The 54,685-nt window shown below is 68.0% G+C and carries 64 protein-coding genes (1 of these 64 cut by a window edge); 53 read left to right on the top strand and 11 right to left on the bottom strand.

Annotated elements, in window-relative coordinates:
- The 3 genes from rpoB to ACH34W_RS18970 all read left to right on the top strand — a co-directional run.
- Window positions 1–2,720, top strand: a 2,720-nt coding sequence (gene rpoB, locus ACH34W_RS18960; RefSeq protein WP_395962242.1) for a DNA-directed RNA polymerase subunit beta, incomplete at its 5' end; no start/stop codon positions are given.
- A 20-nt stretch (window positions 2,721–2,740) separates the two neighbouring features.
- On the top strand, window positions 2,741–6,613 hold the full coding sequence (locus ACH34W_RS18965) for a DNA-directed RNA polymerase subunit beta' (protein WP_395962243.1): 3,873 nt from the start codon (window positions 2,741–2,743) through the stop codon (window positions 6,611–6,613).
- Between the two features lie 210 nt (window positions 6,614–6,823).
- Window positions 6,824–7,054 (top strand): hypothetical protein, encoded by a 231-nt coding sequence (locus ACH34W_RS18970; protein ID WP_395962244.1) that lies wholly within the window; start codon window positions 6,824–6,826, stop codon window positions 7,052–7,054.
- Window positions 7,055–7,193: 139 nt separating this feature from the next.
- Here ACH34W_RS18970 and ACH34W_RS18975 read toward each other — a convergent pair whose 3' ends face one another.
- The gene (locus ACH34W_RS18975; protein ID WP_395962245.1) at window positions 7,194–7,673 is read right to left on the bottom strand and encodes an Lrp/AsnC family transcriptional regulator; all 480 of its coding nucleotides are present in this window, start codon (window positions 7,671–7,673) and stop codon (window positions 7,194–7,196) included.
- Window positions 7,674–7,707: 34 nt separating this feature from the next.
- On the opposite strand from ACH34W_RS18975, the gene ACH34W_RS18980 reads away from it, so the two are divergent.
- The 28 genes from ACH34W_RS18980 to rplO all read left to right on the top strand — a co-directional run bounded on the left by ACH34W_RS18980 (window position 7,708) and on the right by rplO (window position 26,302).
- Window positions 7,708–8,541, top strand: coding sequence for an EamA family transporter (locus ACH34W_RS18980; protein WP_395962246.1), 834 nt, complete (start codon window positions 7,708–7,710; stop codon window positions 8,539–8,541).
- Window positions 8,508–9,488, top strand: a complete 981-nt coding sequence (locus ACH34W_RS18985; RefSeq protein ID WP_395962247.1) for an aldo/keto reductase — start codon at window positions 8,508–8,510, stop codon at window positions 9,486–9,488. Before ACH34W_RS18980 ends, ACH34W_RS18985 begins: the two co-directional genes overlap by 34 nt.
- Before the next feature lie 272 nt (window positions 9,489–9,760).
- Window positions 9,761–11,734 (top strand): hypothetical protein, encoded by a 1,974-nt coding sequence (locus ACH34W_RS18990; protein ID WP_395962248.1) that lies wholly within the window; start codon window positions 9,761–9,763, stop codon window positions 11,732–11,734.
- Window positions 11,735–12,294: 560 nt separating this feature from the next.
- Entirely contained in the window at window positions 12,295–12,669 is a 375-nt protein-coding gene (gene rpsL / locus ACH34W_RS18995; protein WP_019632621.1) for a 30S ribosomal protein S12, read from the top strand.
- Window positions 12,669–13,139: a 30S ribosomal protein S7 gene (rpsG, locus tag ACH34W_RS19000; RefSeq protein WP_151558974.1), complete on the top strand. Its 471-nt coding sequence runs from the start codon at window positions 12,669–12,671 to the stop codon at window positions 13,137–13,139. Before rpsL ends, rpsG begins: the two co-directional genes overlap by 1 nt.
- Before the next feature lie 43 nt (window positions 13,140–13,182).
- On the top strand, window positions 13,183–15,294 hold the full coding sequence (gene fusA, locus ACH34W_RS19005) for an elongation factor G (protein WP_395962249.1): 2,112 nt from the start codon (window positions 13,183–13,185) through the stop codon (window positions 15,292–15,294).
- Between the two features lie 91 nt (window positions 15,295–15,385).
- On the top strand, window positions 15,386–16,579 hold the full coding sequence (tuf, locus tag ACH34W_RS19010) for an elongation factor Tu (RefSeq protein WP_395962250.1): 1,194 nt from the start codon (window positions 15,386–15,388) through the stop codon (window positions 16,577–16,579).
- A 109-nt stretch (window positions 16,580–16,688) separates the two neighbouring features.
- Window positions 16,689–16,997 (top strand): 30S ribosomal protein S10, encoded by a 309-nt coding sequence (gene rpsJ / locus ACH34W_RS19015; protein ID WP_018657599.1) that lies wholly within the window; start codon window positions 16,689–16,691, stop codon window positions 16,995–16,997.
- 14 nt (window positions 16,998–17,011) lie between these two features.
- Entirely contained in the window at window positions 17,012–17,662 is a 651-nt protein-coding gene (rplC, locus tag ACH34W_RS19020; RefSeq protein ID WP_395962251.1) for a 50S ribosomal protein L3, read from the top strand.
- Complete coding sequence (gene rplD, locus ACH34W_RS19025) at window positions 17,659–18,261, top strand: 50S ribosomal protein L4 (protein WP_395962252.1); 603 nt, start codon at window positions 17,659–17,661, stop codon at window positions 18,259–18,261. The genes rplC and rplD overlap by 4 nt, the downstream gene beginning before the upstream one ends.
- 12 nt (window positions 18,262–18,273) lie before the next feature.
- On the top strand, window positions 18,274–18,573 hold the full coding sequence (gene rplW, locus ACH34W_RS19030; protein WP_395962253.1) for a 50S ribosomal protein L23: 300 nt from the start codon (window positions 18,274–18,276) through the stop codon (window positions 18,571–18,573).
- 43 nt (window positions 18,574–18,616) lie between these two features.
- Entirely contained in the window at window positions 18,617–19,450 is an 834-nt protein-coding gene (gene rplB / locus ACH34W_RS19035) for a 50S ribosomal protein L2 (protein ID WP_358411999.1), read from the top strand.
- A gap of 12 nt (window positions 19,451–19,462) precedes the next feature.
- Window positions 19,463–19,744 (top strand): 30S ribosomal protein S19, encoded by a 282-nt coding sequence (gene rpsS, locus ACH34W_RS19040; RefSeq protein WP_395962254.1) that lies wholly within the window; start codon window positions 19,463–19,465, stop codon window positions 19,742–19,744.
- Between the two features lie 28 nt (window positions 19,745–19,772).
- Entirely contained in the window at window positions 19,773–20,153 is a 381-nt protein-coding gene (gene rplV / locus ACH34W_RS19045) for a 50S ribosomal protein L22 (protein ID WP_395962255.1), read from the top strand.
- The gene (gene rpsC / locus ACH34W_RS19050; RefSeq protein WP_395962256.1) at window positions 20,153–21,007 is read left to right on the top strand and encodes a 30S ribosomal protein S3; all 855 of its coding nucleotides are present in this window, start codon (window positions 20,153–20,155) and stop codon (window positions 21,005–21,007) included. Before rplV ends, rpsC begins: the two co-directional genes overlap by 1 nt.
- Before the next feature lie 7 nt (window positions 21,008–21,014).
- Entirely contained in the window at window positions 21,015–21,434 is a 420-nt protein-coding gene (gene rplP, locus ACH34W_RS19055; protein WP_395962257.1) for a 50S ribosomal protein L16, read from the top strand.
- Window positions 21,434–21,694, top strand: coding sequence for a 50S ribosomal protein L29 (gene rpmC, locus ACH34W_RS19060; protein WP_395962258.1), 261 nt, complete (start codon window positions 21,434–21,436; stop codon window positions 21,692–21,694). Before rplP ends, rpmC begins: the two co-directional genes overlap by 1 nt.
- Window positions 21,687–21,959, top strand: coding sequence for a 30S ribosomal protein S17 (gene rpsQ, locus ACH34W_RS19065; RefSeq protein ID WP_344548232.1), 273 nt, complete (start codon window positions 21,687–21,689; stop codon window positions 21,957–21,959). The genes rpmC and rpsQ overlap by 8 nt, the downstream gene beginning before the upstream one ends.
- 61 nt (window positions 21,960–22,020) lie before the next feature.
- A complete protein-coding gene (rplN, locus tag ACH34W_RS19070) occupies window positions 22,021–22,389 on the top strand; it encodes a 50S ribosomal protein L14 (protein ID WP_026414311.1) in 369 nt (122 codons plus the stop codon).
- Window positions 22,389–22,697, top strand: coding sequence for a 50S ribosomal protein L24 (rplX, locus tag ACH34W_RS19075; RefSeq protein ID WP_395962259.1), 309 nt, complete (start codon window positions 22,389–22,391; stop codon window positions 22,695–22,697). Before rplN ends, rplX begins: the two co-directional genes overlap by 1 nt.
- Window positions 22,698–22,699: 2 nt before the next feature.
- On the top strand, window positions 22,700–23,284 hold the full coding sequence (rplE, locus tag ACH34W_RS19080) for a 50S ribosomal protein L5 (protein ID WP_395962260.1): 585 nt from the start codon (window positions 22,700–22,702) through the stop codon (window positions 23,282–23,284).
- 2 nt (window positions 23,285–23,286) lie between these two features.
- The gene (locus ACH34W_RS19085; RefSeq protein WP_067454638.1) at window positions 23,287–23,472 is read left to right on the top strand and encodes a type Z 30S ribosomal protein S14; all 186 of its coding nucleotides are present in this window, start codon (window positions 23,287–23,289) and stop codon (window positions 23,470–23,472) included.
- A gap of 156 nt (window positions 23,473–23,628) precedes the next feature.
- Window positions 23,629–24,027 (top strand): 30S ribosomal protein S8, encoded by a 399-nt coding sequence (rpsH, locus tag ACH34W_RS19090; protein ID WP_395962261.1) that lies wholly within the window; start codon window positions 23,629–23,631, stop codon window positions 24,025–24,027.
- A gap of 16 nt (window positions 24,028–24,043) precedes the next feature.
- The gene (rplF, locus tag ACH34W_RS19095) at window positions 24,044–24,580 is read left to right on the top strand and encodes a 50S ribosomal protein L6 (RefSeq protein WP_395962262.1); all 537 of its coding nucleotides are present in this window, start codon (window positions 24,044–24,046) and stop codon (window positions 24,578–24,580) included.
- A 2-nt stretch (window positions 24,581–24,582) separates the two neighbouring features.
- Window positions 24,583–24,969, top strand: a complete 387-nt coding sequence (gene rplR / locus ACH34W_RS19100; RefSeq protein ID WP_151558940.1) for a 50S ribosomal protein L18 — start codon at window positions 24,583–24,585, stop codon at window positions 24,967–24,969.
- A 34-nt stretch (window positions 24,970–25,003) separates the two neighbouring features.
- Entirely contained in the window at window positions 25,004–25,630 is a 627-nt protein-coding gene (gene rpsE / locus ACH34W_RS19105) for a 30S ribosomal protein S5 (RefSeq protein WP_395962707.1), read from the top strand.
- Window positions 25,627–25,809: a 50S ribosomal protein L30 gene (gene rpmD, locus ACH34W_RS19110; RefSeq protein ID WP_153537466.1), complete on the top strand. Its 183-nt coding sequence runs from the start codon at window positions 25,627–25,629 to the stop codon at window positions 25,807–25,809. The genes rpsE and rpmD overlap by 4 nt, the downstream gene beginning before the upstream one ends.
- Window positions 25,810–25,861: 52 nt before the next feature.
- Window positions 25,862–26,302, top strand: coding sequence for a 50S ribosomal protein L15 (gene rplO / locus ACH34W_RS19115; RefSeq protein ID WP_395962708.1), 441 nt, complete (start codon window positions 25,862–25,864; stop codon window positions 26,300–26,302).
- Window positions 26,303–26,461: 159 nt separating this feature from the next.
- On the opposite strand, the gene ACH34W_RS19120 is transcribed toward rplO, so the two are convergent.
- Window positions 26,462–26,992, bottom strand: a complete 531-nt coding sequence (locus ACH34W_RS19120; protein WP_395962263.1) for a hypothetical protein — start codon at window positions 26,990–26,992, stop codon at window positions 26,462–26,464.
- A gap of 447 nt (window positions 26,993–27,439) precedes the next feature.
- On the opposite strand from ACH34W_RS19120, the gene secY reads away from it, so the two are divergent.
- The 4 genes from secY to ACH34W_RS19140 are packed head-to-tail and all read left to right on the top strand — an operon-like array spanning window position 27,440 to window position 30,621.
- The gene (gene secY / locus ACH34W_RS19125) at window positions 27,440–28,660 is read left to right on the top strand and encodes a preprotein translocase subunit SecY (protein WP_395962709.1); all 1,221 of its coding nucleotides are present in this window, start codon (window positions 27,440–27,442) and stop codon (window positions 28,658–28,660) included.
- Window positions 28,660–29,313, top strand: a complete 654-nt coding sequence (locus ACH34W_RS19130) for an adenylate kinase (protein ID WP_395962264.1) — start codon at window positions 28,660–28,662, stop codon at window positions 29,311–29,313. Before secY ends, ACH34W_RS19130 begins: the two co-directional genes overlap by 1 nt.
- Window positions 29,314–29,342: 29 nt before the next feature.
- A complete protein-coding gene (map, locus tag ACH34W_RS19135; RefSeq protein ID WP_395962710.1) occupies window positions 29,343–30,152 on the top strand; it encodes a type I methionyl aminopeptidase in 810 nt (269 codons plus the stop codon).
- Between the two features lie 28 nt (window positions 30,153–30,180).
- Window positions 30,181–30,621: a DUF1707 domain-containing protein gene (locus ACH34W_RS19140; RefSeq protein ID WP_395962265.1), complete on the top strand. Its 441-nt coding sequence runs from the start codon at window positions 30,181–30,183 to the stop codon at window positions 30,619–30,621.
- 18 nt (window positions 30,622–30,639) lie between these two features.
- Here ACH34W_RS19140 and ACH34W_RS19145 read toward each other — a convergent pair whose 3' ends face one another.
- Window positions 30,640–31,449, bottom strand: coding sequence for a phosphodiesterase (locus ACH34W_RS19145; protein ID WP_395962266.1), 810 nt, complete (start codon window positions 31,447–31,449; stop codon window positions 30,640–30,642).
- 358 nt (window positions 31,450–31,807) lie between these two features.
- Here ACH34W_RS19145 and ACH34W_RS19150 point away from each other — a divergent pair, with 358 nt between their 5' ends.
- A complete protein-coding gene (locus ACH34W_RS19150) occupies window positions 31,808–32,125 on the top strand; it encodes a hypothetical protein (protein ID WP_395962267.1) in 318 nt (105 codons plus the stop codon).
- Window positions 32,118–32,786, top strand: coding sequence for a sortase domain-bontaining protein (locus tag ACH34W_RS19155; protein WP_395962268.1), 669 nt, complete (start codon window positions 32,118–32,120; stop codon window positions 32,784–32,786). The genes ACH34W_RS19150 and ACH34W_RS19155 overlap by 8 nt, the downstream gene beginning before the upstream one ends.
- A gap of 3 nt (window positions 32,787–32,789) precedes the next feature.
- Here the strand turns inward: ACH34W_RS19155 and ACH34W_RS19160 are convergent, their stop codons facing one another.
- Window positions 32,790–33,338: a hypothetical protein gene (locus ACH34W_RS19160; RefSeq protein ID WP_395962269.1), complete on the bottom strand. Its 549-nt coding sequence runs from the start codon at window positions 33,336–33,338 to the stop codon at window positions 32,790–32,792.
- A gap of 274 nt (window positions 33,339–33,612) precedes the next feature.
- Between ACH34W_RS19160 and infA the strand changes: the two genes are divergently transcribed.
- The 8 genes from infA to truA all read left to right on the top strand — a co-directional run bounded on the left by infA (window position 33,613) and on the right by truA (window position 38,706).
- The gene (gene infA, locus ACH34W_RS19165; RefSeq protein ID WP_208260144.1) at window positions 33,613–33,834 is read left to right on the top strand and encodes a translation initiation factor IF-1; all 222 of its coding nucleotides are present in this window, start codon (window positions 33,613–33,615) and stop codon (window positions 33,832–33,834) included.
- A 65-nt stretch (window positions 33,835–33,899) separates the two neighbouring features.
- Window positions 33,900–34,013, top strand: coding sequence for a 50S ribosomal protein L36 (gene rpmJ / locus ACH34W_RS19170; RefSeq protein WP_018657566.1), 114 nt, complete (start codon window positions 33,900–33,902; stop codon window positions 34,011–34,013).
- A gap of 280 nt (window positions 34,014–34,293) precedes the next feature.
- Entirely contained in the window at window positions 34,294–34,674 is a 381-nt protein-coding gene (gene rpsM / locus ACH34W_RS19175; protein WP_395962270.1) for a 30S ribosomal protein S13, read from the top strand.
- A gap of 54 nt (window positions 34,675–34,728) precedes the next feature.
- The gene (rpsK, locus tag ACH34W_RS19180; protein WP_285942685.1) at window positions 34,729–35,130 is read left to right on the top strand and encodes a 30S ribosomal protein S11; all 402 of its coding nucleotides are present in this window, start codon (window positions 34,729–34,731) and stop codon (window positions 35,128–35,130) included.
- A 20-nt stretch (window positions 35,131–35,150) separates the two neighbouring features.
- Window positions 35,151–35,780, top strand: coding sequence for a 30S ribosomal protein S4 (rpsD, locus tag ACH34W_RS19185; protein ID WP_395962271.1), 630 nt, complete (start codon window positions 35,151–35,153; stop codon window positions 35,778–35,780).
- 110 nt (window positions 35,781–35,890) lie between these two features.
- Window positions 35,891–36,904, top strand: a complete 1,014-nt coding sequence (locus ACH34W_RS19190) for a DNA-directed RNA polymerase subunit alpha (RefSeq protein WP_131741171.1) — start codon at window positions 35,891–35,893, stop codon at window positions 36,902–36,904.
- Window positions 36,905–37,142: 238 nt separating this feature from the next.
- A complete protein-coding gene (rplQ, locus tag ACH34W_RS19195) occupies window positions 37,143–37,625 on the top strand; it encodes a 50S ribosomal protein L17 (RefSeq protein WP_395962272.1) in 483 nt (160 codons plus the stop codon).
- A 229-nt stretch (window positions 37,626–37,854) separates the two neighbouring features.
- Window positions 37,855–38,706, top strand: a complete 852-nt coding sequence (gene truA / locus ACH34W_RS19200) for a tRNA pseudouridine(38-40) synthase TruA (protein WP_395962273.1) — start codon at window positions 37,855–37,857, stop codon at window positions 38,704–38,706.
- Here truA and ACH34W_RS19205 read toward each other — a convergent pair whose 3' ends face one another.
- From ACH34W_RS19205 to ACH34W_RS19215, 3 genes are all read right to left on the bottom strand, one after another.
- Window positions 38,707–40,518: a hypothetical protein gene (locus tag ACH34W_RS19205; RefSeq protein ID WP_395962274.1), complete on the bottom strand. Its 1,812-nt coding sequence runs from the start codon at window positions 40,516–40,518 to the stop codon at window positions 38,707–38,709.
- A 24-nt stretch (window positions 40,519–40,542) separates the two neighbouring features.
- Complete coding sequence (locus ACH34W_RS19210; protein WP_395962275.1) at window positions 40,543–41,532, bottom strand: hypothetical protein; 990 nt, start codon at window positions 41,530–41,532, stop codon at window positions 40,543–40,545.
- Window positions 41,533–41,765: 233 nt separating this feature from the next.
- A complete protein-coding gene (locus tag ACH34W_RS19215) occupies window positions 41,766–42,521 on the bottom strand; it encodes a CAP domain-containing protein (RefSeq protein ID WP_395962276.1) in 756 nt (251 codons plus the stop codon).
- 661 nt (window positions 42,522–43,182) lie between these two features.
- Here ACH34W_RS19215 and rplM point away from each other — a divergent pair.
- From rplM to glmM, 3 genes are all read left to right on the top strand, one after another.
- Entirely contained in the window at window positions 43,183–43,626 is a 444-nt protein-coding gene (gene rplM / locus ACH34W_RS19220) for a 50S ribosomal protein L13 (RefSeq protein ID WP_395962277.1), read from the top strand.
- A gap of 127 nt (window positions 43,627–43,753) precedes the next feature.
- On the top strand, window positions 43,754–44,272 hold the full coding sequence (gene rpsI / locus ACH34W_RS19225; protein ID WP_395962278.1) for a 30S ribosomal protein S9: 519 nt from the start codon (window positions 43,754–43,756) through the stop codon (window positions 44,270–44,272).
- Window positions 44,273–44,517: 245 nt separating this feature from the next.
- Complete coding sequence (gene glmM, locus ACH34W_RS19230) at window positions 44,518–45,864, top strand: phosphoglucosamine mutase (protein WP_395962279.1); 1,347 nt, start codon at window positions 44,518–44,520, stop codon at window positions 45,862–45,864.
- Between the two features lie 170 nt (window positions 45,865–46,034).
- Here glmM and ACH34W_RS19235 read toward each other — a convergent pair whose 3' ends face one another.
- Window positions 46,035–46,370: a hypothetical protein gene (locus tag ACH34W_RS19235; protein ID WP_395962280.1), complete on the bottom strand. Its 336-nt coding sequence runs from the start codon at window positions 46,368–46,370 to the stop codon at window positions 46,035–46,037.
- Window positions 46,371–46,382: 12 nt separating this feature from the next.
- The gene (locus ACH34W_RS19240; RefSeq protein ID WP_395962281.1) at window positions 46,383–47,060 is read right to left on the bottom strand and encodes an HNH endonuclease family protein; all 678 of its coding nucleotides are present in this window, start codon (window positions 47,058–47,060) and stop codon (window positions 46,383–46,385) included.
- Between the two features lie 133 nt (window positions 47,061–47,193).
- On the opposite strand from ACH34W_RS19240, the gene ACH34W_RS19245 reads away from it, so the two are divergent.
- From ACH34W_RS19245 to ACH34W_RS19265, 5 genes are read left to right on the top strand one after another with little or no spacing between them, the layout of a single operon-like run.
- Window positions 47,194–48,150: a DUF389 domain-containing protein gene (locus ACH34W_RS19245; RefSeq protein WP_395962282.1), complete on the top strand. Its 957-nt coding sequence runs from the start codon at window positions 47,194–47,196 to the stop codon at window positions 48,148–48,150.
- 41 nt (window positions 48,151–48,191) lie between these two features.
- Complete coding sequence (locus ACH34W_RS19250) at window positions 48,192–49,298, top strand: ABC transporter ATP-binding protein (protein ID WP_395962283.1); 1,107 nt, start codon at window positions 48,192–48,194, stop codon at window positions 49,296–49,298.
- Complete coding sequence (locus tag ACH34W_RS19255; RefSeq protein WP_395962284.1) at window positions 49,295–50,251, top strand: ABC transporter permease; 957 nt, start codon at window positions 49,295–49,297, stop codon at window positions 50,249–50,251. The genes ACH34W_RS19250 and ACH34W_RS19255 overlap by 4 nt, the downstream gene beginning before the upstream one ends.
- Entirely contained in the window at window positions 50,248–51,159 is a 912-nt protein-coding gene (locus tag ACH34W_RS19260) for an ABC transporter ATP-binding protein (protein ID WP_395962285.1), read from the top strand. Before ACH34W_RS19255 ends, ACH34W_RS19260 begins: the two co-directional genes overlap by 4 nt.
- Complete coding sequence (locus tag ACH34W_RS19265; RefSeq protein ID WP_395962286.1) at window positions 51,156–51,872, top strand: ABC transporter permease; 717 nt, start codon at window positions 51,156–51,158, stop codon at window positions 51,870–51,872. Before ACH34W_RS19260 ends, ACH34W_RS19265 begins: the two co-directional genes overlap by 4 nt.
- 59 nt (window positions 51,873–51,931) lie before the next feature.
- On the opposite strand, the gene ACH34W_RS19270 is transcribed toward ACH34W_RS19265, so the two are convergent.
- Window positions 51,932–53,671 (bottom strand): hypothetical protein, encoded by a 1,740-nt coding sequence (locus tag ACH34W_RS19270; RefSeq protein WP_395962287.1) that lies wholly within the window; start codon window positions 53,669–53,671, stop codon window positions 51,932–51,934.
- Window positions 53,672–53,860: 189 nt separating this feature from the next.
- Window positions 53,861–54,685: the 3' portion of a type I pantothenate kinase gene (gene coaA / locus ACH34W_RS19275; protein WP_395962288.1), read on the bottom strand. It continues 114 nt past the right edge of the window; 825 of the gene's 939 nt are visible here — the last part of the coding sequence; its start codon lies beyond the right edge, outside the window; it ends in the stop codon at window positions 53,861–53,863.

The following is a 54,685-nucleotide window of genomic DNA, read 5'->3' on the forward strand; positions in this document are numbered from 1 at the left end:
CCTCCGGTCAGGACGATGCGCTGCTGGACATCTACCGCAAGCTGCGTCCGGGTGAGCCGCCGACCAAGGAGTCGGCGCAGACGCTGCTGGAGAATCTGTATTTCAATCCCAAGCGGTATGACGTGGCCAAGGTCGGCCGCTACAAGATCAACAAGAAGCTCGGGCTTGACCTGGACATGAACCAGGGCACCCTCACCGAAGACGACATCGTCGGGACCATCGAGTACCTCGTCCGGCTGCACGCCGGCGAGGAGGAGGCCACCGTCGGGTCCGCCCCGGTGCCGATCGAGGTCGACGACATCGACCACTTCGGCAACCGGCGCCTGCGCACGGTCGGTGAGCTGATCCAGAACCAGGTCCGTCTGGGCCTGGCCAGGATGGAGCGGGTCGTCCGTGAGCGGATGACCACGCAGGACGTCGAGGCGATCACGCCGCAGACCCTGATCAACATCCGGCCGGTCGTGGCTTCGATCAAGGAGTTCTTCGGCACCTCGCAGCTGTCGCAGTTCATGGACCAGACCAACCCCCTCGCGGGTCTGACGCACAAGCGGCGTCTGTCGGCGTTGGGTCCGGGTGGTCTGTCGCGTGAGCGGGCGGGCATGGAGGTGCGTGACGTTCACCCTTCGCACTACGGCCGGATGTGTCCGATCGAGACGCCTGAGGGTCCCAACATCGGTCTGATCGGGTCGTTGGCGGCGTTCGGGCGGGTCAATCCGTTCGGGTTCGTCGAGACTCCGTACCGCAAGGTCGAGAACGGTGTGGTCAGCGAGCAGATCGACTACCTGACCGCCGATGAGGAAGACCGCTTCGTCGTCGCCCAGGCCAACTCGCTGCTCAACGACGACGGCACGTTCGTCGAGCAGAAGGTCCTGGTCCGCAAGAAGGGCGGCGAGGTCGAGCTGATCCCGCCGGGCGAGGTCCAGTACATGGACGTCTCGGCGCGGCAGATGACCTCGGTCGCGACCGCGATGATTCCGTTCCTGGAGCACGACGACGCCAACCGTGCGTTGATGGGCTCCAACATGCAGCGCCAGTCGGTGCCGCTGCTGCGCAGCGAGGCGCCGCTGGTGGGCACCGGCATGGAATACCGCGCCGCCGTCGACGCCGGTGACGTGATCACCGCCGAGAAGGCCGGCGTGGTGGAGGAGGTCTCCGCCGACTACGTGACCGTCATGAACGACGACGGCACCCGGACCACCTACCGGGTCGCCAAGTTCAAGCGGTCCAACCAGGGCACCTGCTTCAACCAGAAGCCCATCGTCGAAGAGGGCCAGCGGGTCGAGTTCGGGCAGGTCGTCGCCGACGGCCCGTGCACCGACCAGGGCGAGATGGCGCTGGGTAAGAACCTGCTCGTGGCGTTCATGCCGTGGGAGGGTCACAACTACGAAGACGCGATCATCCTCAGCCAGCGTCTGGTGCAGGACGATGTCCTGTCCTCGATTCACATCGAGGAGCACGAGGTCGACGCCCGCGACACCAAGCTGGGCCCCGAGGAGATCACCCGGGACATCCCGAATGTCTCCGAAGAGGTCCTGGCTGACCTGGACGAGCGGGGCATCATCCGCATCGGCGCGGATGTGGTGCCCGGTGACATCCTGGTCGGCAAGGTCACCCCGAAGGGGGAGACCGAGCTGACCCCCGAAGAGCGGCTGCTGCGGGCGATCTTCGGTGAGAAGGCGCGCGAGGTGCGTGACACCTCGCTGAAGGTGCCGCACGGTGAGCAGGGCAAGGTCATCGGCGTGCGGGTGTTCTCCCGCGACGAGGGTGATGAGCTGCCGCCCGGTGTCAACGAGCTGGTCCGCGTGTACGTGGCCCAGAAGCGCAAGATCACCGACGGTGACAAGCTCGCCGGCCGGCACGGCAACAAGGGCGTCATCTCCAAGGTGCTGCCGGTCGAGGACATGCCCTTCCTCGAAGACGGCACCGCGGTCGACATCGTCCTCAACCCGCTCGGCGTGCCCGGCCGTATGAACGTCGGCCAGGTACTCGAGACCCACCTCGGCTGGGTCGCCAGCCGCGGCTGGAAGGTCGAGGGCGACGACGCCGACTGGAAGAAGGCCCTCAAGGCCATCGGCGCCGACGAGGCCGAGCCGTGGACCAACACCGCGACTCCGGTGTTCGACGGTGCCCGCGAGGACGACGTCACCGGCCTGATCGAGAGCACCGTGCCCAACCGCGACGGCGACCGTCTGGTCGGCCCGGGCGGCAAGGCCCGGCTCTTCGACGGCCGTACCGGCGAGCCCTACAAGGACCCGATCTCGGTCGGTTACATCTACATTCTGAAGCTGCTCCACCTGGTCGACGACAAGATCCACGCTCGTTCGACCGGCCCGTACTCCATGATCACCCAGCAGCCGCTCGGCGGTAAGGCCCAGTTCGGCGGCCAGCGCTTCGGTGAGATGGAAGTCTGGGCCCTGGAGGCCTACGGCGCCGCCTACGCGCTGCAGGAGCTGCTGACGATCAAGTCCGACGACGTACTCGGCCGCGTGAAGGTCTACGAGGCCATCGTCAAGGGCGAGAACATCCCCGAGCCCGGCATTCCCGAGTCCTTCAAGGTCCTCATCAAGGAAATGCAGTCGCTCTGCCTCAACGTCGAGGTTCTGTCGAGCGACGGCATGTCCATCGAGATGCGAGACACCGACGAGGACGTCTTCCGCGCTGCGGAGGAGCTCGGCATCGACCTGTCCCGGCGTGAGCCGAGCAGTGTCGAAGAGGTCTGATCAACTCAAGGGGAAACAAGTTGCTTGACGTCAACTTCTTCGACGAGCTTCGCATCGGTCTGGCGACCGCCGACGACATCCGCCAGTGGTCGCACGGCGAGGTGAAGAAGCCGGAGACGATCAACTACCGGACCCTCAAGCCTGAGAAGGACGGGCTCTTCTGCGAGAAGATCTTCGGTCCGACCCGGGACTGGGAGTGCTACTGCGGTAAGTACAAGCGCGTCCGATTCAAGGGCATCATCTGCGAGCGCTGCGGCGTCGAGGTGACCCGAGCCAAGGTGCGCCGTGAGCGGATGGGCCACATCGAGCTGGCCGCGCCCGTCACGCACATCTGGTACTTCAAGGGTGTGCCGAGCCGGCTCGGCTACCTGCTCGACCTGGCCCCGAAGGATCTCGAGAAGATCATCTACTTCGCGGCCTACATGATCACGAGCGTCGACGCCGAGCGTCGCGACCGTGACCTGCCGACCCTCGAGGCGCACATCTCGGTGGAGCGGCAGCAGATCGAGCAGGCCCGCGACGCCCAGGTCGAGGCCCGCCAGCAGAAGCTGGAAGGCGACCTGTCGGAGCTGGAGCAGGCCGGTGCCAAGGCCGACCAGAAGCGCAAGGTCCGTGACGGCGCCGAGCGGGAGATGAAGCAGCTGCGCGACCGTGCGCAGCGCGAGATCGACCGTCTCGACGAGGTCTGGAACCGCTTCAAGAACCTCAAGGTCCAGGACCTCGAGGGCGACGAGATGCTCTACCGCGAGATGCGGGACCGCTTCGGCAAGTACTTCGAGGGGGGCATGGGCGCCGCGGCGATCCAGGCCCGCCTGGAGAACTTCGACCTCGACGCGGAGGCCGAGCGCCTGCGCGACATCATCCGCACCGGCAAGGGCCAGAAGAAGGCCCGCGCCCTCAAGCGGCTGAAGGTCGTCTCGGCGTTCCTCAACACCCGCAACAGCCCGCTGGGCATGGTGCTCGACTGCATCCCGGTGATCCCGCCGGACCTGCGTCCGATGGTGCAGCTGGACGGTGGCCGCTTCGCGACCTCCGACCTCAACGACCTGTACCGCCGCGTGATCAACCGGAACAACCGGCTCAAGCGCCTGCTCGACCTCGGTGCGCCCGAGATCATCGTCAACAACGAGAAGCGCATGCTTCAGGAGGCCGTCGACGCGCTGTTCGACAACGGCCGCCGCGGCCGCCCGGTCACCGGGCCGGGCAACCGCCCCCTGAAGTCGCTCTCCGACATGCTCAAGGGCAAGCAGGGCCGGTTCCGGCAAAACCTGCTCGGCAAGCGCGTCGACTACTCCGGCCGTTCGGTCATCGTCGTCGGCCCGCAGCTGAAGCTGCACCAGTGCGGTCTGCCCAAGCAGATGGCGCTGGAGCTCTTCAAGCCGTTCGTCATGAAGCGGCTGGTCGACCTCAACCACGCGCAGAACATCAAGAGCGCCAAGCGCATGGTCGAGCGGGCCCGCCCGGTCGTGTGGGACGTGCTCGAAGAGGTCATCACCGAGCACCCGGTGCTGCTCAACCGGGCGCCGACCCTGCACCGCCTGGGCATCCAGGCCTTCGAGCCGCAGCTGGTCGAGGGCAAGGCCATCCAGATCCACCCGCTCGTCTGCACCGCGTTCAACGCGGACTTCGACGGTGACCAGATGGCCGTGCACCTGCCGCTGTCAGCCGAGGCCCAGGCCGAGGCACGCATCCTGATGCTCTCGACCAACAACATCCTCAAGCCGTCGGACGGCAAGCCCGTCACCATGCCCACCCAGGACATGGTGATCGGCCTCTACTGGCTGACGACCGAGCGCGACGGCACGAGCGGCGACGGCCGTGCGTTCGGCTCCGTGGCCGAGGCCACCATGGCCTACGACCGCGCCGAGCTGGACCTGCAGGCCAAGATCCAGATCCGGTTCAAGGACGTCCCGCCGCCGCGTGGCTGGCAGGCGCCCGAGGGCTACGAGCCGGGTCAGCCGTACCGCCTGGAGACCACGCTGGGCCGGGCCCTGTTCAACGAGGCCCTGCCCGCCGACTTCCCGTTCGTCAACTACGAGGTCGGCAAGAAGCAGCTCTCCGCGATCGTCAACGAGCTGGCCGAGACCTACCCCAAGGTCGAGGTGGCCAACGCGCTGGACAACCTCAAGTCCACGGGATTCCACTGGGCCACCCGGTCGGGCGTCACCATCTCCATCGAGGACGTGGTGACCCCGCCCAACAAGGCCGAGATCCTGCAGGGCTACGAGGCGCGTGCCGACAAGGTGCAGCGCGAGTTCAACCGCGGTCTGATCACCGATGATGAGCGCAAGCAGGAGCTCATCATGATCTGGAACGAGGCCACCGCCGAGGTCGCCGCGGACATGGAGAAGGCCTTCCCCAAGACCAACCCGGTCTGGATGATGGTCAACTCCGGTGCCCGTGGTAACCCGCTGCAGATCCGGCAGATCTCCGGTATGCGCGGCCTGGTGTCCAACCCCAAGGGTGAGACCATCCCGCGGCCGATCAAGTCGTCCTTCCGTGAGGGCCTCTCGGTCGTCGAGTACTTCATCTCGACGCACGGTGCCCGTAAGGGTCTGGCCGACACCGCGCTGCGCACCGCCGACTCGGGTTACCTGACCCGTCGTCTGGTGGACGTCGCGCAGGACGTCATCGTCCGCGAGGAGGACTGCGGCACCGACCGCACGATCCCGTTCTCGGTGGCCGACAAGCTGGCTGACGGCACGCTGGTCAAGCTGGCCACCACCGAGACCGGCCTGGTCGGGCGGACCATCGCCGAGGACGTCGTCGTCGACGGCACGGTGATCTTCCCGGCCGACACCGACCTGTCGGACACCGTGGTGTCCCGGCTGGTCGAGGTCGGGGTGGAGAGCGTCCGGACCCGTTCGGCCCTCGTCTGCGAGGCCAAGATCGGTGTCTGCGCCGCCTGCTACGGCCGCTCGCTGGCGACCGGCAAGCGCGTGGACGTCGGCGAGGCCGTCGGCATCATCGCCGCGCAGTCCATCGGTGAGCCCGGCACCCAGCTGACCATGCGTACCTTCCACACCGGTGGTGTGGCGGGTGGCGACATCACGCACGGTCTGCCGCGTGTCCAGGAGCTGTTCGAGGCGCGCATCCCCAAGGGTGTCGCCCCGATCAGCGAGGTCGCCGGCCGGGTCAAGATCGACGAGACGGAGAAGACCCGCAAGGTCGTCATCGTCCCGGACGACGGCTCCGACGAGATCCCCTACCAGGTGCCGATGCGTTCGCGTCTCCTGGTCAAGGAGGGCGAGCACGTCGAGGTCGGCCAGCAGCTCATCGCGGGTGCGCAGAACCCGCACGAGGTGCTGCGCATCCTCGGACCGCGCGCCGTGCAGCTCCACCTGGTCCACGAGGTCCAGGAGGTCTACCGGTCGCAGGGTGTGTCGATCCACGACAAGCACATCGAGATCATCGTCCGCCAGATGCTCAAGCGGGTGAACATCCTCGAGTCGGGCGACACCGACCTGCTCCCGGGCGATCTGATCGAGCGTCCGATCTTCGAGCAGCGCAACCGCTCGGTCGTGTCCGAGGGCGGCTCGCCCGCCGCCGGCCGCCCGGTCCTGATGGGCATCACCAAGGCCTCCCTGGCCACCGAGTCCTGGCTCTCCGCCGCCTCCTTCCAGGAGACGACGCGAGTCCTGACCGAGGCCGCGATGCACGCCAAGAGCGACCCGCTGCTGGGCCTCAAGGAGAACGTCATCATCGGTAAGCTCATCCCGGCCGGTACCGGCATGCCGCAGTACCGCAACGTCCGGGTCGAGCCCACCGAAGAGGCCAAGGCGGCGGTCTACTCCGTCGGTTCCTACGACGACGGCGCCGAGTACGCCTTCGGCCAGGGTTCCGGCGAGGCCGTCCCGCTGGAGGAGTACGACTTCGGCCAGTACAACCGCTGAGGCTGAGGTTGCTCTAGGGCACCTCTGATGCCACACGCCGAAGGGCCCCTTCCATTCCGGAAGGGGCCCTTCGCGTTACCTGGACGAGATATCCGGCCGGTCAAGCCGACGATCAGCACAAGGTGTTTTGCCGCGACTTGGGTAGTTCGTCACCAGATGGCGAGGGTGGGGTGGCTACCGTACATAGGGGTCGAACAGGGGGATCTCTTTATGACGAAGATCATCGCGGCGAGCGTGCTGGGCGTGGTCACGGTGTTCGGGGCCGCGGGGGCGGTTCCGGCGCAGGCCACGGCACCGCAGGTCGAGCAGGACTGCCGTACGTACTCCGGGGTCAAGGTGTGCGGTGAGGTCCAGCTGACCGAGAAGCAGAAGCAGTGCGTCCAGCAGGCGGTTCAGAAGGGTATGAGCGAGCGTCGCGCCGAGGTGGAATGCTCGCGCTGACAGGACCTCTAAGAGGCCGCTTCCCATCTGATGGGGAGCGGCCTTCTTTCTGCTTTGGGGGCCGCAGGGATCGGGCTAGAGCGCCGCACGGGCCGGGCTAGGAGCCGCGCGGACCGGGCTAGGAGCCGCACGGACCGGGCTAGAGAGGGAGCGGGCGGCGGGAGACCGGAGAGGACTGCAGGATCGAGGTCGTCGTGCGGCCGTACGGGGTGAAGCGGTCGAGGATGGGTTCGAGGTCGTCGACCGTGCGCAGGTGGGCGACGAAGAAGAAGCAGTCGTCACCGGTCATCCGGTGGCACTCGACGATCTCGGGGATCTCCTCGGCGATCTTGGGGATGCGGCTCAGCTCGCGGAGGGCGGGGCGGACGCGGACCAGGACGCTGATCGGGAAGCCGAGGACCCGGGGGTCCACGGCGGCGTGGTAGCCGGTGATCGCGCCGGAGTCCTCCAGCCGCTGGACCCGTTCGGCGACGGCGGGGGCGGAGAGGGCGACGCGGCGGCCGAGCTCGGCGAGCGTGATCCGGGCGTTCCGCTGGAGCTCGGTGAGGATTCGAAGGTCCGTCGCGTCGAGCGGCTTGGATTCGTAGGCGCGGCCTGGCCTGCCCGATCTGTTCGCCATTCCTCCAACTTACGGAGCGGCCGAAGATACGGCCATGCGTTTCTTCGCCGTGAGCGCCCTCTTCCACTACCTGGGGCCGGCGTTCGCGGTGTTGCTGTTCGCGAGGGTCGAGCCGGTCGGGGTCGCCGCACTGCGGATCTGGAGCGCCGCGCTGGTGTTCGCGCTGTGGCGGCGGTTCAGGTGGGACCGGACGGTCGTGGCCTGGGGCATCGTCTTGGCGGGCATGAACGTGTCGTTCTATATGGCGATAGCGCGGCTGCCCCTGGGGACCGTTGCGGCGATCGAGTTCCTGCCCGTTGTCGCTTTGGCCGCAGTGGGAGCACGAACGCTGCGGAACATGATCGCCCTGGTGGCGGTGGTGGGAGGGGTCTACACCCTCGTGGACGTACGGCTGGAGGGCGAGCCGCTGGGTTTCGTGCTGGCGTTCTTGAACGCGGCGTTGTTCGCGCTCTACATCGTCGTCGCGCATCGTTCAGCCCAGCGGTCCGGTGCCATCGGCGGGCTCGGGGCGGCGATGGCCGTGGCAGCGGTGCTCACGGCGCCTGGCCTGGTCGTGGCCGTACCGGCGCTGACCGATCCGCTGCTGCTCGCGGCGGGGGCCGGGGTGGGAATCTGCTCGTCGGTGATCCCCTACGTGTGCGATCAGCTCGCGATGGCCCGGCTGGCGCGGGAGACGTACGCGCTGATGGTGGCGCTGCTGCCCGCGATGGCGGTGGTGATCGGCGTGATCGTGCTGCGGCAGGTGCCCTCGGCCGTGGAGACGTTGGGGGTGGCTTTGGTGATCTCTGGTGTGGCGTTGCACAGTGAACGGACGGAACCGCTGAAGGAGAAGGCATGGAACAGACACGACTCGGTGGCACGGGGCTGAAGGTCTCACGCATCTGCCTGGGGATGATGAGCTACGGCGACCCCGAGCAGCGCAAGTGGTTCCTGGACGAGGCAGAGGCCGAGCCGATCGTCCGGAAGGCGGTGGAGGAAGGGATCACCTTCTTCGACACCGCGGACATGTACTCGCTGGGCCGGTCGGAGGGGATCACCGGGCGCCTGTTGCCGAAGCTCTTCCAGAGCCGCGACGACTACGTGCTGGCCACCAAGGTCTTTTTCCCGATGGGCGACGGCCCGAACGACCAGGGCCTGTCGCGCAAGCACGTGATGGCCTCGATCGACGCGTCGCTGCGGCGGCTGGGGACCGACCACGTGGACCTCTACCAGATTCACCGGTGGGACTACGACACGCCGATCGAGGAGACCATGGAGGCGCTCCACGACGTGGTGAAGGCGGGCAAGGCCAGGTACATCGGGGCCTCCAGCATGTACGCGTGGCAGTTCGCGAAGGCGCAGCGTGCCGCCGAAGTGGGCGGCTGGACCAAGTTCGTCTCCATGCAGAACCACTACAACCTGGTCTACCGGGAAGAGGAGCGGGAGATGATGCCGCTTTGCGTGGACCAGGGAGTCGGGGTCATCCCGTGGAGCCCGCTGGCCCGCGGGTTGCTGGCGGGCAACCGGGAACGCGGCGGTGAGCGCCGTACCGTGCGTTCCGAGAACGACACGTACGCCGACGACTTGTACGAGGAGGCCGACTTCGACGTGGTCGACGCCGTCAAGGCAGTGGCGGGCGAGCGGGGCGTGCCGCCGGCGCAGGTGGCGCTGGCGTGGCTTCTCCACAAGGAGGGCGTGGCCGCGCCGATCATCGGAGCGACCAAGCTGAGGCACATTGAGGACGCTGCTGCGGCCGCCACGCTGCGGCTGGACGAGAAGGAGCTGGAACGGCTCGAAGCGCCTTATCGGCCGCATCCCATTCTCGGCCACGAGTAACCAGATCCGGTTGAGGCCGCTCCCTGCCGGGGGGCGGCCTCTCCCATGTCAGGGGAACATGGGGCATGGTTTCAGCGTCCAAATGGGGTGGTGATTTGCGATACCACAGGCGGTCGGGGCAGGCTGGGGGCGGAAGACAGCCCTGGGCGGCCACCACGCCGCCCCTGGGACCGAGACCAAGGCTCGGAGGCCGCGTTACGCGCCGCGCGTTTCCGAGTCGCAGGCACGGGCCTGGGGGACCCCCGGGACTACGGCGCTGAAGGAGCCCGACGATGACCGAGAACGACGGCACGCAGGGACCACAGTGGCCGTTGCCTGACGACAAGGAGACGCCGAAGGCGGATCCTGCCGAGGGGCAGCCCGAACAGAGGGACGAACCGCCCGCGCGCCCGATGGGTCAGCCGCCCGCGAGCCCCATGGGTGAGCCGCCCGCGCGGCCGATGGGCGATCGCACGGTGGTCTTTGGTGCTCCCCAACTCGGTGGCACGGCCCAACCGCCGCCTCCGCCCGCGCCTACCGCGCCGCAGGCCCCGCCTGCCGCCGAGCAACCGACGGCCCCTGAGCAGCCGCCTGCCGCCGAACAGCCGACGGCCGCACAGCAGCCCCCCGCCGCGCAGGAGCCCGGGTTCCAGCAGCAGGAGCCTCTGCCGCCTCCGCCGCCGACCATGATCGAGCCGATGCCCATCCCGGGCAGCGAACGGCCGTCCGCGCCGCCGCCCCAGCCGCCGTACGGCCAGGAGCCGCAACCGTACGGCCAGGAGCAGCAGTACGGTCAGGAGCAGCAGTACGGCCAGCCTCCTGCGCAGCACGGTGCACCGCCTGCTGCCAGTGGCTACCCGGCCACCCCCGATCCCCAGCAGCCGTACGGGCAGCCTCCGGTCGCCCCGAGCTTCGAACAGCCCGGCCAGTACGGGCAGGCCCCGTTCGAGCAGCAGCAGAGCGGCTACCCGCAGGAGCCACAGCAGCAGCCATATGGCCAGCAGCAGCCGCCCGCGCCGAGTTATGGGCAGCCGCCCGAGCCTCAGCAGCCGTTCGGACAGCAGACCGAGCCGCAGCAGCAGCCGTACGGTCAGCAGCCCGAAGCCCAGCAGCCGTATGGGCAGGCCCCTTACGGCACGCCGCAGGAGCCGTTCGCCTCACCGGCCGAGCCGTTCCCGCCCACCGGCGAGCCGTTCACGCCGCCAGCCGAGCCTGAGGCGCCGGCCGGCGAGGGCGGGTTGTCCGAGCGCACGATGATCGTTCCAGGGCCTGGTGCCGCGACGCCGGAGCAGGAGCGCCCGGCGGTCGACGACCAGGCGACCACCGCCTGGTCGCCGGGGCCGGACATCCCCGTGGCCTCCGGGCCGGAACGCAGGCCCGCCCAGGAGGCGCCGGCCGAGCCCTGGCAGGCTCCGACGCCGCCTACCACACCCGAACCGTGGACCCCTGAGGCGCAGTCGACGCCGCCCGAGCAACAGCCACCCGCCGTGGACTCCGACCGCACTCTGATGGTCCCGCCGCCAGAGCCCGGCTTCGGCGTGGCCTCGTCGGGCGAGGAGCCCCAGGGTTACGGTGCTCCGGCGACGCCGCCCGGACGCGAGGCAGAGGACGCACAGGCCACGCAGGCGTTCGACCCTTCCGCGGGCCAGTCCTCCGAGCCGCAGCAGCAGGGCGGTGGCCTTCCAGATCAGACGCGCATGGACATGGGCCAATACCAGCAGTGGGGAGCGTCCGCCCAGCCTCCGGCGCCAGGCCAGTCCCCGGCTCCCGGTCAGCCGCAGGCTCCCGGTCAGCAGCCCTACGGCGGCCAGCAGTACGGCCAGGAGCAGCAGCAGTACGGGCAGCAGGGCTACGGGCAGCAGCAGCCCTACGGCCAGCAGGAAGGCCAACAGCGGCAGTACGGCCAGCAAGAGGGCCAGCAGCAGTACGGCCAGCAGGACGCGCAGCAGCCATATGGCCAGCAGCAGTACGGACAACAGCAGCAGTACGGCCAGGCCGCCTACGGTCAGCCTCCCGCACAGCCGAGCCAACCCGGTCAGCAGGGCCAACCCGGTCAGCCCGGTCAGCAGGGCCAGCCAGGTCAGCCCGGCCAGTACGGGCAGCAGCAGTACGGCATGCAGCCCGGCGGCGAAGGCGGCTACGCCGGATACGCGCCCGGCGGCGAGGCTGAGAAGAAGGGCAAGGGCGGCAACAAGAATCTGATGATCATCGGCGGCGCCGTCCTGCTCGTGATCATCATCGTCGTGGTGATCGCCTTCCTCATCTAAAAACTCGGTCAGATCTTCCCCGGGAGCTGGTCTCCCGGGACCGGAGTGCCGATGGGAACTCCCGCCGCCCGGCGGGAACAACCCGTCGGCACTCCGTCGTTATGGTTACGGTTAAACGGCCCAAACGGGCCCTCTTGCGCCATTCGGGGGGCGACCTCCGGTCCCCGAGGGTTGCTTCGGAGGGGCTGGGCGTTGTAATGCACCGTTCGCTTTGCACTTTGGCGGCGGGGTAGGTAATCTCTTCGCTTGTGCCCGCTGTGCGGGCCGCTATGCGTGCGCGCCGACCAGGTCCGCTGAGGCCAGGCCCCGCGCCGCACTACTCCCCGGCTTGATTCGGCCCTTTGAGGGGCCGGGCGGTCTGTGTCGGTCTGTGGAACCTGTTCGTTCAGGGGCTAGGACGACACGCCCGACCGCGGGGGTCGGAGAGGTCGGGAAACCGGCAGGTCACAGCCTCCCGTGAGGTAGTGATGACGGGTCTCGCGTGAGCGGAACTCCCGCGAGAGCGGAACCCAGACAGAACTAAGACTTACCGGCTCGGTACGAGGGAAGACGGAGACGCGGTGCCCACGATCCAGCAGCTGGTCCGCAAGGGCCGCCAGGACAAGGTGACCAAGAACAAGACGCCCGCGCTGAAGGGCAGTCCCCAGCGCCGGGGTGTCTGCACGCGCGTCTACACGACGACGCCCAAGAAGCCGAACTCCGCGCTTCGCAAGGTCGCCCGTGTCCGGCTGACCAGCGGGATTGAGGTCACGGCCTACATCCCCGGCGTCGGACACAACTTGCAGGAGCACTCGATCGTGCTCGTGCGCGGCGGCCGAGTGAAGGACCTCCCGGGCGTTCGGTACAAGATCATCCGCGGTTCGCTCGACACCCAGGGCGTGCGGAACCGCAAGCAGGCGCGCAGCCGCTACGGCGCGAAGAAGGAGAAGAGCTAATGCCGCGCAAGGGCCCGGCTGGCAAGCGCCAGCTCATTGCCGACCCGGTGTACAACTCGCCGCTGGTCACCGCGCTGATCAACAAGATCCTCCTGGACGGCAAGCGCTCCATCGCGCAGAGCATCGTGTACGACGCCCTCGAGGGTGCCCGCGAGAAGACCGGCAACGACCCGGTCGTCACGCTGAAGCGCGCGCTCGACAACGTGAAGCCGACCCTGGAGGTCCGCAGCCGCCGTGTCGGTGGCGCGACCTACCAGGTCCCGGTGGAGGTGCGGCCCGCCCGCTCCACCACCCTGGCGCTCCGCTGGCTGGTCATCTACGCCCGCCAGCGCCGCGAGAAGACCATGACCGAGCGGCTGATGAACGAGCTGCTCGACGCGAGCAACGGCCTCGGCGCGTCTGTCAAGAAGCGCGAGGACACGCACAAGATGGCGGAGTCCAACAAGGCCTTCGCTCACTACCGCTGGTGATCCGGCGGATCACGAGTTACGACGAGACGACGCGAGGACGGCAGTGGCTACCAAAACCGGTGTAGACCTGGCCAAGGTCCGCAACATCGGGATCATGGCCCATATCGACGCGGGCAAGACCACGACGACTGAGCGCATCCTGTACTACACGGGGATGAGCTACAAGATCGGCGAGGTCCACGACGGCGCCGCGACCATGGACTGGATGGAGCAGGAGCAGGAGCGGGGGATCACCATCACCTCCGCCGCCACCACCTGCGAATGGCCAGTCGACGACGTCAAGCACACGATCAACATCATCGACACCCCTGGCCACGTTGACTTCACCGTCGAGGTGGAGCGCAACCTGCGGGTGCTCGACGGTGCGGTCGCGGTGTTCGACGGCGTGGCCGGTGTGGAGCCGCAGTCCGAGACCGTGTGGCGTCAGGCCGACCGCTACGGCGTGCCGCGCATGTGCTTCGTCAACAAGCTCGACCGCGTCGGCGCGGAGTTCCACCGCTGCGTCGACATGATCGAGAGCCGGCTCAACGCGATCCCGCTGGTGCTGCAGCTGCCGATCGGCGCCGAGTCCGACTTCAAGGGCGTCATCGACCTCGTGACGATGAAGGCCCTGCTCTGGAACGAAGAGGCCAAGCTCGGCGAGATGTACGACACCGTCGACATCCCCGACACGCACGCCGAGGCCGCCCGTGAGTGGCACGACAAGCTGGTCGAGACCCTCGCCGAGAACGACGACGAGATCATGGAGCTGTACCTGGAGGGCGACGAGCCCACCATCGAGCAGCTCTACGCCGGCATCCGCCGCGCGACGATCGCCGCCAAGCTCACCCCGGTGACCTGTGGCACCGCGTTCAAGAACAAGGGCGTCCAGCCGCTGCTCGACGCGATCGTGCGTTACCTGCCCAACCCGCTGGACGACGGCGGCGTGGACGGTCACGCGGTCCGCGACGAGGGCAAGGAACTGCACCGCGACGCCAGCGAGGATGAGCCGTTCTCCGCTCTGGCGTTCAAGATCGCGAGCGACCCGCACCTCGGCAAGCTGACGTTCATCCGCGTCTACTCCGGCGTCCTGGAGTCGGGCACCTCGGTGCTCAACTCCAACAAGGAGCGCAAGGAGCGGATCGGCAAGATCTACCGGATGCACGCCAACAAGCGCACCGAGATCGAGCGCGTCGGCGCCGGCGACATCGTCGCGGTGATGGGTCTCAAGCAGACCACCACCGGTGAGACGCTGTGCGACGACAAGAACCCCGTCGTCCTCGAGTCGATGAACTTCCCGGCGCCCGTCATCCACGTGGCGATCGAGCCGAAGACCAAGGCCGACCAGCAGAAGCTGGGCACCGCGATCCAGCGGCTGGCCGAGGAGGACCCGTCCTTCCAGGTCCGCACCGACGAGGAGACCGGCCAGACCGTGATCTCCGGCATGGGCGAGCTCCACCTGGAGATCCTCGTCGACCGGATGAAGCGCGAGTTCAAGGTCGAGGCCAACGTCGGCAAGCCGCAGGTGGCCTACCGCGAGACCATCACCCGCAAGGTCGCGAAGGTCGAGTACACCCACAAGAAGCAGACGGGTGGCTCCGGCCAGTTCGGCCGCGTGATCATCGACCTCGAGCCGCTGGGTGAGGGTAACGACGGTTACGAGTTCGAGAACAAGGTCACCGGTGGCCGCATCCCGCGGGAGTACATCCCGTCGGTGGACGCGGGCTGCCAGGAGGCCGCCGAATTCGGTGTCCTCGCCGGCTACCCGATGGTCGGTGTCAAGGTCACCCTGCAGGACGGCGCCTACCACGAGGTCGACTCCTCGGAAATGGCGTTCAAGGTAGCCGGTTCGATGGCCTTCAAGGAGGCGGCGCGCAAGGCGGGCGCCACCCTGCTGGAGCCGGTGATGGCGGTCGAGGTCACCACGCCCGAGGAGAACATGGGCGATGTGATCGGCGACATCAACAGCCGCCGCGGCCAGGTCCACTCGATGGACGAGCGGTCGGGCATGCGGGTCGTCAAGGCCGTCGTCCCGCTGTCGGAGATGTTCGGCTACGTGGGCGATCTGCGCAGCAAGACCCAGGGCCGGGCTGTTTTCACCATGCAGTTCGACTCCTACGCCGAAGTTCCGGGGAATGTCGCGCAGGAGATCATCGCCAAGGCGCGGGGCGAGTAGCACCGGGCCTGCCTCGGATCACCATCCAAGCCAGATACATGAGGCGGTCGTCTAGGCGGCCGAGGATCGCAAACGTACCAAGGAGCAACCAGTGGCGAAGGCCAAGTTCGAGCGGACGAAGCCGCACGTAAACATCGGCACCATCGGTCACATCGACCACGGTAAGACCACGCTTACCGCGGCGATTACCAAGGTGCTCCACGACAAGTACCCGGACATCAACCCCTTCACGCCGTTCGAGGACATCGACAAGGCACCGGAGGAGCGCGAGCGCGGTATCACCATCTCCATCGCGCACGTCGAGTACCAGACCGAGGCGCGCCACTACGCCCACGTCGACTGCCCGGGTCACGCCGACTACATCAAGAACATGATCACCGGTGCCGCCCAGATGGACGGCGCGATCCTGGTCGTGGCCGCCACCGACGGCCCGATGCCGCAGACCAAGGAGCACGTGCTCCTGGCCCGCCAGGTCGGCGTTCCCTACATCGTCGTCGCGCTCAACAAGTGCGACATGGTGGACGACGAGGAGATCCTGGAGCTCGTCGAGCTCGAGGTCCGTGAGCTCCTGTCCGAGTACGAGTTCCCGGGCGACGACCTCCCGGTCGTGCGCGTCTCGGCGTTCCAGGCCCTGCAGGGCGACGAGAAGTGGGCCGACTCGATCGTCGAGCTGATGACCGCCGTCGACGAGAACGTCCCCGAGCCGGTCCGTGACACCGAGAAGCCCTTCCTGATGCCGATCGAGGACGTCTTCTCGATCACCGGTCGCGGCACGGTCGTCACCGGCCGCATCGAGCGTGGCGTTGTCAACGTCAACGAGGAAGTCGACATCATCGGCATCAAGGAGACGTCGACCAAGTCGACCGTCACCGGTGTCGAGATGTTCCGCAAGCTGCTCGACCAGGGCCAGGCGGGCGACAACGTCGGTCTGCTCCTGCGCGGCATCAAGCGTGAGGACGTCGAGCGCGGCCAGTGTGTCATCAAGCCGGGCACCAACACCCCGCACACCGAGTTCGAGGCTCAGGTCTACATCCTGTCCAAGGACGAGGGCGGCCGCCACACGCCGTTCTTCAACAACTACCGGCCGCAGTTCTACTTCCGTACCACGGACGTGACCGGCGTGGTGAACCTCCCCGAGGGCACCGAGATGGTCATGCCGGGCGACAACACTGAGATGAACGTTCAGCTCATCCAGCCGATCGCCATGGAGGAGGGCCTGAAGTTCGCCATCCGTGAGGGTGGCCGGACGGTCGGCGCCGGTCGGGTCATCAAGATCACCAAGTAACACCCTTCGTGGCTGCGGCGGCCCGGCCGCCCGCACGGCAACCGGGCCGCCGCAGCACGAACCCAGGCAAGTACCAGCGGCACTACCAGTAAAGGACACCGAGGCCACCATGGCGGGACAAAAGATCCGCATCCGGCTCAAGGCCTACGACCACGAGGTCATCGACACCTCCGCGAAGAAGATCGTTGAGACGGTGACGCGGACGGGCGCCAAGGTCGCGGGCCCGGTGCCGCTGCCGACCGAGAAGAACGTGTACTGCGTCATCCGCTCGCCGCACAAGTACAAGGACAGCCGCGAGCACTTCGAGATGCGCACGCACAAGCGGCTGATCGACATCATCGACCCGACGCCCAAGACCGTCGACTCGCTCATGCGGCTCGACCTTCCGGCCGGCGTTGACATCGAGATCAAGCTCTAAGGGACGCACCAGAGATGAGTACGCAGAGGAAGGGCGTCCTGGGCGAGAAGCTCGGCATGACCCAGGTCTTCGACGATGAGGGCCGGATCGTTCCGGTAACCGTCGTCCAGGCCGGGCCGTGTGTCGTCACCCAGCTCCGCTCGCAGGAGAAGGACGGCTATACCGCCGTCCAGATCGGGTACGGGCAGATCGACCCGCGCAAGGTGAACAAGCCGCGCACGGGTCACTTCGAGAAGGCCGGCGTCACGCCGCGCCGCTACCTCGTCGAACTGCGCGCCGACGACACCACCGAGTACGAACTCGGCCAGGAGATCACCGTAGAGGTCTTCGAAGCCGGTCAGAGGATCGACGTGACCGGCACCAGCAAGGGCAAGGGCACCGCCGGTGTCATGAAGCGTCACGGCTTCAAGGGCCTCAGCGCGTCGCACGGCACCCAGCGCAAGCACCGCTCGCCGGGTTCGATCGGCGGCTGCGCGACCCCCGGTCGCGTCTTCAAGGGCCTGCGCATGGCGGGGCGGCACGGCAACGCCCGCACCACCGTGCAGAACCTGACCGTCCACGCCATCGACACCGAGAAGAACCTGCTGCTCATCAAGGGCGCGGTTCCCGGCCCGAACGGCGGCGTGGTGCTGGTCCGCGACGCAGTGAAGGGAACGGGCAAGTGACCTCGAAGGTAGACATCGACCTGCCCGCGGAGATCTTCGACGCCAAGACCAGCGTCCCGTTGATCCACCAGGTCGTGGTGGCCCAGCTGGCCGCCGCGCGCCAGGGCACGCACTCGACCAAGACCCGCGGCGAGGTCCGTGGCGGTGGCAAGAAGCCGTACCGGCAGAAGGGCACCGGCCGCGCCCGTCAGGGTTCGACCCGCGCGCCCCAGTTCGCCGGCGGTGGCATCGTTCACGGCCCGCAGATGCGGGACTACTCGCAGAAGACGCCGAAGAAGATGAAGGCCGCCGCTCTCCGCGGCGCCCTGTCCGACCGTGCCCGCTATGGCCTGGTGCACATCGTGGACACCATCATCGACGGCGACACCCCGAAGACGAAGACCGCCCTCGCCAACCTGCGCGGCATCACCGACGCCAAGCGCGTCCTCCTGGTCCTGGACCGTGAGGACGAGCTGACGTGGAAGAGCCTGCGCAACGAGCCGAGCGTCCATGTCATCGTCTCGGACCAGCTCAACACCTACGACGTGATGGTGAACGACGTCGTCGTCTTTACCCAGGCGGCCTACGACGAGTTCATCTCGCGCGCGACGAAGAAGTAAGGGGGAGACCACGTGAACAAGATCGCTGATCCCCGTGACGTCATCATCGCGCCGGTCGTCTCGGAGAAGAGCTACGGGCTGCTGGACGAGAACAAGTACACGTTCCTCGTCCGCACCGACGCGAACAAGACGCAGATCAAGCAGGCGGTCGAGGAGGTGTTCAACGTCAAGGTGACGAGCGTGAACACCATCAACCGCCAGGGCAAGCGCAAGCGCACCCGGTTCGGCTATGGCAAGCGCAAGGACACCAAGCGCGCCATCGTCAGCCTGGCCGAGGGCGAGCGGATCGACATCTTCGGCGGCCCGGCCTAAAGCCGGGGCGATCGAAGAGTTAGTTAAGGGATGAACGAAAAAGATGGGCATCCGTAAGTACAAGCCGACGACTCCGGGTCGTCGCGGCTCCAGCGTGGCCGACTTCGTCGAGGTCACCCGCCGCGAGCCCGAGAAGTCGCTGCTGCGTCCGCTCCCCAAGAAGGGCGGCCGCAACAACCACGGCCGCATCACCACCCGGCACCAGGGCGGCGGCCACAAGCGCGCGTACCGAGTGATCGACTTCCGTCGGCACGACAAGGACGGGATCCCGGCCAAGGTCGCGCACATCGAGTACGACCCCAACCGCACCGCGCGGATCGCGCTGCTGCACTACGCGGACGGCGAAAAGCGCTACATCCTCGCCCCGCAGGGCCTGAAGCAGGGCGACCGGGTCGAGAACGGGGCGGGCTCGGACATCAAGCCGGGCAACTGCCTGCCGCTGCGCAACATCCCGACGGGTACGGTCATCCACGCCATCGAGCTCAAGCCCGGTGGCGGCGCCAAGATCGCCCGTTCCGCGGGCGCCGGCGTCCAGCTGCTCGCCAAGGAGGGCAAGTACGCCACGCTGCGTATGCCGTCCGGCGAAATGCGCATGGTGGACGTCCGCTGCCGCGCCACGGTCGGCGAGGTCGGCAACGCCGAGCAGTCGAACATCAACTGGGGTAAGGCCGGCCGTATGCGGTGGAAGGGCAAGCGCCCGACCGTCCGCGGTGTGGCCATGAACCCGATCGACCACCCGCACGGTGGTGGTGAGGGCAAGACCTCCGGTGGTCGGCACCCGGTGAACCCGAACGGTAAGAAGGAAGGCCGCACCCGCCAGGCCAACAAGGCCAGCGACCGGCTGATCGTCCGTCGTCGCAGCAAGAAGAAGCGGTAGGAGTCGCTCGTCATGCCACGTAGCCTTAAGAAGGGCCCGTTCGTGGACGACCACCTGATCAAGAAGGTGGAAACCCAGAACGACAAGGGCACCAAGAACGTGATCAAGACGTGGTCGCGGCGCTCCATGATCGTGCCGGACATGATCGGTCACACGATCGCCGTGCACGACGGCCGCAAGCACGTTCCGGTGTTCATCACCGACGCCATGGTGGGACACAAGCTCGGCGAGTTCGCGCCGACGCGCACGTTCCGCAGCCACGTCAAGGAAGACCGCCGCAGCCGTCGCGGCTGAGCGGGCACGTAGGAGAGAGGGATCAGCGATGGAAGCCAGGGCCCAGGCGCGGTTCATCCGCGTCACGCCCATGAAGGCCCGCCGCGTGGTGGACCTCATCCGCGGCCTGCCGGCCGCGGAGGCGCAGGCGGTGCTGCGGTTCGCCCCACAGGCCGCCAGTGAGCCGGTGGGCAAGGTGCTCGCGAGTGCCATCGCCAACGCCGAGCACAACTTCAAGCTCGACACCGACACGCTCGTCGTCAGCGCGGCGTGGGTGGACGAGGGGCCGACGCTCAAGCGTTTCCGTCCCCGCGCCCAGGGTCGGGCTTACCGCATCAACAAGCGCACGAGCCACATCACCGTGGTCGTCGCGCCGCAGGGCGAGGTCGCTGCGGCTGCCGGCGGTAAGAAGACGAGGAGGGCCCGGTAGTGGGTCAGAAGATCAACCCGCACGGGTTCCGGCTCGGCATCACCACCGACCACAAGAGCGTGTGGTTCGCCGACAAGCTCTACAAGGACTACGTCAAGGAAGACGTCCAGATCCGGCGCATGCTGCAAAAGGGCATGGACCGGGCGGGCATCTCCAAGGTGGAGATCGAGCGGACCCGTGACCGTGTAGAGGTCAACATTCACACCGCCCGGCCGGGCATCGTCATCGGCCGTCGCGGTGCCGAGGCCGAGCGGCTCCGGGGCGACCTGGAGAAGCTGACCGGCAAGCAGGTGCGGCTGAACATCCTCGAGGTCAAGAACCCCGAGATCGACGCCCAGCTCGTCGCGCAGGGCGTGGCCGAGCAGCTGTCCAGCCGTGTCGCGTTCCGCCGTGCCATGCGCAAGGCCATCCAGTCCGCGATGAAGTCGGGAGCCAAGGGCATCAAGGTCCAGTGCTCCGGCCGTCTGGGCGGCGCTGAGATGTCCCGGTCCGAGTTCTACCGCGAGGGCCAGGTCCCGCTGCACACGCTGCGCGCCGACATCGACTACGGGTTCTACGAGGCCCGGACGACCTTCGGCCGCATCGGCGTCAAGGTGTGGATCTACAAGGGCGAGGCCGCGGCGACCCGCGCCGAGCGCGAGCAGAAGGCCGCGCAGCAGCGCGCCGCCGGTGGCGGTGGCGGCGGTGGCCGCGAGCGTCGCGGTGGTGACCGCCGTGGCGGTGCCCGCGGTGGCCGTGGTGGCCGTGGCGGCGAGGGCCGTGGCGGCGAGCGCGGCGGTGCGCCGCGCCAGCAGCAGAGTTCCGAGCAGCCGGCGCCGTCCGCTGACGCTGCTCCGACTGGAGAGGGGAGCTGAGTAAGCGATGCTGATCCCTCGTAAGGTCAAGCACCGTAAGCAGCACCACCCGAAGCGCCGGGGAATGGCCAAGGGCGGTACGAAGGTTACTTTCGGTGAGTACGGCATCCAGGCCGTCGAGGGCGCGTACGTGACCAACCGGCAGATCGAGGCCGCACGTATCGCCATGACCCGCCACATCAAGCGTGGTGGCAAGGTCTGGATCAACATCTTCCCGGACCGCCCGCTGACCAAGAAGCCCGCCGAGACCCGCATGGGTTCCGGTAAGGGTTCGGTCGAGTGGTGGGTGTCCAACGTGAAGCCGGGCCGCGTGATGTTCGAGATCTCCTACCCGAACGAGCAGGTCGCTCGGGAGGCCCTCACCCGCGCGATCCACAAACTCCCCATGAAGTGCAAGATCGTTAAGCGAGAGGTGGGTGAGTCCTGATGGCCAAGGGTCTTGCCGCCGACGATCTGCGGACCGAGCCTGAGGACGTCCTGGTCACCAAGCTGAAGGAGGCGAAGGAGGAGCTGTTCAACCTTCGTTTCCAGGCCGCCACCGGCCAGCTGGAGAGCCACGGTCGCCTGCGCACCGTGAAGCGCGAGATCGCACGCATCTACACCGTGATGCGGGAGCGGGAGCTCGGCATCGTCACGGTCGCCGAGGAGACGGACGCGGCGTCCGAGGAGGGCAACAACGATGACTGAGCAGAAGACAGACGAGCGGAGCACCCGCAAGATCCTTGAGGGTCTGGTGGTCAGCGACAAGATGGACAAGACCGTGGTCGTGTCCGTCGAGGACCGCGTGAAGCACGCCAAGTACCACAAGGTGATCCGCCGTACGACCAAGTACAAGGCGCACGACGAGGCCAACGAGTGTGGCGTCGGCGACCGCGTCCGTCTCATGGAGACCCGGCCGCTGTCCGCCACCAAGCGGTGGCGCGTGGTCGAAGTCCTCGAGAAGGCCAAGTAATCACTGGTTCCACCAGGCTGCCCGGGAGCGGGCAGAACCGGTGTGACGAACAGGAGTTGACGTGATCCAGCAGGAGTCGCGACTCAAGGTCGCCGACAACACGGGTGCGAAGGAGATCCTTTGCATCCGTGTGCTCGGCGGCTCGGGTCGGCGCTACGCGGGAGTCGGCGACGTCATCGTTGCGACGGTGAAGGACGCCCTTCCCGGCGCCGGCGTGAAGAAGGGTGACGTCGTCAAGGCAGTTGTCGTGCGTACCCGCAAGGAGCGTCGTCGTCCCGATGGCTCCTACATCCGCTTCGACGAGAACGCGGCCGTCCTGATCAAGGACGGTGGCGACCCCCGCGGCACCCGTATCTTCGGCCCGGTGGGCCGCGAGTTGCGCGAGAAGAAGTTCATGCGAATCATCTCGCTCGCGCCGGAGGTGCTGTGATGAAGATCAAGAAGGGTGACGAGGTCATCGTCATCGCCGGTAAGGACAAGGGCGCCACGGGCAAGGTCCTGCGCGTCGACCCGAACCGGGAGCGTGTTGTCGTCGAGGGCGTCAACATCATCACCAAGAACATCAAGGCCGACGCGCAGCGGGCCGGCAAGGAGAGCGGCCAGGTCAAGGTCGAAGCGCCGCTCCACGTCAGCAACGTGGCTCTCGTCGAGGACGGCAAGCCGGTTCGCGCCGGCTACCGCATCGACGAGGACGGCACGAAGGTCCGGGTCTCGCGCCGTACCGGCAAGGAGATCTGACAATGACCGACACCGTGACCGAGACCACCGAGCGCCCCGTTCCGCAGCCGCGCCTGAAGCTCCGCTACCGCGAGGAGATCGCGAAGGGGCTGCAGGAGCAGTTCGGCTACGCCAACGTGATGCAGATCCCCGGCCTGACCAAGATCGTGGTCAACATGGGTGTGGGTGACGCCGCCAAGGACGCCAAGCTGATCGAGGGTGCCATCAAGGACCTCTCGGCGATCACCGGCCAGAAGCCGGCCGTCAACCGGGCCCGCAAGTCCATCGCGCAGTTCAAGCTGCGCGAGGGCATGCCGATCGGCGCGCACGTCACGCTGCGCGGCGACCGCATGTGGGAGTTCCTGGACCGGCTGCTGTCCACGGCGCTGCCGCGGATCCGTGACTTCCGGGGCTTGTCGCCCCGGCAGTTCGACGGCAACGGCAACTACACCTTCGGGCTGACCGAGCAGGTCATGTTCCACGAGATCGACCCGGACAAGGTCGACCGCTCGCGGGGCATGGACATCACGCTCGTCACCTCAGCCAAGACCGACGACGAGGGCCGGGCGCTGCTCAAGCTCCTGGGCTTCCCCTTCAAGGAGAACTGAGCATGGCGAAGAAGTCGCTGATCGCCAAGGCGGGACGGAAGCCGAAGTTCGGCGTGCGCGCGTACACTCGCTGCTCGCGCTGCGGCCGTCCGCGCTCCGTCTACCGGAAGTTCGGCCTCTGCCGAGTGTGCTTCCGTGAGATGGCGCACCGCGGTGAGCTTCCCGGCATCACCAAGTCGAGCTGGTGAACCTCCGCGGGCCGCGACCGCTGAGGGAACGGCCCGCGCCGGCACCAGCCTGTAATGACCAACCGGGCATCTGATGAAGGTGCCCACGACCGCGCCAAAGGTCCACGGATCCGGTTCCGGAGCCTGGAAACCGTGGCGAGGGAGGGCCAGTAGGCCATGACGATGACCGACCCGATCGCAGACATGTTGACACGTCTGCGGAACGCCAACTCGGCATACCACGACTCGGTGGCCATGCCGTACTCGAAGATCAAGGCGCATATCGCCGAGATCCTCCAGCAGGAGGGTTACATCACCGGCTGGAGCGTCGAGGACGCCGAGGTCGGCAAGAAGCTCAACATCGAGCTCAAGTTCGGTCCGACGCGTGAGCGTTCGATCGCCGGCATCAAGCGCGTCTCGAAGCCGGGTCTGCGCGTGTACGCCAAGAAGGACAACCTGCCGAGGGTGCTCGGGGGCCTGGGGATCGCGATCATCTCGACGTCCTCCGGTCTGATGACCGACCGGCAGGCAGGCAAGCGCGGCGTGGGCGGGGAAGTCCTCGCCTACGTCTGGTGAGGGGAGGGCTCTAACCATGTCTCGTATTGGACGACTTCCCATCACCGTGCCCAGCGGCGTCGACGTGAAGATCGACGGCCAGGAGGTCACCGTCAAGGGGCCCAAGGGCACGCTGTCCCACGTCGTGGCCGAGCCGATCGAGGTTCAGCTCGAGAGCGGCACGCTCACCGTCGGCCGCCCGAACGACGTGAACACCGTGCGCGCGTTGCACGGTCTCACTCGCGCGCTCATCAACAACATGGTCGTCGGTGTCACCGAGGGCTACAGCAAGACCCTCGTGATCCAGGGTGTCGGTTACCGCGCCGTGCCCAAGGGCAAGAACATCGAGTTCTCCCTGGGCTACAGCCACCCGATCCTGGTCGAGGCGCCCGACGGCATCACCTTCACCGTCGAGAAGCCGACCCAGATCAAGGTCGAGGGCATCGACAAGCAGAAGGTCGGCGAGGTGGCCGCCAACATTCGTAAGCTGCGCAAGCCCGACCCGTACAAGGGCAAGGGCGTGCGTTACGAGGGCGAGCACATCCGTCGCAAGGTCGGAAAGGCTGGTAAGTAGTCATGGCAGGCACCAAGACCCTGGCCGGAAAGGCCACGCTGGCGCGGGCCAAGTCCCGCAAGCGCCGGCACCTGCGGGTCCGGAAGAAGGTCGTCGGCACCGCCGCGCGTCCTCGCCTGGTCGTGACCCGCTCCACCAAGCACGTCTTCGTCCAGGTCATCGACGACACCGCGGGCCACACGCTGGCCCACGCGTCGACGATGGAGGCGGAGCTGCGCAGTGACTCCGGCGACAAGACCGCCAAGTCCCGCAAGGTCGGCGAGCTCGTCGCCGCGCGGGCCAAGGAGGCCGGTGTCTCCGCCGTGGTCTTCGACCGTGGCGGCAACAAGTACCACGGGCGTGTCGCCGCTGTCGCGGACGGCGCTCGCGAGGGGGGCCTCCAGCTGTGATGGCCCTTAATTCCCTTAACGAGAAGAGGAACCACTGATGGCAGCGCAGAGGCGTGGTGGCGGTCAGGGTGGCGACCGTCGCGACGGCCGCCGCGACGACCGCCGCGGTGGCGCCGACAAGGGCCAGTCGTACATCGAGAAGGTCGTGGCGATCAACCGTGTCGCCAAGGTCGTGAAGGGTGGTCGTCGCTTCAGCTTCACCGCCCTCGTCATCGTCGGTGACGGCAACGGCACCGTCGGCGTCGGCTACGGCAAGGCCAAGGAAGTCCCCGCGGCCATCGCCAAGGGCGTCGAAGAGGCCAAGAAGCACTTCTTCAAGGTGCCGCGGATCCAGGGCACCATCCCGCACCTGGTGCAGGAGCGGGACGCCGCGGGCGAGGTCCTGCTGCGCCCGGCCAGCCCGGGTACCGGTGTGATCGCCGGTGGTCCGGTGCGCGCCGTGCTGGAGTGCGCCGGCATCCACGACGTGCTGAGCAAGTCGCTGGGCAGTGACAACGCGATCAACATCGTGCACGCCACGATCGCCGGTCTGAAGGCGCTCAAGCGGCCCGAGGAGATCGCGGCCAAGCGCGGCCTGCCGATCGAGGACGTCGCCCCGGCAGCCATGCTGCGTGCACGCGCCGCCGGCAGTGAGCCGAGGGCGGAGGCACCGACCTCATGAGCCAGCTCAAGATCACGCAGATCAAGTCCGTGATTTCGGAGAAGCAGAACCAGCGTGACACGCTGCGCACCCTGGGCCTCAAGAAGATCGGTCAGAGCACCGTTCGCGAGGACACCCCGCAGGTGCTCGGCATGATCCGGACGGTGGCGCACCTGGTCACCGTCGAGGAGGTCGACTGACATGGCTGATCTCAACAAGGAGACCACCGCCACTGAGGGGGCCACTGAGGGCATGCCCCTCAAGGTGCACGACCTGCGTCCGGCCCCCGGCGCCAACAAGGCCAAGGTCCGCAAGGGCCGTGGTGAGGCGTCCAAGGGCAAGACCTCTGGTCGCGGCACCAAGGGCACCAAGGCCCGCAACACGGTTCCGGTCGGGTTCGAGGGCGGCCAGATGCCCCTGATCCGCCGCATCCCGAAGCTCAAGGGCTTCAAGAACCCCAACCGGGTCGAGTTCCAGGTCGTGAACCTGGACAAGCTGTCCGAGCTCTACCCCGAGGGTGGCGAGGTCACGGCGCAGGACCTGGCGGCGAAGGGCGCGGTGCGCCCCAACCGTCCGGTGAAGGTCCTCGGCACCGGCGACATCTCCGTCGCGGTCCAGGTGAAGGTCAACGCCTTCTCCAAGTCCGCCAAGGAGAAGATCGCCGCAGCCGGTGGCACCACCGACGAGCTGTAAGCAAGCACGCGAACAGGGCCCCGGCCCCCCGCAAGGGGACCGGGGCCCTGCCGCATCCCTACGCTCCACCGGGCGTGTGGGGCCGGGAGTGTAGGGCTGTGTGTGCATGCTCCGCTGGCTGTGTGGAGACTGGGGTGCCGCTCTTATGAGCGGACGGCACTAGCAGCGGTGGCGGGTCGTCTTGGTTACGCCGATCCAGAGGGTCTCGGATCCCCTGGGAGTCCTCCGGTACCAGTTGCCGTGGGCCCGCCAGGTGTAGGTGCCGCTGGACTTGCACTTGGCCTTGGGGTTGACGCTGCCCTTGCGGTAGATGGTCTTGCTGGAACGGCCGTCCCAACCCCACCAGCGCTTCTGCTGGAGCGTGACCTTGAAGTAGGTGGCGCCGCAGTTCTTGAGCTTGCCGCCGATGACCGTGTGCCAGCCATTCCTGAACTTCTGCTTGTACGGCCGCCACATGTAGACGCAGTTGGGGGCGGCCTTGAGGACCTCACGGCCGGCGGACGTCAGCTGGCCTTCGAGGTCGGCCAGCCGGACGGCGGAGTAACCGGCGGTGGCGGACGCCGCGGTGGAGGACGCGGCGGCCGGGGCGGCCGGGGCTACCTCCGCGTGGGCGGTGCCCGTGGCGACCATGGGGGAGAGCGTGGCGACGCCGGTCAGCGCGACGGTGCCTAGTTTGACGCTGAGACTCATGACCCTTCTTCCCTCGGATGTTGTTGCTTCCGCCGCAATTGGAAAGTGGACCTGTCTCCGTTGCGTCTCCGTTGTGTCTCTGAAGTATCGCGGGCGAGTCTCCGCACCAGCTCAAACCCTGGTGCGAAAGTGTCGGGCGGGGCGGAAGCCGCATGAAGCGTCGGCATAGGTTTTGCGCTAGTAGCGAGATGATTCGAAGTCGCCTGTGGTAGCCGCTACCCTGGGCGGAGCCGTCACGCTTCGCCGTGGGCGAGTGCGCTCCTGGGGCAAGATAAGGTATGCCCCTGGGCGGGGCGTCGGCGTCGCTCACCCCGGTGATTTGATCCAGATCGACTCTGCCGCATTGGTGCAGGTCATGCAGGAGGAATAGTGCTGACCGCGTTCGCTCGGGCTTTCCGTACGCCTGACCTGCGTAAAAAGATACTCTTCACGCTTTTCATCATCCTCGTGTTCCGGATCGGCTCAGGCCTGCCGACGCCGAACGTGAACGTCGAGGTGTTGAAGGAGACGGCCGACGCAGCCAAGAAGGGGTCGTCGGGTCAGGTCTTCCAGCTCGTCGACCTGTTCAGTGGTGGCGCGCTGTTGAAGCTTTCGGTGTTCGCGCTGGGGATCATGCCCTACATCACGGCGAGCATCATCTTGCAGCTGCTGACGGTGGTGATCCCGCGGCTGGAGGCCCTCAAGAAGGAGGGCCAGGCCGGCACCACGAAGATCACGCAGTACACCCGGTACCTGACGGTCGCGCTGGCGATCCTGCAGGGCACCGGCATCGTGGCGATGGCGAGCTCTGGCCAGTTGTTCGGCAGCGCGTCGCAGGCGGACGTCCTCTACGACAAGGGCGTCTTCCCCATCGTCACCATGGTCGTCTGCATGGTGGCCGGCACCTCGGTGATCATGTGGCTCGGTGAGCTCATCACCGACCGCGGCGTCGGCAACGGCATGTCCATCCTGATCTTCACCCAGGTGGTCGCGGTCTTCCCGGCGCAGTTCTGGGGCATCTACACCAAGAAGTCGCCGTTCGTCTTCGCGCTGGTCATCATCGTCGGGCTGGCGATCATGGCGGGCGTCGTGTTCGTCGAACAGGCGCAGCGCCGCATCCCGGTGCAGTACGCCAAGCGGATGGTCGGCCGCCGGATGTACGGCGGCACCTCGACCTACATCCCGCTCAAGGTCAACCAGGCCGGCATCATCCCGGTCATCTTCGCCTCGTCGCTGCTCTACCTGCCGGTGCTGGGCTCCCAGCTCTGGCCGGAGAACAAGTGGATGATCAAGATCCAGCCCTACCTGCAGCAGGACAACGCTTGGCACATGGCCGTCTTCTTCGGCTTCATCATCTTCTTCACTTACTTCTACGTGGCGATCACGTTCAACCCCACTGAAGTAGCCGACAACATGAAGAAGTATGGTGGATTCATCCCAGGCATCCGTCCGGGCCGGCCGACCGCCGAGTACCTCGACTATGTGCTGACCCGGATCACCACTCCCGGTGCGCTGTACCTGGGGCTTGTCGCACTGATCCCGATGGTGGCGTTCGCACTGCTGAAGGCGACCAACGACTTCCCGTTCGGTGGGACGAGCATTCTCATCGTCGTCGGCGTCGGGCTGGATACCGTGAAGCAGGTCGAATCTCAGTTGCAGCAGCGTAACTACGAGGGCTTCCTCCGATAGTGCGTATCGTGCTGGTGGGCCCCCCGGGAGCGGGCAAGGGGACACAGGCCCAGTTCATCGCATCGCATCTGTCCATCCCGAAGATCTCGACAGGTGACATCTTCCGAGCCAACGTGAGCGGCGGTACCGAGCTCGGCCGCCAGGCCAAGGCCTACATGGACCGCGGCGACCTCGTCCCCGACGAGGTCACCATCGCGATGGTGCGCGACCGGCTTGCCGAGGACGACGCGCGGGACGGCTTCCTGCTGGACGGCTTCCCGCGCAACGTGCCCCAGGCCGAGACGCTGAAGAAAATCCTGTCCTCCGACTTCGACGCCAAGCTCGACATCGTGCTGGAGCTCGTCGTCGACGAGGACGAGGTCGTGCGCCGGCTGTCAGGCCGGCGCACGTGCGAGCGGTGCGGTCGCATCTGGCACGTCGACTTCGACGACAAGAGGGACGACGTCTGCGACGACTGCGGCGGCCACCTCTTCCAGCGTGACGACGACAAGGAAGGCGTCGTCCGCCACCGGCTCGAGGTCTATCAGGAACAAACCTCCCCGCTGGTCCAGTTCTACGCCGATGAAGGCATCCTGAAGGGTATCGACGCGACCGGTCCGGTCGAGGAGGTCACCAAGCGCGCGCTGGACGAGCTGCGCCCTCTGGAGAGATGACCCCCGACGACCGCGATCCAGGGGGAGACATGTTCAAACGGCGCAGGCCTGTGATCCAGATGAAGACCGCCGAGCAGATCGAGCTGATGCGCAAGGCGGGCCTGCTGGTCGGCGAGACCCTGCAGCTGCTGCGCGAGGCGGTCAAGCCGGGCATCACGACGCTCGATCTGGACACGATCGCCGAGGAGAACATCCGCGACCACGGCGGCATCCCCTCGTTCAAGGGTTACCACGGCTTCCCCGGCACGATCTGCGCCTCGGTGAACGAGGAGATCGTGCACGGCATCCCGCGCGACACGAAGGTGCTCCAGGACGGCGACATCATCTCGATCGACTGCGGCGCGATCGTGGAGGGCTGGCACGGCGACTCGGCGATCACCGTTCCGGTGGGGGAGGTCACTCCCAGGCTGACCAAACTGCTGGAGGTCACCGAGGCGTCCCTGTGGCACGGTCTGAGGGCCGGAGTGGACGGGGCCAGGCTCACGGACATGTCGTACGCGATCGAGTCCTACATTCGCTCTCAGGGCCCTTACGGCATCGTTGAGGGCTACGGGGGCCACGGCATCGGGACCGAGATGCACATGGACCCGCTGATCCCCAACCACGGCGCCCCCGGCTACGGGCCCGTGCTGGAGGTCGGGATGTGCTTCGCGGTCGAGCCGATGGTCAATCTCGGCACCAAGGCGACGGTCGAGCTGGAGGACGGCTGGACCGTGATCACCACGGACGGCGAGTTCTCCGCGCACTTCGAGCACACGTTCGCCGTGACGGCGGACGGCCCCCGCGTGCTGACGGCCCTTGACGAGGGCCGGGAGTGGTTCGCCAAGCTTGAGGGGTAGGACCCTCCCGATCCCCGAAGGGGTGGCCATGACGAACCCTGAGATGCGCGCTTCGGACGCCGACCGGGATCGTGTGGCCACGGCCCTGCGCGAGCACTGTGCCGAAGGCCGCATCACGATGGACGAGCTGCACGAGCGGCTGGAGGCCACGTACGCGGCCAAGACCCTCGGGGATCTGCAGGAGGTCACCTCGGATCTCCCCGAGGAAGACCTGTACGCCCTCCCGGTCCCGGCTTCCCACCGTTCGACGACGAACGTCCCCGCCAAGCAGAACTTTGGCGAGCTCTCCCTGACCGGGCCTGCGGCCATGTGGGCGAGCTGGGCCTCGGTGAGCGCGATCTGCTTCAGCGTCTGGCTGATCGTCGCCCTGACCACCGGTGCCGTCTACCCGTGGTTCCTGTGGGTGGCCGGCCCCTGGGGCGTCATCCTGCTCGTGCGCACGATCTTCGGCCCCCGCCGGGACACCTGAGCGCCTACAGGGGCGGGTTTAGTCGACCTCCATGAGGGGGCGGTAGTTGCCCGTCGGCACGAAGTGGGTGGTCGCGTTTTCCGCCGTGACGAGGTGTACGGCGAAACCGGCGGGCTCTCCGGTCACCGCTGCCCTGCCGGGGCGGGTGAGGTCCAGGAAGAGCTGCCGGTAGGTGCTGGGGCAGGTCGTGCAGATCGTCGCCCCGAGGGAGCCCACCGAGCCGCGGTGCACGTGGCCGCTGATCACCCGGGCCACCTGCGGATGGCGGCCGACGACCTCGGCGAAGCCGGTGGTGTCGGCGAAGCGCATGTCGTCGATGAAGCGGATCCCGAGCGGGTACGGCGGGTGATGGGTCGCCACGACCGTCGGGGTCTCCGGCGCGGCGGAGAGGGCGTCGTCCAGCCAGGCCAGGCGTTCCTCGTCCATTTCGCCGTGCGGATTGCCTGGGACGGTGGTGTCGCAGCAGACGAGGCGGACACCGTTCACATCCACCGCGTACTGCACCGGTGAGCCGTCCTGACCCGATCCGGCCACCGCCGGGTGGTCCCTGAACGCATCGCGCATCGCGTCGCGGTCGTCGTGGTTGCCGGGCAGCGGATAGACCGCCATCGGCAGCGGCGACAGCAGCGCGTGCAGCCGGGTGTATTCGGCGGGACGCCCGCCGTCGGCGAGGTCGCCGGTGAGCACGACGGCGTCCGGGCGAGCGGGCAGCGCGAGGAGGCTGGACACGGCCGCGCGCAGGGCTCGTACTGGACCGGAGTCGTCATCGACCTCACCGTTCTTGCCGGCGGCGAGGTGGATGTCGCTGAGCTGCGCAATGATCGCCATTGATCCCTCCCCCTTGGTAAACACATCACGGACCCACGGGCGGCGCACAGGTTGGCCGGGCCGGTCCCGAGCCGGGAACCGGACGGAGTGCTGGAACGATCTTTGCGCCCGATTGACCGCGGTGTCGACTTGGCGCGGGGACAAGAAGATCAACGAGCTCCGTGTGCCAGTGGAGCCGACCCCCGGGGGGAACCGATGATCCGCAGACTACCGACAGCCTGCGCGGCGGCCGCGATCGGTACCGCCTTGGCGGCCGCGCCGCACGTCGACGACGGGGTACGGGGTAAAGGTCAAACCCGTCCGGGCCGGGCCGGGGCAGACGGTCGAGATCTCCGTGCCCGGGACGTGCGTTGAACCCGTGGCGACGTCGAACGCGTTCCCGCGCGGTGTCCGGATGCCGCTGGAGCCGGCGAACGACCGTCCGCTGGGCAAGACCGGGATCGGTGCGTCCACCACACCGAGCCTCTATCCGGTGAAGGTGAGGTGCTCGGGCGGGTCGACGATCACCGGCACCATCGAGGTGGTGTCGCCCGGGCAGGGCGGCTCGGAACCCGCCACGGCGCCCCAGGAGGGTTGGGGCGCCATGATCGCTGCTGGCGGCACGCTGGTGGTCGTCGCGGGCATCGGGGTCGCGGTGTGGCGGGCCCGCCGGCGCCGGACGGAGCCCCATGTCTGATCGCTGCCGCCGTGTCCCTGGAATCGTGGCGGGCCGGTCCCAGGTCGTGATCGGCTGTGCGTTGCGGGGCGATCGTACGGCCCGGCGCAGCACGCAGAGCGCCCTTCCCGCTGCGGCGGCTCCCGCGGCGCCCGCGGTGGCGGGGCCCGGCACCGGACGTCCGGTGCCGCTGCCGGGCACGCTGGGCCGGGTCCAGCCCATCTCCATTGCGATCCCGAAGATCGGGGTGAACGCGCCGCTGGCCGGCGTCGGGACGACCAGGAGCGGCCGGGTCGAGGTGCCGCAGCTCGGTGAGCACAATGTGGCCGGGTGGTACGCACGCGGCGCGAGCCCTGGCGAGCCGGGCGCGGCGCTGATCGTCGGCCGGGTCGAGACCATGACCGGACCGGCGGTCTTCGCCCGGCTCCGCGAGCTGGCGCACGGCGACATCGTCGGGATCGTCCGGGCGGACGAGACCGTGGCGGTGTTCCGGATCACCTCGGCCGAGCAGATCTCCGGGCAGGGCCTTCCGGCAGAGTGCGTCCGCCGTGGAGCCCCCGAACTCCGCTTGATCGCCTGCGCGGGCCTCCACGACGACGCCTGGCGTCCCCACCCGGATCACCTGATCGTCCGCGGCTCGTTCGCTGGCGCCTACCGGCTCTCCGATCTGCTGGAGACGTGAGCCTCAGGCGACGACCGCCGAGAGGGCGTTCGTGATCGCCTCGGGGGCCGGGGCGACGTCGGGGACCACGTCGCGCAGGGCCAGCCAGCCGTTGATCGCACGGGCGGTGGGCCAGGCCTCGCGGAGCTGGGGGTCGTCCAGGTCGTACCAGGCGGCGACCTTGGACCAGCGCCAGAGCCGGTGCCCGGCGCTGGAGAGCTCGGAGGCGGGGAAGCCGCCCGCGCCGCGGGCGCCGGTGATGGCCAGGCGCACCGAGTCGGCCGACCGGCCGACACGCTCGGCGATATCGCGGATGGTCAGGAGCGGGTCGGCCTCGACCCGTTCGACATGGAGCCCGGGGGCGCTGGCCTCCAGGTGCGCGATCACATCCATGATCGCGGTGGCCAGCGTCGGGCCCTGCCAGGTGCACGTGGCGTTGCCCGGACGCTCGGCGTGGTGCGGCTCGCTGATGATCGACACCGTCACGTGGCCGTGGGTGCGGTCGAACAAAGGATCGAGCTCGTCCTCGTAGAGCGGACGGCTGAGGACCAGCGCGAAGTCATAGCTGGGCATGCTGGTCCTCCTCCCTGTTGTTCTCTCCTGGAAAGGTACAACGCGTGAGCGCTGTATGCTTGAGTCGGGAGTAGTCTCCGGGGCCGGATCGTGCGTGAATTTCACATTCGGCGGCCGGTTGACGTAGACTCCTATGTCGGTCCGTTGTCGGCCGCCTGAATCCCAGCCTGAACCTTCTGGTGACGTGGCATGGGTGCGGCCGGATCACCTCTGGGACATCCCTTCGGTGTGCGCGGGCCGAGTCCAATGAGCCGATCAGCGAAGCGCGGAGGACATGGCCAAGAAGGAAGGCGCCATCGAGATCGAGGGCGTCGTCATCGAGTCGCTCCCGAACGCCATGTTCAGGGTGGAGCTCGACAACGGGCACAAGGTGCTCGCCCACATCAGCGGCAAGATGCGGATGCACTACATCCGGATCCTGCCGGACGACCGCGTCGTCGTGGAGCTGAGCCCCTACGACCTCACGCGCGGTCGGATCGTCTACCGCTACAAGTAATCCCACTGGGGTTGCCTTCCCCGTGCGTGGCGGCGCGGGGGTGACCCTGATCCTTAGGAGACCCAGTGAAGGTCAAGCCGAGCGTCAAGAAGATCTGCCAGAAGTGCCGCGTCATTCGCCGGCACGGCCGGGTCATGGTCATCTGCTCCGACCCGCGTCACAAGCAGCGCCAGGGCTGACGACCCCGACGCACAAGTAAATCCAGCGCATCGCAAGCTTCGTACTTCGGTCGCCGTACGCATCTGATTTTTTGGTCGGAAGCGAAAGCTTCCTCCCTCAAGGTGAGTGTTCACCCGGGGGGGCGACCCCCGGAACCCCGGGGGCCGACCGCAAGATCAGGTCGTACGGCACGGTCGTGTGAAGGGAGACCCTCGGACGGAGGCCGAGGCCGCCACCCGGGCAGGGTGTGAGCGGATCGCGATGCGTCAATACCTCCGCCAATGAAGGGAACTGCCCACGATGGCACGCCTCCTCGGCGTCGATCTCCCGCGTGACAAGCGCGTCGAGATCGCTCTCACCTACGTCTTCGGTGTCGGTCGTACCCGCGCCCAGGAGACGCTGAAGAACACCGGCGTCAACCCGGACCTGCGGGTTCATCAGCTCGGTGACGAAGAACTGGTCAGGCTCCGTGACTGGATCGAGTCGAACTACAAGGTCGAGGGTGACCTTCGCCGTGAGATTCAGGCGGACATCCGCCGCAAGATCGAGATCGGTAGCTACCAGGGGATCCGGCACCGCCGCGGTCTCCCCGTGCACGGTCAGCGCACGCAGACCAACGCGCGTACCCGCAAGGGCAAGAAGAAGACCGTGGCCGGCAAGAAGAAGGCCGGCAAGAAGTAGTCCGCCCGGACTTCGGTCCGAGTTGGATCGATGACCTCAGAGTAGAGAGAGCACATGCCTCCTAAGAGCCGTGTCGGCGCCAAAAAGGTGCGTCGCAAGGAAAAGAAGAACGTCGCTCATGGGCACGCCCACATCAAGAGCACGTTCAACAACACGATCGTCTCGATCACCGACCCCAACGGGAACGTGATCGCCTGGGCCTCCTCGGGCCACGTGGGCTTCAAGGGCTCGCGTAAGTCCACCCCGTTCGCCGCTCAGCAGGCCGCCGAGGCCGCCGCCCGCCGCGCCATGGAGCACGGCATGCGGAAGGTCGACGTCTTCGTGAAGGGCCCGGGCTCGGGCCGCGAGACCGCCATCCGGTCGCTGCAGGCGACCGGCCTCGAGGTGGGCTCGATCCAGGACGTCACGCCGGTTCCGCACAACGGCTGCCGCCCGCCGAAGCGTCGCCGGGTCTGAGGCAGGGGAGAACTAGAACAATGGCTCGTTACACGGGTGCCGACTGCAAGCTTTGCCGTCGGGAGAAGATGAAGCTGTTCCTCAAGGGCAGCAAGTGCATGGGCCCCAAGTGCCCGATCGAGATCCGGCCCTACCCGCCGGGTGAGCACGGCCGCGGTCGTCCCAAGGAGACCGAGTACCTGCTCCAGCTGCGCGAGAAGCAGAAGGCCAAGCGCATCTACGGCGTGCTCGAGCGCCAGTTCAGCAACTACTACGTCGAGGCCAACCGCCAGGGCGGCAAGACGGGTGAGAACCTCCTCACCCTGCTCGAGCGCCGTCTCGACAACGTCGTCTACCGCGCCGGCTTCGCCAAGTCCCGCGACGCGGCCCGCCAGCTGATCCGCCACGGCCACTTCCAGGTCAACGGCAAGAAGGTCGACATCCCGTCCTTCCTGGTCGGCGAGGCGGACATCGTCGAGGTCCGGCAGAAGTCGCTCGAGATGACCCCGTTCGTGGTCGCTCGCGCGGAGGCCGGCGAGCAGCAGGTCCCGGCATGGCTCGGGATCGTCACCGAGGGCGCCATGCGCATCCTCGTGCACTCCCTCCCGGTCCGGCAGCAGATCGACGCGCCGGTCCAGGAGCAGCTGATCGTCGAGCTCTACTCCAAGTAAGGGCTCATTCCGTCGCCGTGATCATGCCTCCAGGTGTGATCACGGCGATGGGGCGGAAGGAAAGTACTGCGGTCGTCATATAGCGGGCACCGCGGAAAGAAGGTTCAAAAATGCTCATCGCTCAGCGTCCCACTCTCACCGAAGAGCAGGTCGACGAGTACCGGTCGCGGTTCACCATCGAGCCGCTGGAGCCGGGCTTCGGCTACACGATCGGCAACTCGCTGCGTCGTACCCTGCTCTCCTCGATCCCCGGTGCGGCTGTCACCAGCATCCGGATCGAGGGCGTTCTGCACGAGTTCTCGACCGTTCCCGGGGTCAAGGAGGATGTCACCGACATCATCCTGAACCTCAAGGAGCTGGTCGTCTCCTCCGAGCACGACGAGCCCGTGGTCATGTACCTGCGCAAGCAGGGCCCGGGCGAGGTGACCGCGGCCGACATCGCGCCGCCGGCGGGCGTCGAGGTCCACAACCCGGACCTCCACATCGCCACGCTGAACAACAAGGCCAAGCTGGAGATGGAGCTGACGGTCGAGCGCGGCCGCGGCTACGTCTCCGCCGCCCAGAACAAGCAGCCGGGCCAGGAGATCGGCCGGATTCCGATCGACTCCATCTACTCGCCCGTGCTCAAGGTCACCTACAAGGTCGAGGCGACCCGTGTCGAGCAGCGCACCGACTTCGACCGTCTGATCCTGGACGTCGAGACCAAGCAGGCGATGCTCCCGCGCGACGCGGTGGCCTCCGCCGGCAAGACCCTGGTCGAGCTGTTCGGCCTGGCCCGGGAGCTCAACGTCGAGGCCGAGGGCATCGACATGGGCCCGTCCCCGACGGACGCCGCGCTCGCCGCGGACCTGGCCCTGCCGATCGAGGAGCTCAACCTCACGGTGCGGTCGTACAACTGCCTCAAGCGCGAGGGCATCCACTCTGTGGGCGAGCTGGTCGCCCGCAGCGAGCAGGACCTCTTGGATATAAGGAATTTCGGCGCCAAGTCGATCGAAGAGGTCAAGCAGAAGCTCAACGACATGGGGCTGTCGCTCAAGGACTCCCCGCCCGGGTTCGACCCGAGCGCGGCGGCGGACAACTACGGCGACGACGACCAGAGCTACGCCGAGACCGAGCAATACTGATCGGCAACCGCAGCGAAGCGAGGATTGCCGGTCAGTACATTTCGGGGGTCTGGGGGTCGTCCCCCAGATCAACACTGATCGAGTAGGACCTGTAGGTCCTGTAAGACACGTCAAGGCCCGTCGCGGCCGGGGTTCTACTCCGGCCGTGGCGGGCTAGGCCGCCGCCGGTACCTCGTACGGCCGGCGCGGAATGAGCTGCCACCGGTACCTGATACGGCCGGTGCAGGAAGGAAACGACATGCCTCAGCCCACCAAGGGTGCCCGCCTCGGCGGCAGCGCCGCGCACCAGCGGCTCATGCTGGCCAACCTGGCCACGGCGCTGTTCGAGCACGGTCGCATCACCACCACCGAGGCCAAGGCCCGGCGGGTCCGCCCCCTGGCGGAGAAGCTGATCACCAAGGCCAAGAAGGGCGACCTGCACAACCGTCGCCTGGTGGCCAGGACGATCCGCGACAAGAACGTTCTGCACGAGCTCTTCACCGAGATCGCGCCGAAGTTCGAGAACCGTCCCGGTGGCTACACCCGCATCACCAAGCTCGGACCGCGTAAGGGCGACAACGCCCCCATGGCCGTCATCGAGCTGGTGCAGGAGCAGCTGACCGCCTCCACCGCCACCGCCACGGCTGCGCCTAAGGCCGCGGAGGAGCCGGAGGAGAAGGTCGACACCACCAAGGCCGAGGCCGCCGACGAGGCGACCGACGACGAGGCCAAGGCCGAATAGTCCGAGCGTCCTGCGTCTTGGCGCGACATGAACAGGCCCGCCGTCCGGTACGAGACGGCGGGCCTGATCTTTGCCAGACTGATCCCATGGTCAGGCCCTGCGGGCGACGATTCGCAGGGGAGCATGTCCCGGGTGCTCGGCTGTGCACTCCGCAGGCAGCGGGCATTCCGCGAGCACGGCATCGTGCGAGCAGTGGACAGAGGCGTTGGAGAAGGAACCCCAGGCTGACATGACCGCATTGGTACGACTCCGGCTCGACATCAGCTACGACGGGTCGGATTTCGCGGGCTGGGCCCGCCAGCCCGGGCAGCGCACCGTCCAGGGCACGATCGAGGACGCGCTGGCCAGGCTGCTGCGCCTCGACCCACCGCCGGTCCTCACCGTCGCCGGGCGTACGGACGCGGGCGTGCACGCGCGCGGCCAGGTGGCCCATCTGGTCGTCCCCGTCGCCGCGTACTCCGTGATCAACGGCACCATGCCTCGCCGGCTCGCCGGGCTGCTGCCGCCGGACGTGCGGGTATGGCGGGTGTCGGTGGCGCCTGAGGGCTTCGACGCGCGCTTCTCCGCCCTGTCGCGCCGGTACGTCTACCGGGTCGGCGACGATCCGGTCGGGGTCGAGCCGCTGCGCCGCCACGACGTGCTCTGGCACCCGCGGCCGCTCAATCTGGACCGGATGAACGCGGCGGCCGGGCTGCTACTGGGCGAGCACGACTTCGCCGCGTACTGCCGCAAGCGGGAGGGTGCGACCACCATCCGGCGCCTGCTGAGGTACGAGTGGGAACGCGAGAGCAGGCACATAGCGGCGGCGACCGTCCAGGCCGACGCGTTCTGCCATTCCATGGTCCGTGCGCTGGTCGGGGCGATGTTGATGGTGGGGGACGGGCGCCGCGAGATCGAGTGGCCGTCCGAAGTGCTGGCCGCCCGCGTACGAGACTCGGCGGTGAACGTGGCGCCCGCGCGCGGGCTGTCCCTCGAAGAGATCAGCTACCCCGACGACGAGGGCCTGGCCCAGCGCGCCCAGGAGACCCGGCGGGTCCGTACCCTCAACGCCACCGCCGACCCCTCCAGCTGCGCCTCCTGATCAGGTGGCGCGGGCGTCGATCGGCCGGACGCTGTAGTCCACGAACTGCTGCGCGGCCGTCTTGAGCGTCTGGTCGTCGGGCTGGGCCCGCCTGCCGTCGGCATACTGCGCGTACGCGTAGATGATGTAGCGCCCTCGCACCGTGCTCACGGCAAAGCCGCCGGCCTGGTCGATGCTCTGCGACCGCCGCCCGGCCATGCCGCGGAACCACTCGTACCGGCTCGGTGAGCCCGCCTTGCTGGCCCTGAGGGCGGCGCCCCTGTCCGGCATCGCTGCGATCCCGGTGGTGACCGCCAGGGCCCTGCCGCGGTCGAGATAGGTGACGCGCACGACGCTGCGGCAGCCCTGCCGCGTCAGCGCGTCCGCCATCGCACCGCGCGCGGCAAGGGAGCAGCGATGGTTCACCGAGGACCTGTCGCGGATGTACGCGCGCCCGCCCAGGTCGACGGCGCCAGAGGGATAGGCCTCGGCCAGCGCCAGCGGCCGGGGGTCGGTCTTCTCGCTGGAGATATCCACAGGCGGTGGAGCGGGCGGCGCCGCCGGGCTCGGCTTGACGGCCGCCCGGCTCGGGGAGGGCGAAGCCGCCTTGGGCTTGCCGTCGCCGGACGTGCCGCCGATGACGGCGAACGTGGCCGCGGTGGCCAGCAAGGCCGCGGCGACCGCACCCACGATCAAAAGCACCTTCCGGTTGCCACCCGAGGGCCGGCCGCCGGACTCCTCGTCCGGCGAGCCGAAGTCAAGCAAAGCCTGCTCGGACGGACCGTCCTCGCCCTCAGCATCGATCGGCAGCCCGCCCTCGGCATGGTAAACCGGCGTGATGATCGTCGGCTCCGCCTGCTCCTCGGCCTCTGCCTCCGGCTCCACCGGAACTACCGAGCTGTCCGTGGGCGGCGTAATACCGGGCGCCAGGATCGCGTCCGGAATCAGAACCGGCGCCGCCATGAACTGAGGCTCCGCCTCAACACGCCCGCCCGCGTCATCCGCCCGCGTGTCGTCGCCCCCCTGGCCCACGTCGTCCGGCTCGCCCGCATCTGCCGCGCCAACGCCAGCCGCCGCGGCTGCGGACGCTGTTCCGCTCACGTCGCCCGCGTCATCCGCCTCGCTCATGCTGGCCGCGCCGTCCGCGCCCGCCTCATCCACGTGGTCGGGCGCGGCCGTGCTGGCCGCCTCGCTGGGGCTGGCCGCCTCGCTGGGGCTGGCCGCCTCGCTGTCGCTGGCTGCCGACCCGGCGTGGGGTGTCTCACTCGCGTTGGCTGGCTCGCTCGTGCCAGCTGCCTTGTCTGGGTGGTCCGTGGCGACCGCGTCGGCCGCTTCATCCGGGTCGTCTGGCACGCCCCAGGTGGCTGCCACGCCTGTGTCGGTCGGCATGCCTGTGCGGGTTGCCTCGTCGGTGCCGGCTGTCGTCCCCGTGTTGGGCGGCTCGCCTGCGCTGGTCGGCGGGGTCGGGGTGTCTTGGCTTATGACGGGGATGCCGTCGGGGTCGGTGTCGGGGAACGTCTGGCTGGGGCGCTGGACGATGGGCTCGGCGGGGACGGCACGGCGGGTGTCCACGCTCGGGACGCCCACGCCTGCGACCAGCGTGTCGAAAGTGGGGGGTTCCTCTGGCTCTTCCGTGCGCGAGATGTTGACCGAGGGGTCGGGCTCCTCGGATTCCGCGGCTGCCCACCAGGGCTTCTCCAGGCCGAACGGGGAGAAGCCGATCGCCTCCGCCGGGCTCTCGGGCTCGGCCTGCCCGAAGCTCGGGGGTGCCGGGGAAGCGGGGACGGCAGGCGTCCCCGCTTCCTCTGCGGACTCCCGAGGTTCTTCAGACATAGGCAAACAGCGTATTCGCGCCGATCAGTTTCGGAAGGGCTTGCCTTCGGTTTCGCGGTAGGTCAGGGCGAACTTCAGGTTGCTCCCCCTGATGACCTCCTGGCCGAACGTGGAGACGGCCTTGTGGTACTTGGCGGCGATCTTCTTGCCGTCCGGTCGCTGCACCCAGGTCATCACCAGGTAGTGGCCGCGGATCTCGGCGGTGCCGAGGGCCTCACCCTTGCCGATCTTCTTGGTGGTGCCGGTGCCGGCCAGGGGCTGCAGGAAGGCGTCCTTGGCGGCGGCGGCCCGTTCGGCCAGCTTGGCGGCGACCTCGGTCTTGAGGTTCAGTACGCCGACGGTGCCGATGAGCTTGCCGTCGCTGCGGGCGAACGTGGCCCGCAGCGCCTGCGAGCAGGCACCTTTCTTGAGGGCCTTGCCGAGCGCGGTGCCGTTGACGATGCCCGTGCAGCCGCGCTGCGCCTTCCAGCCGGTGCGCACGTACTTGGCGCCGCCGGAGGCGAAGGTGCGCTTGCCGAACGCCTCGCTCAGCGTCATCGGCTTGGGGTCGGTGGCACGGCTCTTGAGCTTGACCGGCGTCAGCGGGGGCTGCGAGGGCTGCTGCTGCCGGGGCGCCGTGGCCTGCTTGGGCGGGTCGCTCTTGGTCGCGGCGGCGGGCTTCGTCGGTTCGTCGTCCTTGAGCATCGCGGAGGCGCCGAAGCCGCCGCCGACCAGGACCAGCCCGGCCACGACGGCGCCGCCGATGATCAGAGGGAGGTTGTACTTGCGGTCGGGCGGTACGGGGCCACGGCCGCCCTGGGGCGGTACGCCTTGGGGCGGTACGCCTTGGTCGGCCCCACCGCCGAAGTGGTCGTCCGCGGGTCCGCCGAAGCCCTCGTTCGAGAACTGCGCCGTGCCCGCTCCTGAGGATGAGAACCACTCGTTCTGGCTCTCGGCCGGTGCTCCCGGCTCCTCTCCCCAGGGTGTGTACAAGCCGCCCGACCCCTCGCGTGGGGAGAAGGGGGATTCGTCCATGTCCTGGCCGTACGGTGCCGTGTCGGGTCGTTCAGGTCCGGAGCCGTACGGCGCTTGCGACGACTGCCCGGGAGGCCAGCCGTCGGGTTTGCCTTGCTCGCCCGGATAACCCATGGCTTGGACCTTACCGTTCCTCTTTCAGAGCTCTGGACCTTCGGAACACCCACCATGACATGGGGGCGAACCGGGCGTCGGCGGTTTGGGGAAGGTCACGGCCCGTACGGCCGGGAGGGTCACTTCCAGCCGAAATCCTGCGTCCACCAGGGTCCGCCGGAGCCGCCGACCATGCCGACGCCGATCGCGCGGAGCTTGCAGTTGAGGATGTTGGCGCGGTGACCGGGACTCTTCATCCAGCCCTCCACGACGGCGGCGGCGGTCGGGTAGCCCTTGGCGATGTTCTCCGCGCCGGGGCTGGTGTAACCGGCGTCCTCCATGCGCTTCCAGGGGCTGTCGCCGTTGCGTGAGGTGTGGTCGAAGTAGTCGTGGGCGGCCATGTCGGCCGAGTGCCGCCGGGCGGCGGTCGCCAGGCGCTGGTCGCTGCGCAGCGCGCCGCAACCGGCCTTGGCCCGCTCCTTGTTGGTGAGTGTCACGACCGCGGCCTCCGGCCCGCCAGACGAGGGCGGGGGGTTGCCGCCGCCCTGCGGCGGCCGGGACGACGATCCCGGGCTGGGCGAAGATGACGGACTGCCCGGGGCCTTCGTGGGGCCTTGCAGAGGCTTGAGGGGCGGCGTGCTCTCGTTCGTGCCGGGGGCCGGTGCGCCGGCGTTGGGCCTGGGGGCTCCCGCGCCATTGCCCGTGCCCTTGTCGGTGGGCGCGCTGTTGTCTGTTCCGGCACCTGCGACGGACGGTCCGGGTCGCGTGGAGTTTCCGGCAGGGCCGGACGCGGATGCCGACTCGGAACGCAGCTCGGGCAGAACGAGGCGGTCGAGGGCTACGCCGGTGCCGATGGCGAGGGCGGCGCCCGCGGCCGTCAGTGTGACAGTGAACACGGTCTTGAAGCTCGATCGTCCCGAACGGCGGGTGGCGGCGGCACGATCTCTGGACCGGCCACCGGAGGCGCGGCGGCGGCCCCCTGAGCGGCCGGAGGGGCCGGCGACGATGCGGTCTGAGGACTCGGCGCCGAAGCGGTCTGAAGGGTCGGCGCGGGGCTGCCACGAGGGGCCGGAGGCAGGAGGGCCTGCGGGGTCCACAGGGCGCCCTGAACGGCGTGAACGGCCTGACGGGCCTGATGAACTGCGGGGGGAAGGCAGCGGGGCTCCCGGGAGGCTGGCCGGCGATTTCACCGGCGGCGGATCCGGTCGGCCGCACCTTATCCTTATATGGCGTGCAAATCAGAAGATCGCCGCTAACGGACTTTCCGTATCTGTGCGAAGGGGCCGGCCGATCTCCGTAGGGCGGCGGTCCGTTTCCGGCCCGGGCATCAGGCTCCATGGGGCATACTGGAGAGTGGCTGGGAGACTGTTGCAACGAGCCGTTTTGACCCATGCCCACGCGGCTGGGTATCCTGCCAGTTCGTTGTATGCGTCGGTGTGCCCTGCGTGCCAAGCACGATGCGGGCCCCGGCCTCCCGGAGCGCCAGGTCGGACCATTCTCTGATCGGCGCGAGCAGGATTCCGCTGAGAAGTCGACAAGAAACGAAGGCCTACGACCGTGCGCACCTACACCCCTAAGCCCACTGACGTCCAGCGTCAGTGGTACGTCATCGACGCGACCGATGTCGTGCTGGGTCGGCTCGCCAGTCAGGTCGCGCAGTTGCTTCGGGGCAAGCACAAGCCGATCTACGCGCCCCACCTCGACACCGGCGACTTCGTCATCATCGTCAACGCCGACAAGGTGGCGCTGTCCGGCAACAAGCTCGAGCAGAAGCGCGCCTACCGCCACTCGGGTTACCCGGGCGGCCTGCGCTCGGTGGCCTACGCCGACCTGATGGCCAAGAGCCCGCAGAAGGCCGTGGAGAAGGCGATCAAGGGCATGCTGCCCAAGACCACCCTCGGCCGGCAGATGTTCGGCAAGGTCAAGGTCTACGCCGGTCCCGAGCACCCGCACCAGGCGCAGAAGCCGGTTCCGTTCGAGATCACCCAGGTCAAGCAGTAGTAACTAACACCGCACATTCGGCATCGCGCCGGAGAGCGGGTCGGTCGTATCACCATCGCGCGGCCGCCGGGGCACCCGAGGACCGACCGGGCCAGCCGTCCTGGCTAGAACACCCAAGAGGAGAACCGTGGACGAGTCCACCGGCACCGAGACGCCCGCCGAGGGCGTCGAGTACGACTCGTACGAGGACGCCCCGTCCGAGTACACCACCGAGAGCCCCGAGGTCACGGGCGACTCGTTCCTGGCTCAGCCGGTCGCGACCGGCCCGTCCGCCGGCACCGGCCGCCGTAAGCAGGCCATCGCCCGCGTCCGGATCGTCCCGGGCACCGGCAAGTGGACCATCAACGGCCGCACGCTTGAGCAGTACTTCCCCAACAAGGTCCAGCAGCAGACCGTGAACGAGCCGTTCGTGCTGCTGGGTCTGGAAAACCAGTTCGACGTCATCGTCCGCGTCGGCGGCGGCGGCACCACCGGCCAGGCCGGTGCGCTGCGTCTGGGCATCTCCCGGGCGCTGCAGTTCGCCAACATCGAGCACCGCCCGGCGCTGAAGAAGGCCGGCTTCCTCACCCGTGACGCTCGCGTTCCGGAGCGGAAGAAGGCCGGTCTCAAGAAGGCCCGCAAGGCGCCGCAGTACAGCAAGCGCTGATCTGGTTTTCAGCCGATACAGACGATACGAGCCGTCGCACCCAGCCGATCCCCATGGAAGATCGGACCGGGCGCGGCGGCTCGTTCGTGTTGTCTGGGGGTGGATCCCCAGACCCCGCCTTGCTTCGCGGCGATGCGCGGGTGCCCTTTTCTTGGGCTTTCCCCATTAGATTTGTCCGAGTGGGGCGGGAGCCGAGCGATTCTCGCCTCGCCCACGCGGACCTATGCCTGTCTGGGAGTTGAGCTGTGGGTCGTCTCTTCGGAACCGATGGTGTACGCGGGCTCGCCAACCGCGACCTCACCGCGCGCCTTGCGATGGATCTGTCCGTCGCGGCGGCGCGCGTACTGGGGGAGCAGGGGGCGTTCAAGGGCCACCGGCCACTGGCGGTGGTGGGCCGTGACCCGCGTGCCTCCGGCGAGTTCCTGGAGGCGGCGGTGGTCGCCGGGCTGGCGAGCGCGGGCGTCGACGTGCTGACGCTGGGCGTCCTGCCGACTCCCGCCGTGGCATACCTCACGAACGCGCTGGACGCCGACCTCGGCGTGATGCTCTCCGCCTCGCACAACCCGGCGCCGGACAACGGGATCAAGTTCTTCGACCGCAGTGGCTTCAAATTCGCCGACGAGGTCGAGGACCGCGTCGAAGCCGCCCTGGGCCAGGACTGGGAGCCCCCGACGGGCGCCGGTGTCGGCCGGGTGCGCGACGCGCACGGTGCCGTGGAGCAGTACGTGGCGCACCTGCTGTCGTCGTTGCCGGTGTCGCTGGACGGGCTGCGCGTGGTGGTCGACTGCGCGAACGGCGCCTCCTCCGACGTGGCCCCCGAGGCGCTGCGGCGCGCGGGCGCCGAAGTGATCACGATCGGCGTGGCGCCGGACGGGCTCAACATCAACTCCGGCTGCGGCTCCACCCACCTGGCGGCGTTGCAGGAGGCGGTACGCACGCACGGCGCCGACGCGGGCATCGCCAACGACGGTGACGCCGACCGTTGCCTGGCGGTCACCGCCACCGGCGACGTCGTGGACGGCGACCAGATCATGGCCATCCTGGCGACGGAGCTGCGGGAGTCGGGACGGCTGGCGAACGACACCGTGGTCGCCACCGTGATGTCCAACCTCGGCTTCAAGATCGCGATGCGCGACACGGGCATCGACGTGATCGAGACCGCGGTGGGTGACCGCTATGTGCTCGAGGCGATGAAGGAGCGCGGTTTCAACTTCGGCGGCGAGCAGTCCGGCCACGTGATCATGCTGGACCACGCCACCACCGGCGACGGCGTGCTGACCGGCCTGCACCTGCTGGCGACGATGGCCCGCCGTGGCCGCGCGCTGGACGAGCTGGCCAAGGTCATGACCCGGCTGCCCCAGGTGCTGATCAACGTGAAGGGCGTGGACAAGTCCCGCGCCAAGACCTCACCGGAGCTGGCCGCGGCCGTCGAGACCGCCGAGGCCGAGCTCGGCGACACCGGCCGGGTCCTGATCCGGCCCAGCGGCACCGAGCCCATGGTCCGGGTGATGGTCGAGGCCGCCGCCGAGGACCAGGCCCAGTCCGTAGCCGAACGCCTCGCCGACACCGTCCGCACAACCCTGGCTGGTTGACTTCACGTCCGCAGATACCCCAACTTGCACGCAAGCGCGCTACCGGGTCGTGAAGCAAGCCGAAGGCGAAGCTTCACGAGAGATCGCGAAGCGATGTCGCGCTTGCCGCCTTTGCGGTTCGGGGCGAGCCGCCAGGCGAGTCCCGAGGCCGCGAAGGCTAACAAACACTGTCAGTCGTCGAGGATCTCCAACCGGCCTACCTTGAGGTGCTTGATCTCGACGGTGCCCGCCTCCAGCTGGCCGATGACGGCCTTCTTCACGACCAGCTTGCCGATGGCGAGAGCCCCGATCGCGATCGCGCCGAGGGCCATCGAGCCCAGGGCCAGTGAGCCGAAGGCGTTGCCGAGACGTAGCGTGAAACCGGTGGCCGAGGCACCCGTGACCTCGGCCCCGGTCGCCCGGGCCCCCACGCCACGTTCGGTACGAACCCGCTGAGGCTCGACTGCCTCATCCTGTGTAGGCTGCCCGTCCGCCGCGGCCCTGTCGTTAGCGTCATTGCTGCTCATGCCCGCAGCCTATTAGCAGCGCTCCAGGAAGCCTTCCAGCGCCTGGTGGTCGGGACGGGAGACCGGGAGCTCGTACTCCTTGGCGATTGCGACGTACTTGACGCCGTAGGTGCACTGGAAGGCCTTCTGCGGCTTCCATTCGCCGGGGCCCGAGTCGCTCTTCTGGCGGTTGGGCACGCCCCAGACCGCGAGGAGGTTGTCGTGGTCGTTGGCGAACTGCTCCCGCCGGTCCTCGGTCCAGCGTGACGCGCCCATCCGCCAGGCCAGCGCGAGCGGGTAGAGGTGGTCGATCTGGACCTCGGCGGCGTCCGACTTGGAGAAAGTGATCTTCTTCCCGCTGTACGGGTCGTTCAGCGTGCCCGACAGGACGACGCAGCGGCCACGCTTCCGTACCTCGCGGAGGTCACGGCCGAGCACGTCGTTGCGCTGGTCGCAGCCGTTGCGGTCGATGTCCTTCCAGCGGGTGCCGAAGCGGTCGCGCTCGTAGCCGCTCCCGCGGGACTCGCTGGCCACGCGGAGGCTGTCGAGGTCTTTGCGGGCCTGCGTGACGCTGCGTTCGGCCGGGCGGGAGGCCTTCGGGGTGGGCCCGGGATCGGTGAGGCCGACCTCGCCTGTGCAGCCTGTGAGGAGGAACGCCGAGAGAATAAACGCCGAGAGAACGCCGATGCCTGCGCGCCACCGTCGCGTCATACCGTCACCCGTCCGTCGCCTTGGTGGCATATGCCCGCTTTGTAGAAAACAAACGGTGCCGAGGATACGGGGTTGTGCCGACAAAGGCGGGCCACCTCTTCTTGGACGGGCTCCATACGGCACGATGTTGCGCGTGCTGCACCTGAGAGCGATCGTTCCTACGGGCCGTACCGACGAGGTCTGTGCCGCGCTGGCCGACAATCCCGGGGCGACGAACGTGGTGGTGATCCCTGGCGCCGCGCGGTCGCCCGAAGGTGATCTCGTTACCAGCGACATCGCCCGCGAGGCCGCCAACGAGATCATTAAAGCCCTGCAGGACCTCGGCATTGAGCGTGACGGTGCGATCACCGTCGAGCAGATCGACTTGACGCTCGCCGTCTCGGCGGACAAGGCCAAGAAGCTGGCGCCAGGGCACGGCGACGACGCCGTGGTGTGGGAGCAGCTGGAGCACAACGTCCGGGAGAATTCCGAGCTGACGTGGTCCTTCATCGTCTTCCTGGCGCTGGCCACGCAGCTCGCCGGCATCGCCGCGCTGATCGACTCGCCGGTGCTGGTGATCGGCGCGATGGTGCTCGGGCCGGAGTTCGCCGCGGTGGCCGCGATCTGTTACGGGCTGATCTTCCGAGGGCCACAGATGGTGTGGATGGCGACCCGGAACCTCGTGATCGGCTTCATGATCGCCATCCTGGTCACCTACGTCTGCGCCGAGATAAGTCTCATGATCGACGTCATCCGCCCGGGGATGCTGGACAAGCCGCGGCCGCAGACCGCGTTCATCTACAGCCCGGACCGCTGGTCGTTCATCGTGGCCCTGCTGGCAGGAGCCGCCGGGGTGCTGTCGCTCACCGCGGCCAAGTCGTCCGCCCTGGTCGGGGTCTTCATCTCCGTCACCACCGTGCCGGCGGCGGGCAACCTCGCCGTGGCCATGGCGCTGCGGCACTGGGACGAGTTCCGCGGTTCGCTGCTCCAACTCGGGGTCAACATCCTCGGCATGGTCATCGCGGGGGTGCTGACGCTGGTCGTGCAACGTGTGGTGTGGCGGCTGGTACTCCGCAGGAGGGGGAAGGTAGCCGCAGGTCCTACAACCTGAGGGTGAGGTGCGGCGCGGTTCGAACCACTAGGTTCGTAAATATGCCGATCATCGCCACCCAAGGGCTGACGATGAGGTTCCCCAGGGTGACCGCTCTGGACGACCTCACGGTGGCCGTGGAGTCCGGGGTCGTGGGCTTGGTCGGGGCCAACGGCGCCGGCAAGTCGACGCTCATCCGCATCCTCCTCGGCCTGCAGCCACCGAGCGCGGGCCACGCAACGGTCCTCGGTCTCGACATCGCACGCGAGGGCGTGCAGATCCGCGAGCAGGTCGGGTTCATGCCGGAATTCGACTGCCTGCCGCCGGACGTCTCGGCGACCGAGTTCGTCGTCCACATGGCCCGGATGTGCGGCCTCCCGCCCACCGCCGCCCGCGAACGCGCCGCCGACACGTTGCGGCACGTGGGGCTGTACGAGGAGCGCTACAGGCCCATCGGGGGCTACTCGACGGGCATGAAGCAGCGGGTCAAGCTGGCCCAGGCTCTGGTGCACGACCCCAAGCTGGTCTTCCTGGACGAGCCGACCAACGGCCTGGATCCGGCGGGCCGCGACGAGATGCTGGAGCTCATCCGGCGGATCGGCGCCGAGTTCGGGATCAGCGTGCTGGTCACCTCACACCTGCTGGGCGAGCTTGAGCGGATCTGCGACCACGTCGTGATCATCGATGGCGGGAAGCTGCTGCGTTCCCAGGCGGTCGAGGCGTACACCGCCGCCAGCGGCTTGCTCACCGTCGAGGTGGACGAGGGACGCGACCTGCTGGGGCAGCGGCTGTACGACCAGGGCGTGAGCGTCCATCCCGAAGGCCGCTTCCTGGTCGTCGACATCGCCGGTGAGACCACGTACGACCTGATCCGCGACGGCATCGCCGAGCTGGGACTCCGCCTCGTCCGGCTGGAGCAGCGCCGCCACCACATCGAAGAGGTCTTCGCCACCGCCCAGACCGCACCACCGCAGCACCCAGACCAACCCCAGCCCGCAGCAGTAGGCGCCTACGGTCAAGCGCCCCATCCGGGAATGCCGGGGCAGCCGACTGCGCCTGGCCAGCCGGGCACGCCGGGGCCGCCGGGGCCGCCGGGGCAATCAGACGCCTCTGAGCAGTCGGGGGCGCAGGACGCGTCGGCTACGGGACCTCAGGGGGCGCCGCGATGACGACGAGCACCATCCATGACATCGGATACCGGCATTACGACGGCCGGCGCCTGGGGCGGGCGTACGTGCTGCGCTCTCAGTACGTGCACAATCTGCGCGCTGCGTTCGGGCTGGGCAGGCCCGCCCGCGCCAAGGTGATGCCGTTTCTGCTGAGCGCGGTCATGTTGCTGCCCGCAGCGGCCAGTGTCGCGATCCTTGGCTTTACCAAGGAGCCGAACGCGCTCATCCGCTACGCCGCGTACGCGTACACCATGCAGGTCGTGGTGGCGATCTTCCTGGCCACGCAGGCGCCGGTGATCGCCTCCCGGGAGCTGCGGTTCCACTCCGTGCCGCTCTACTTCTCACGGCCGGTCGGTCACCTCGACTTCGTGCTGGCCAAGTTCGGCGCGTTCGTCACCGCGCTCTTCATCCTGCTGTCGGTCCCGGTCACGCTGCTGTACGTGGGCGCGCTGGTCACCCGGCCCGACAAGATGCAGCCGGTGATGGAGACGGTGGTGGACGACAGCGGGGAGATGGTCCCCGGAGAGGTCAAGAAGCCGGACAGCCTCGTCGACCACACCCTGCACTACTTCGGCGGCCTTGCCGGATGCCTGCTCTTCGCGCTGGTACTGGCCGCGATCGGGCTGGTCATCGCGGCGTTCACGACGCGCCGCGGCCTGGGGGTGGCGGCGGTCATCGCGGTCTACATGATCAGCAGCACCATCGTGGTCATCGTCCAGGGGATCGCCGAGACGGAGGCCAACAACTTCACCGTCTCCGGGTGGGCGGGCCTGTTCTCCCCGTTCAATCTGGTCGACATCGTCCAGGTGCGGTTGCTCGGCGCGCAGCTGACCGCGCCCGCCGCGCCGTCCGGAGTGATGGGCGGGCTGGTCGCGCTGGCGGTCTGCGCCGCCCTGGTGGCCGGCTCGATCGCGGTCCTGTACCGCCGGTTCCGGAAGGCGGGTCTCTCGTGAGCGTCCTGCGGTTGGAGAACGTGTCCCGCTGGTACGGGAACGTGGTCGCGGTCAACGGGGTCTCGATGAACATCGGCCCCGGCGTCACCGGCCTGCTCGGCCCCAACGGCGCGGGCAAGTCAACCCTCATCCACATGATGGGCGGCTTTCTGCCCCCGTCCTCCGGATCGGTCGCGCTGGACGGCGCCCCGCTCTGGCAGAACCCGGAGATCTACCGGCACATCGGACTGGTGCCCGAACGTGAGACGGCGTACGACTTCCTCACCGGCAAGCAGTTCATCGTCGCGATGGCCAAGCTGCACAAGCTGGCCGATCCCGGCGCGGCGGCCCGGCGTGCGATCTCCCAGGTCGAGATGGAGTACGCGCAGGACCGCTCGATCGGCAACTACTCCAAGGGCATGAAGCAGCGCATCAAGATGGCCTCCGCGCTGGTGCACGACCCGCCCGTCCTGCTCCTCGACGAACCGTTCAACGGCATGGACCCGCGGCAGCGCATCCAGCTGATGGAGCTCATCCGCCGGATGGCCGCCGAGGGACGCACGATCCTGTTCAGCTCGCACATCCTCGAAGAGGTCGAGCGGCTGGCCAGCCATATCGAGGTGATCGTGGCGGGGCGGCACGCGGCGTCCGGCGACTTCCGGGCCATCCGGCACCTCATGACCGACCGCCCGCACATCTTCCTCGTCCGTTCCACCGACGACCGGAAGCTCGCCGCCGCGATCATCGCGGACGGTTCCGCGAGCAGCGTCCAGCTCACCGAGAAGGGCCTGCAGATCGAGGCGACCGACTTCCAGCGCTTCACCTGGTTTCTCCCGCAGGTGGCCCGTGACGCCAAGGTGCGCCTCTGGGAGGTCTCGCCCGCCGACGAGTCCCTCGAAAGCGTCTTCTCCTATCTGGTGGCCCGATGAACTCCACAATCGCGATGATCACGTTCCGCGCCATGCTGGGCCGCAAGCGGGCGCTGCTGCTGTTCGTCCTGCCGTTCATCATGCTGGTGCTGGCCATCGGGCTGAAGGTGACCGGCTACGCGGACCTGGACGTCTCGTCGAACGTGCTGCACAGGTTCGGCCTGTCCACGTTGCTGCCCCTGCTCGCGCTGATCGCGGGCACGGGCGTGATCGGGCCGGAGATCGACGACGGCCAGGTCATGTACGTGCTCACCAAGCCGATCCCGCGCCAGGTGATCATCTTCACCAAGCTCATGGTGGCGATCGTCCTGATCGTCCTCTTCGCCGTCATCCCCACCCTGCTGGCCGGCTTGATCATGAGCGGTACCACCGCCCAGGTCACCCCGGCGCTGACCGTCGGCGTCCTGCTCGGCGGCATCGCCTACGCCGCCGTCTTCGTCGCCCTGGGCGTGATCAGCCGCAACGCCGTCACGATCGGCCTGATCTACGTGCTGGTCTGGGAGATCCTCTTGGGCAACTTCGCCCCGGGGGCCAAGTCGGCCTCCATCCAGCAGTGGTCCCTCTCGGTCGCCGACAAGCTCACCGAGGCCTCCCAGATCACGTCCACCGTCGATCTTCCGATCGCCGTGCTCCTGCTGGTCGTCATCACCGTCGCCGGCACCGCCCTGGCCACCGTCCGTCTCCGCTCCCTCTCCGTCGCCAGCGCCGAATAACGGCGCCAGGGCGGAAAGACGACGTCAGCCCTGAATAACGACGTCAGCCCTGAACGGCGTCAGCTGGGGCTGATGATGGCGTGGTCGCCGTCCGGTTCGTAGACGATGATCTGGACCACCGGGAGGCCTCCGGTCTTGGGGTATCTGCCCCGGGCGGGCGGGCCTTGGACGAAGAGACGCGTCCCCTGGCCCTGGCGGCGGGCCTCCTGGTTGCCCAGTTCGCCGACCATCTTGAGGCTTGCGATGCCGGGCCCGGCGGTGGCCAGGAGATGCCAGCGTTCCTGGGAACGCCACCAGACGGCGCCCGCGAGGGTGTCGGTCGAGGCGGAGTAGTCGCCGTTGGTCCTGCCCCGGTCGGTCATGAGGCGGCCCTCGTCGGAGATCAGCGCGGTCATCCCGGGCGTGCCCCACGGGACGGAGACGTCGATCGAGATCAGGGTGGCGTGGCCGCCCTTGTCGGGGAGGGAACCGGACCACAGGCGGCCGAGGCGCAGATCTCCGGCTTCGGCCAGGGCGATCCCGGCGCCGCAGGACAGCGAGTGGATCGCGGTCCACTGGGCCGGGTCGCCGGTGAATCCGGTGTCATCACGGGCCGGATCGGGGTCGCGGAACCAGATCAGCGGGGTGGCGAATTCGGGGTTGTGACTGGCCAACTGCGATATCGATCCTGTGCCTTTGTGGCGCATGCGGAAGACGACGTACGACTGGCAATCGGGATCGAACCATCGCCAGTTCAGCGGATCGCTCACGCCGTCCTGGACCTTGATGGGATGCCAAGTCGGGGTGGGCGCGCTGGGGAGTGCCACCGAGAGGTCGCTCAGCCAGGGCGGCACGAGGTAGCGCCAGGTCGTCCCGAGCATGATCAGCTGACCGGAGTCGTTGCCCAGCCGGCGGATCGTCTCGACGCCCCGGGACAGTGGGCGTTCGAAGTACTGGGCCACCATCGGAGAGTCCCGCGTTCCGGGTTTGTCGTGCATCACGACGATGGTCGCCTCGTCCACGGTGCCCGCGTACATGATCGAGACACGGCCGAGCGGTGGATCCCGGCGGTCGTCGCGCCAGGCCGAGGCGGCACGGCGCAGGAGAGCGCGGTCGTCGCGCAGCTCTCCCTGGGTGGGCCAGACGTCCAGGCTGGGCACGTCGTGCTGGTTCCAGTGATCATCGCCGAGCGTGAGCGGGTCGCCCGGGCGGCCGGCGTTCTGCCAATGCTGGTACGTGGTGGACCCGACGGCGATGAGCACGACGGCCGTGAGGACGAGCGCGATCCGGGCCGTCATGGGGAGGGACGGCGTCGGCCGGAGGCGTACGAGGGTGGGGTCGAAGGCCTGGAGTTCGGCCTGCTGGTCGGCCGGGTTGAGGTCCGTTCGATCGTCGATGTCGGTGCAGGTGCGGTCGACGTCCCAGGCGTTCACCAGAAGGTCTTCACCCAGCTCGGCGGCTACTTCGGAGGAGGTCAGGCCTTCGAGCCGGGAGAGCAGGTAGACCAGCCGTTCGTGCGGTGACGAACGCTGGAGGATCTTGCGGAGGGGGGTGGGCGTGGTGGACGCGGGCTCGAAGAACAGCCGGCGGAGGAGCGGGCGCCGATGGTGTGACGGCTGCGTGAGGAGTTCGAGGGCCAGGCGGCGGCGGAGGTGTGCGTAGGAGGCCCCCGGGCCTGCCCGCGCGGACTGCCGCACGGCACGGCGGGCGGTCGCGAGCACGGCTTCGGGTGGGGTGGCGCCGTCGTCGAGCGCCAGGTATGCCAGCCGTACCAGATCGGCATAGCGGCGCCGCATCGTCACCAGGATCGCCGTTCCCACCGGGGCACCTCCCGCGTGCGCGAACCTGTCTCTCATTGTGGACACGCCGGATAACGGCCGTATAGCGGCCAAGCGCCAGCTTGGTCTTCCAATGGGTGGTCGGCTAGGGCACCGGTCGGCTTGGATGCCGGTCGGCTGGGGGCGCCGGTCAGCTGCGGGTGTTCAGACGCGGCGTTCAGCTGCGGGTTTTCAGATGCGGCGTAGGCGGATGCGTTCCACGGAGTGATCGCGGCCCTTGTGGAGTACGAGGGTCGCGCGGGCACGGGTCGGCAGGATGTTGGAGACCAGGTTGATCTCATTGACGTCGCGCCACACGCGCTGGGCGAACGCGGCGGCCTCGTCCTCGTCCAGCTGCGCGTACTTGTGGAAGTACGAGCGGGGGTCGGTGAACGCGGTGCGGCGCAGGGCGAACAGGCGTTCCACGTACCACTGCCGGATGTCCTCGACCCGCGCGTCCACGTAGATCGAGAAGTCGAAGAAGTCGGACACGCCGAGCGATCCGGCGGGCGGGGCCTGGAGCACGTTGAGGCCCTCGACGATGAGGATGTCCGGACGGCGCACGGTCTGCCGGGCACCGGGCACGATGTCGTACTCCAGATGGGAGTAGATCGGGATCGAGGACTCCTCCGCGCCCGCCTTGATCGAGGAGACGAAGCGGACCAGGGCACGCCGGTCGTAGGACTCGGGGAAACCCTTCCGGTCCATGATCCCGCGTTCGGCCAGCACGGCGTTCGGGTGCAGGAAGCTGTCGGTCGTGACGAGTTCCACGCTCGGATGCTCGGGCCAGCGCGCCAGCAGTGTCCGCAACAGCCGTGAGGTGGTCGACTTGCCCACCGCGACGCTGCCCGCCACGCCGATGATGAACGGCGTCGGCTGGACCGGCTCGCCGAGGAAACCGCTGATGGTGTCGCGCAGGCCGCCGTCGGACAGGAAGAAGAGGTTGAGGAGCCGCGAGAGCGGCAGGTAGACCTCTTCGACCTCGGTGATGTCGATCGGGTCCTTCAGCCCGCGCAG

The organism is Actinomadura sp. 6N118 (assembly GCF_044326415.1).
GTDB lineage: Bacteria > Actinomycetota > Actinomycetes > Streptosporangiales > Streptosporangiaceae > Spirillospora.

Excerpts from the sequence above, each read along its gene's own strand:
- ACH34W_RS19155 (WP_395962268.1), top strand. The coding sequence starts at position 32,118 with ATGTCTGATCGCTGCCGCCGTGTCCCTGGAATCGTGGCGGGCCGGTCC.
- rplB (WP_358411999.1), top strand. The coding sequence starts at position 18,617 with ATGGGCATCCGTAAGTACAAGCCGACGACTCCGGGTCGTCGCGGCTCC.
- rpsK (WP_285942685.1), top strand. The coding sequence starts at position 34,729 with ATGCCTCCTAAGAGCCGTGTCGGCGCCAAAAAGGTGCGTCGCAAGGAA.
- ACH34W_RS19240 (WP_395962281.1), bottom strand. The coding sequence starts at position 47,060 with ATGACGCGACGGTGGCGCGCAGGCATCGGCGTTCTCTCGGCGTTTATT.
- rplF (WP_395962262.1), top strand. The coding sequence starts at position 24,044 with ATGTCTCGTATTGGACGACTTCCCATCACCGTGCCCAGCGGCGTCGAC.
- rplR (WP_151558940.1), top strand. The coding sequence starts at position 24,583 with ATGGCAGGCACCAAGACCCTGGCCGGAAAGGCCACGCTGGCGCGGGCC.
- rpsG (WP_151558974.1), top strand. The coding sequence starts at position 12,669 with ATGCCGCGCAAGGGCCCGGCTGGCAAGCGCCAGCTCATTGCCGACCCG.
- truA (WP_395962273.1), top strand. The coding sequence starts at position 37,855 with ATGACCGCATTGGTACGACTCCGGCTCGACATCAGCTACGACGGGTCG.
- rplV (WP_395962255.1), top strand. The coding sequence starts at position 19,773 with ATGGAAGCCAGGGCCCAGGCGCGGTTCATCCGCGTCACGCCCATGAAG.
- rpmC (WP_395962258.1), top strand. The coding sequence starts at position 21,434 with ATGGCCAAGGGTCTTGCCGCCGACGATCTGCGGACCGAGCCTGAGGAC.
- ACH34W_RS18980 (WP_395962246.1), top strand. The coding sequence starts at position 7,708 with ATGCGTTTCTTCGCCGTGAGCGCCCTCTTCCACTACCTGGGGCCGGCG.
- rplE (WP_395962260.1), top strand. The coding sequence starts at position 22,700 with ATGACCGACACCGTGACCGAGACCACCGAGCGCCCCGTTCCGCAGCCG.
- ACH34W_RS19140 (WP_395962265.1), top strand. The coding sequence starts at position 30,181 with ATGACGAACCCTGAGATGCGCGCTTCGGACGCCGACCGGGATCGTGTG.
- ACH34W_RS18970 (WP_395962244.1), top strand. The coding sequence starts at position 6,824 with ATGACGAAGATCATCGCGGCGAGCGTGCTGGGCGTGGTCACGGTGTTC.
- infA (WP_208260144.1), top strand. The coding sequence starts at position 33,613 with ATGGCCAAGAAGGAAGGCGCCATCGAGATCGAGGGCGTCGTCATCGAG.
- ACH34W_RS19205 (WP_395962274.1), bottom strand. The coding sequence starts at position 40,518 with ATGTCTGAAGAACCTCGGGAGTCCGCAGAGGAAGCGGGGACGCCTGCC.
- rpmD (WP_153537466.1), top strand. The coding sequence starts at position 25,627 with ATGAGCCAGCTCAAGATCACGCAGATCAAGTCCGTGATTTCGGAGAAG.
- rpsS (WP_395962254.1), top strand. The coding sequence starts at position 19,463 with ATGCCACGTAGCCTTAAGAAGGGCCCGTTCGTGGACGACCACCTGATC.
- rplC (WP_395962251.1), top strand. The coding sequence starts at position 17,012 with ATGAGTACGCAGAGGAAGGGCGTCCTGGGCGAGAAGCTCGGCATGACC.
- ACH34W_RS18990 (WP_395962248.1), top strand. The coding sequence starts at position 9,761 with ATGACCGAGAACGACGGCACGCAGGGACCACAGTGGCCGTTGCCTGAC.
- rpsH (WP_395962261.1), top strand. The coding sequence starts at position 23,629 with ATGACGATGACCGACCCGATCGCAGACATGTTGACACGTCTGCGGAAC.
- ACH34W_RS19145 (WP_395962266.1), bottom strand. The coding sequence starts at position 31,449 with ATGGCGATCATTGCGCAGCTCAGCGACATCCACCTCGCCGCCGGCAAG.
- ACH34W_RS19265 (WP_395962286.1), top strand. The coding sequence starts at position 51,156 with ATGAACTCCACAATCGCGATGATCACGTTCCGCGCCATGCTGGGCCGC.
- ACH34W_RS18975 (WP_395962245.1), bottom strand. The coding sequence starts at position 7,673 with ATGGCGAACAGATCGGGCAGGCCAGGCCGCGCCTACGAATCCAAGCCG.
- ACH34W_RS19250 (WP_395962283.1), top strand. The coding sequence starts at position 48,192 with ATGCCGATCATCGCCACCCAAGGGCTGACGATGAGGTTCCCCAGGGTG.
- ACH34W_RS19210 (WP_395962275.1), bottom strand. The coding sequence starts at position 41,532 with ATGGACGAATCCCCCTTCTCCCCACGCGAGGGGTCGGGCGGCTTGTAC.
- rpsQ (WP_344548232.1), top strand. The coding sequence starts at position 21,687 with ATGACTGAGCAGAAGACAGACGAGCGGAGCACCCGCAAGATCCTTGAG.
- rplX (WP_395962259.1), top strand. The coding sequence starts at position 22,389 with ATGAAGATCAAGAAGGGTGACGAGGTCATCGTCATCGCCGGTAAGGAC.
- ACH34W_RS18985 (WP_395962247.1), top strand. The coding sequence starts at position 8,508 with ATGGAACAGACACGACTCGGTGGCACGGGGCTGAAGGTCTCACGCATC.
- ACH34W_RS19085 (WP_067454638.1), top strand. The coding sequence starts at position 23,287 with ATGGCGAAGAAGTCGCTGATCGCCAAGGCGGGACGGAAGCCGAAGTTC.
- rplQ (WP_395962272.1), top strand. The coding sequence starts at position 37,143 with ATGCCTCAGCCCACCAAGGGTGCCCGCCTCGGCGGCAGCGCCGCGCAC.
- rpsM (WP_395962270.1), top strand. The coding sequence starts at position 34,294 with ATGGCACGCCTCCTCGGCGTCGATCTCCCGCGTGACAAGCGCGTCGAG.
- rpsD (WP_395962271.1), top strand. The coding sequence starts at position 35,151 with ATGGCTCGTTACACGGGTGCCGACTGCAAGCTTTGCCGTCGGGAGAAG.
- ACH34W_RS19160 (WP_395962269.1), bottom strand. The coding sequence starts at position 33,338 with ATGCCCAGCTATGACTTCGCGCTGGTCCTCAGCCGTCCGCTCTACGAG.
- ACH34W_RS19120 (WP_395962263.1), bottom strand. The coding sequence starts at position 26,992 with ATGAGTCTCAGCGTCAAACTAGGCACCGTCGCGCTGACCGGCGTCGCC.
- ACH34W_RS19190 (WP_131741171.1), top strand. The coding sequence starts at position 35,891 with ATGCTCATCGCTCAGCGTCCCACTCTCACCGAAGAGCAGGTCGACGAG.
- rplO (WP_395962708.1), top strand. The coding sequence starts at position 25,862 with ATGCCCCTCAAGGTGCACGACCTGCGTCCGGCCCCCGGCGCCAACAAG.
- ACH34W_RS19235 (WP_395962280.1), bottom strand. The coding sequence starts at position 46,370 with ATGAGCAGCAATGACGCTAACGACAGGGCCGCGGCGGACGGGCAGCCT.
- ACH34W_RS19255 (WP_395962284.1), top strand. The coding sequence starts at position 49,295 with ATGACGACGAGCACCATCCATGACATCGGATACCGGCATTACGACGGC.
- rplP (WP_395962257.1), top strand. The coding sequence starts at position 21,015 with ATGCTGATCCCTCGTAAGGTCAAGCACCGTAAGCAGCACCACCCGAAG.
- rpsJ (WP_018657599.1), top strand. The coding sequence starts at position 16,689 with ATGGCGGGACAAAAGATCCGCATCCGGCTCAAGGCCTACGACCACGAG.
- map (WP_395962710.1), top strand. The coding sequence starts at position 29,343 with ATGTTCAAACGGCGCAGGCCTGTGATCCAGATGAAGACCGCCGAGCAG.